Raw genomic sequence first — 51,014 nt, 5'->3', positions numbered from 1 at the left:
GCTCCCTGCCGTTGTCCGTGTTCAGGATGAGGGAGAGCTTCTTCATGGGTTTCACCGTTGCCACCAGATCGAGCAGACTTCGCTTGTTGCTGCTGCTGGAGCCGACGGTAGGCGCTCCCGGACCGTTCGCATCCTGCTCCGGCCCCGTCATTCCGTTCACGAGCAGCGAGAACATCTCTGCCGGGGCATAGCCAACGCTCACGCCGTAGCTCTTTCCGCGGTTGTTGTCAGTGGCGTTGTCCCAGCCGTTGACAACGTAGACCGCGGCATTCAGCGAATCGGTGAAAGCGTAGCCCGCCTTAAGACCCGTGTGCGTGAAGGGAATGGCGTAGTTGAACAGGAACGAGCGCGAGTAGTTCGGGTTGTCGATCGCTTCGATCACTTCGGCGCCGAAGAAGGTCGCCATCTTCCCGAAGTCCAGCCGCAGCCCCTTGCCCACCGGCGCGACATAGCTCACATATGCCTCGGTCACGTCAAAGGATTCTCCCGCTGAGCCCATTCCCGCCGCATGGATGAGCTTTGCCGTCTCTCCGGCGGAGAACTTCACCTTGTAGCCGATGTTGCCTACCGCCGGGTCCTTCGCGAAAACGATCTGCGCCAGGTCCAGCATGAAGCTGTTCGCCTTGTGATCGAAAATCCTGAGGTCGTTCTGTTCGCCCTTCGCCGTATCATCGAAGGGACCGCTGTCGCTTGCATTGCCGTTGTAGGTATATCCGCCCTGCAGATAAATGCTCAGGCCGAGTGCCTTCTTGAGGTCATCCGGGTTCAGGCCTGCCGACTTCGCGTCCTCGGCGAATGCCGGTGCTGCTACTGCTGCTGCCGCCACGCCGAGAAGCGCCAGGCAGAAATACAGAATGCCTTTCTTTGATGCTGTTTTCATGATTTCCCCCTCCTTATTTGATCTTCCACCCAGGATAGTTTGCCGCCAGAAAGCCTCCGGAGCCTTCTCTTCTCACTTGGATCAACGAGCTTGCATAGAGATATAGCAATGGCTGTGCCATTCCCTCAAAGGCAGTCAGCATCACCATAAGTTCATGATTTCATGGTCGCCTTTCATGCCCGCTGGCCCTGTACACGACTTGTGGAGAAATAACGTCGTCCCGCGTTTTAAGCAAATGCTTATATTCTGCACAGTATTCTCCCTGCTTGATTTTGCGGCTTGCATCTGATACGGTAGTGTCACCGGCAACCCCTTTTAAGAGTGTGCGGTTGAAAGTAATCTGTTCGAGCCCGGCTGATTCCTGGCCGGACAGGGCACCGGGCGGATGAGGAGGAAGAACAATGGCAGAGATCGAACTTCCGAAGCCCGATGAACTTAAGGAGCTCAGGGACAAGGCCTTCACGCGGCGGGTTGCCCTCACCACGGCGGTCTTCGCCGTACTCCTCGCCATCACGTCCCTGGGCGGGAACAACGCGATGAAGGAGATGCTGCTTTCTCAGCAGCAGGCCTCGGACCAGTGGGCTTTCTACCAATCCAAGAACATCCGGGAGCTCATCTACAGGACGAACAGCCTTCTCATGGAGGCCGAGCTCATTGAGCGGGGACCCTCCATGAAGCCTGAGGCCAGGAAGCGGTATGAAGCGCTGATGAATGAAATGCGGTCCGAACAGGCGAGATACCAGGAGGAGAAAAAAAAGATAGAAGAGGAGGCAAAGGAACTGGAAGGCCATCGCGACCGCAACCGCACCAAAGACCCCTACTTCGACTATGCCGAGGTCCTGCTCCAGATATCCATCGTCATGGCGTCCATAGCGATCCTTTCCCTGTCAGGTCCGCTCTACTATTTTGCGATCGCAAGCGCGTCGCTCGGAACGGCCTTCATGCTGAACGGGTATTTCCTGATCTTCCGGGTGCCGTTCTTTCATTGATCGGCAAGGGAGTGCTGGATACTTCATCAGCATATCCGGCAAACGCAGTGAGCAGGCCCCGATATTTGCCTGCAACCGATCCCGTAAAGTGCAGCCCTGCAACCCACGACTTTCCCGCTATGATACAACTGCACACAGCTATGACGGACAAGGCGGTCCACCTTTGACGCGCTTCGCGCGCGAAGAGGCGTTACGGACGTTCCAAAACCGGCGTAATCGCCCAGGAGTGGATGATATTGGCGCAGGTTAGGAATTAGTCGCGCTTGTGGCAGGAATGAGAAATGACAAGAGAAGATGAGAGGGTGCGTCTATTGCTTTTTCGAATGTACGGCATCCTTCAGGTCCGGCGCTTCCCGGACAGCTGGCGCAAACGCTTGACAAGGGGATCCGTGCTATCAGCAATTCCGTTCGGCATGGAAACTCACGCAGGATTTTTCAAATGGACAATCCTGCGTGATTGCGTTCCGGGAGCACTGGAGAATCGGTACAGCCTCAATCTTCCGCGATGATCGTTCCCATCATTCCCTCGTGGCCGTCTCCGCAGAAGAGATCACAATGAAATTCGTAGGTGCCGGCCTTGGGCGCCAGGATGGTAACTCTGTTGGCCTTTCCCGGTTCAATGGTGAGCCGAAGCCCCCCGAGGTCCGGGACCGTCTTCGCGCTCATTGCGGCTTTGCGGTAAACTGAAGCATGCAGATGAACCATACGTGGAGATCCAACAGATTTTCTATGTCTTGGACACTTTATCATTTACATCTTGATTTTTACCTCTGTTAGACACTGCAGCAATAAAACGGTACACGTTGTACGCTCATAGTGTAGCCTAAGCAGAGGCTATCCCAACTTCCCGAAGGGACATGCAGGGTACCTGCAGACGTCGCATTTCATGCAGAGTCCGCCGTGTCCAAGGGCCGCCACCTCGTTGCGTCCTATCCGGTCTCCGGCAAGCACACGGGGAAGGATAAGATCGAATATCGTGGTCTTTGCGTACATGCCGCAGGCCGGGATGCCGATGATGGGAACAGCTCCAAGATATGCGATAAGGAACATTGCACCGGGAAGGACCGCCGAACCATAGGTGATGTCCGTTGCGCCCAGTTCCCGGATCGCGAACCGCGTGACGTCATCAGGGTCCACGGACATGCCTCCCGTCGTGATCAGCAGGTCGGCCCCGGCTTTCAGCAGCTCCCGCAGCCTGTCCACGATGAACGCCTTATCATCCGGCGCATAATAGACGCCGACAATTTCCCCGCCGATATCCCCCATCTTCTTCGTAATGACCGGCGCGAAGGCGTCTTTGATTTTGCCGTTGTATACTTCATTCCCCGTTATCACGACGCCGGCCTTCGGCTTTCTGATTTCCCGTACCCGGATGATCTTTCCGGCCCTTTCCCCGATAGTGACCGCCGTATCCACGACAGCTTTCTTGACAACAAGAGGAATGGCCCTCGTCCCCGCGACGGTCTGGCCTTTTTTAACAAGCGTGTTTGTATGAAGCGTTGCAGCCATGACCTCGCCCAGCATGTTGAATGCAAGCAGCGCGTCACGATCTATCGCGAGGAGGCCGTCGCGCTCGGCAACGAGACTGATCTTGCCCTCCCTGGGCTCGCCTTTTATCGCGACCCCTTCTCCCCTGAGCGCAGCGGCGAGCGCATATGCCGCATCATTCTCGTGCATCTCGTCCCTGGCGACCTGAAGCACGTAGAGATGCTCCTTGCCGAGTCGCTGGAGATGACAGACATCTTCTTCGCGAATAAGGTGGCCTTTTTTGAAGGCGCGGCCCTTGAATTCACCCGGCCTGATCTCGGTTATATCGTGCGCGAGTACCGTGCCGACTGCCTGTGTCACCGGAATAGCTTTCATCGCCGAACCATTGGTTTCATGCGCATCGTCACACATGGGCGCCTCCCCCGAATATTGACCTGAATCTCGTATCAACGATCTCTTGTATGCCTTTTTCAAGCGCTTCGTACTTCTCGAGGAACTTTCGTGCGTCGTCTGTCAACGTTGCGCCACCGCCATTCCTGCCTCCTGTTTGCCGCTCGACAAGCTTCACCCCCAGGCGTTCTTCCATGGCCTTGATGTGGCCCCACGCCTTGCGGAAGGATATATCGACTTCCTTCGCAGCGCGGTTGATCGACCCGTGAGCGTCGATCGCTTCGAGCAGGAAGCGGCGTCCCCGTCCGAACACGGGTTCGCCGTCTACCTCGATCCATATCTTTGACCTGATATCCATACCGTTATGACTTTTTTGCATAGCGCACCGCCAAAAAATTATCTTTCACAGCATAATAGCCGCCCAGCGCACAGGGAGCACACAGGACCCTTCCATCCTTGCAGACTTCTCTCATATCCTGAACCTGTTCGCCGCAGGAGTCACACTGCACTCTTCGCATGGGCCTGCCCGGCATGTCCTCGGGACGCACGTCAACAGCAACCTCCATCATGTCGAAAAGTTCTGCGTCGGCCATGACCTTGTACGCCTCGAGTTGTCCCGCGTATTTGGTCTCAACGCCGGAGAAGTATTCCTTCGCTTTCTCCCGCGATTCCTCCCTGGCAGCAATCCTGATTGACTTGCCTGTTTTGAGATTCATGTATGTCGCCGCCATCTTGCCGTAGTCCATGAATTTCATGGTCCTGTGGCCGAGACTGCAACCGGTGACCGACTGGACTGCATCGGTCGCGCACCTGTCCATCTCCACGAATACGATAAGCTTCTTTCTGTCGGTCCCTTTTGGGTCGAGAATGCCGATCTCCCGGAGTCCAAGCATGGACATGCGCACGCCGAGTACCTGCCCCGGGCAAAGATGTCCATGCATCTTTACCGATTCCTGCAGAAGGGTTTCAAAATTCGACAGGGCCATACTTTCCTCCAATATTAACATCACTGTCAGTGCGGCTTCCCGGGGTGAAAATAAAGGTTTGGACCTCCGCGCGCCTTTCCCTCTTTGTCCATCAGCATGTCCAGTGCCAGGGTGGCCAGGTCGTCCGCCGTCGCTTCCATATGAGGGTCTTTTTCCAGGTACAACAGTTTCAGATAATAATTGCATTTGTCACAACTCTCGGTCTTGACTGCGACCTTCGAGCCTTCCAGAGTGTGGTAGTCGATTCCCTCGGTGGACTCGCAGATGCTGCACTTGAGCCGCACCATGTGCCACTGTGAGGAGCAAAGTGAGCAGGACAGGTAACGCAATCCCTGCTCCTGACCGTTGATGCGCACGATGCCAACGCCCGGGTGTGAACCGCACACCGGACACAAGCCGCCGTGTTCCAGCCTGCCGACGGCGTCCTCTTTCAACGAGGACGCCATGGCGACCCAGGAGACCTGCAGGCCGGCGGCTACGAACGGAAGCTCCTGAGGAGAAATATCAGACAGTTTTCCGGTCAGGATGTTATCCGCCATTCCTTCCAATACCGCTTCACTCATCTGCATCAGGCTGTTCACGCTATCTCGAGCAGCTGACGGAAGAGCAGCCCCGTGCATCTGTTTAAGGACCACGGTGAGCCCCTGTCGCCAGGCCGGGTCCCGTCGCCGGGATGCGGCATTCAAAGGCGGTATGCCGTGCTCGCGGCACCGCATCTGTTCTCCGGAATCTGGCAAAGACGGCGCGGGAAGTTTATCCAGGGCAACCTGCTGTGCATCCGCGAGCATTGCCAGAAAGTTCAGATAATCCCCAAGTGTGTGATTTCCTGACAGCAACCGAAGGCGCTCGGCGCGACGCTTAAATACATCGCGCTTCGGAAGAAAGAGGAACCGGATCTCTGCCGGGGGCGTTTCCAACTGGCCCGGCTCAAGGATGCGCGTCTCAGTGTTCATTTTCCTCCCCCGGTCATCTCCCGGTACCATGCAGGATGATGCTGCTTCGCCCAGGGCCGCCTGACGTAGCCGTACAACATGGCAGCGATACTCTCCTTCATCCAGATGGCGGCATAGATGTGGAAGATGATCAGGCCGATCATGATCGCCCCTGCCGCCGCGTGCAAGACTGAAGCGAAGCGGATCAGGCTGATCGGGAACAGGAACGAGAAATACGCGCGCCACATGACGATGCCCGTCAGGATGAGCAAGGCCATGCAGATGGACAACGCCCAAAACAGGAGTTTCTGGCCGCCGTTGAACTTGCCCGCTTCCGGCATGTTCCGGTCATCGCCGCCCACCAGATCGCGGACATGGTTCAGCCATTCCCAGTCAGCCGGATTCATGACATTCAGCTTGCGGTAATTGGCGTACTCGATGCCGAAAGAAATTACCATCAACACCCCGATGAAAGGATGCAGGATGCGCGTCCAGACGCCGCCTCCGAACAGCTGACTCAAGGGAAAGAAGGCGGGATGAAAAAACGAGAGCCCGGACAACGCCAGAAGAATAAAGGTTATTGCCGTGATCCAATGGTTCGCACGCTCTGATTGCGTATATCTGAGTATTTTTTTCGGGTCATTTTTCATCTTTGAACTCCTTCTCGATCTCGTCCGAGACCTCATTGGGACCCTTGGTTACATAATGAAGAGCAGCACCGAGCACACCCAGGCCGAGTGCCAGTGTGGCCAGCGGCTTGGCGCCATCTTTCCACAGGGAGACCATCGCACTGATAGAGGGGTTCCTGGGAAGACTGTTATAGATCTCCGGCCTGTCGGCGTGCTGGAGCACATACATGACATGGGTGCCTCCGACCCCTTGCGGGTTGTAGATCCCCGCCTTGTCAAACCCCCGGCTTTTGAGGTCAGTGATCCGTTCCTCGGCGTGATGGAGCATGTCATCCTTGGTACCGAACACGATCGCACCCGTGGGACAGGTCTTGACGCAGGCCGGCTCCAGCCCCACCGCCACCCGGTCGGAGCAAAGAGTGCACTTGTAGACCTTGCTGTCCTTTTTCGACAGGCGGGGGATGTTGAACGGGCAGCCGGTGATGCAGTAGCCGCAGCCGATGCAGTTCTCCTCGTGGAAATCCACGATGCCGTTGCTGTACTGCACGATGGCGCCCGGCGCAGGGCAGGCCTTGAGGCAGCCCGGATCGGCGCAGTGCATGCAGCCGTCCTTGCGGATCAGCCACTCCAGGCCGCGCTCGGTTTTCACTTCGCTGTAGCGCATCACGGTCCAGGAGTTCTCCGTGAGGTCCGCCGGGTTGTCATATACGCCGTGGTTCGTTCCAATGGCGTCGCGGGTGTCGTTCCACTCCATGCACGCCACCTGGCAGGCCTTGCAGCCGATGCATTTCGAGACGTCGATCAGCTTCACCACTTCCTGGGTTTGGCGCTGGCCAGGCGAAGGGGTGGTTGTGGCGGAACGACGGATGATATCAAGCGATTGAAGTGCCATACTCCACCTCCTATGCCTTTTCGATGTTGACGAGGAAGGATTTGAACTCCGGCGTCTGCACGTTGGCATCGCCCACGTACGGGGTCAGGGTGTTGGCGATGTAGCCGTTCTTGGCGACGCCTTTAAAGCCCCAGTGGATCGGGATGCCCACGTGATGCACGGTCTTGCCGTTCACCTGGAGCGGTATGATGCGTTTGGTCACCAACGCCTTCGCCTTGATGAAGCCGCGGTTGGACCACACCTTGACCCAGTCGCCGGCCTTGATGCCTTTTTCTTTGGCCAGTTCCTCGCCGATCTCCACGAACTGCTCGGGCTGCACGATGGATGAAAGCTTTGTGTGCTTGGTCCAGAAGTGGAAGTGCTCGGTCAGGCGGTACGTGGTGCCGGCATAAGGGAAATCCTTGCTCTTGCCGAAAGCATCAAAATCGTTCTTGAACACCCGCGCAGCCGGGTTGCTGACAACTTTGGGGTGAAGCGGATTGGTGTCTATAGGCGTCTCGAAGGGCTCGTAGTGCTCGGGGAACGGGCCTTCCGCCATCTTGTCCACGGCGAACAGCCGCGCCACTCCTTCGGGGTTCATGATGAAGGGGTTCATAGGATCGCCCGGCGGCACGTCCGGCTTGAAGTCAGGAACATCCACGCCGGTCCATGCGGCGCCGTTCCAGCCGATCAACTTGCGCTTCGGGTCCCACGGTTTTCCCGACGGATCGTTGGAAGCGCGGTTGTACAGGATGCGCCGGTTGGCAGGCCAGGAGAACGCCCAGTTGAGCGTGTTGCCCAGGCCGGAGGGATCGGAATTATCCCGCCGAGCCATCAGGTTGCCCTTCTCGGTCCAGGAGCCGGAGAATAGCCAGCACCCGCAGCTCGTGGTGCCGTCGTCCTTCAGCTGGCCGAACCCGTCCAGCTGCTGGCCTTTCTTCACCAGGACCTTGGTCTTGTCCTTGGGGTCGGTCACGTCCTCCAGCGCCTTGCCGCTATACTCCATCGCCAGTTCCTCAGGGGCCGGCTCAAGCGGGATCTTATGGTTCCAGGTAAGGTTCAGGATCGGGTCAGGGAACGCGCCGCCCTCCTTTTTGTACAGCTCGCGCAGCTTCAGAAAGATGCCGGCAACGATGTCGGCGTCGGGCCTGGCTTCTTCGGGCGGGTTGGCGCCCTTGTAGTGCCATTGCAGCCATCGGCCGCTGTTGGTGAGCGACCCGTTCTCCTCGGCGAAGCAGGTGGAGGGAAGACGGAAGACCTCGGTCTGGATCTTCGCGGGGTCCACGTCGTTGTGGTCGCCGTGGTTTTCCCAGAAGCATGAGGTTTCCGTGGCCAGGGGGTCGATCACGACCAGATATTTGAGCTTGGCCAGGGCCCCGCCGATTTTCGCTTTGTTGGGGAAGGCGGCGAGCGGGTTAAAGCCTTGGCAGAAGTAGCCGTTCAGCTTGCCCTGGTTCATTAGCTCGAACGTCTGGAGCACGTCGTATACCTTGTCCAGCTTGGGCAGCCAGTCGAAGCACCAGTTGTTCTTTTTCGTTGCGGCATCGCCGAACCAGGCCTTCATCAGGCTGACATGGAACTTGGTGTAGTTCTGCCAATAGGACAGCTGGCCGGGCCGCAGGGGCTTGAGCGCCCGCTTGTTGATGTATGCCTGGTAATCCGTCTCCTTGTCCCCCGGCAGGGTGAGGTAACCGGGCAGAAGGTTGGACAAAAGGCCCAGGTCGGTGAGGCCCTGGATATTGGAGTGGCCGCGCAAGGCGTTCATGCCGCCGCCTGCCATGCCTATGTTGCCCAGGAGGAGCTGCATCATGGCTGCGGTGCGGATCATCTGCGAACCGACGGAGTGCTGGGTCCAGCCCAGGGCGTACATGATGGTGAGCGTCCTGTCCGGCACAGACGTGGTGGCGACGATCTCGCAGACCTTGAGGAACGTGTCTTTGGGCGTACCGCAGATATTGCTCACCGCTTCCGGCGTGTACCGGGCATAGTGCTTCTTCAGCATTTGGAACACGCATCGGGGATGTTTCAGGGTGGGGTCTACCTTGGCAAAGCCGTCCTTCCCCATTTCGTACATCCAGCTGGTTTTTTCGTACAAGCGTTTGGCAGAGTCGTATCCGGAGAACAGGCCGTCATCGAAATTGAAGTCCTCGCGCACGATGAAACTTGCGTCCGTGTAGGCCTTGACGTATTCGTGCTGGATCTTGTCGGCAGAGAGCAGATAGTTGACCAGCCCTCCAAGGAAAGCGATGTCCGTGCCGGTGCGAAGCGGGGCATAGAGGTCCGCCACCGAGGCCGAACGGGTGAAGCGGGGATCGATCACGATGAGCGTGGCGTGATTATGCGCTTTAGCCTCGGTCACCCATTTGAATCCGCAGGGGTGGGCTTCGGCAGCGTTTCCACCCATGACGATGACGACATTGGCGTTCTTGATGTCAACCCAGTGGTTGGTCATCGCGCCGCGGCCGAACGTAGGGGCCAAACTGGCCACCGTGGGGCCGTGTCAAACTCGCGCCTGATTGTCGAATGCAAGGATGCCGGTGCTGCGGACCGCCTTGTGAGTGATGTAACCGGTTTCGTTGCTGGAAGCGGAGGCTGCAAGGAATCCCGTGGTCAGCCAGCGGTTGACCACGGCGCCGTCTGCGTTCTTTGCAATGAAGTTCTTGTCCCGGTCGTCTTTCATCAGCCGTGCGATCTTGGTAAACGCCTCGTCCCAGGAAATGCGTTTCCATTCATTCGTCCCGGGGGCGCGGTATTCCGGGTACTTGAGCCTGTTCGGACTGTGGACGAAATCCACCAGCCCCGCGCCCTTCGGGCAGAGGGTGCCGCGGTTCACCGGATGGTCGGGGTCGCCTTCGATGTGGAAGATGGACAGCTCGGCGTTTTTTGCCTTGTCCCCCATGCTGTGCATGATCAAGCCGCAGCTCACCGAACAGTAAGGACAGGTATTGCGGGTCTCGGTGCTGCGGGAGAGCTTGAACTCCCGCACTTCTGCCAGCGCATTATCCGGCGCAAAACCGAGCGCCGCAACACTGGAAGCCCCCAGTCCAGCTGCAGAAATCTTGAAAAACTGTCTTCGTGTTACCTGCATGTTTATCCCTCCCTGGCATGCTCAGATTGCAATATAATGCAGCCTTCGGTGTATTTGCCCATCTTGATCTGAATGTTCCGGGTGCCTGTCTGAATCGACGTACTATCCCCCTCAGCTGCGATTTCTCGCAAACCGTAGATTGTATAATTTTAGTCGTACAAGGAGTAAAGTCCGGACCAGGACGGAAATAGCCTATACTGCCGATGAAATCAGTATAGCAAAAGGAAAGTCAAGGGGGGCAGGGATGCATTATTTTTTCGTCAGCAGGAATTCAGCTACATACATGAGCAGCAGCACGAACCAGCCGCCGAGGATGACGAACTCCAGGGTCGCGCGGTAGGAAACGCCGAAGTTTTCCGTGGCCATGGTATAGACGTCCTCGAGGGTATCGAGCTTTTCCTTGATCTCGGTCTTCCCGCTGTCGAGAAGCGGAAAGGACCGGGGCGCCGGGAACGTCATCAAGGAAGCATCGCCGCGCTCAGGGATGCTGCTCCGGCACTTCGGGCGAGTGGTCAAAAGTATCTGACGCGAATGCCTGAATGCTGAACAGGACCAGCGAGACCAGGCCCCAGGCAAGGCCGACCACGACGCCGGCATCCACGATCCCCCGCCATGGCTGGGGCAGCAGCCGGACGAGGATGATCAGTACGATGATGCCCGCTGTGACCGAGAGAGAGGTGATCCGCCGCCTCTTCGGTGCGTGGAAGTAGGCCATGCAGAACAGCGGGGCGAGGACCGAATGCAGCAGCGTCGGGCGGGTGATGAGGTACCGGGCCCGCGCCGCTACGCGGGGAGAGAATGCCTGCTGGAAGGCGCGGTATCCCTCGGCATAGGCCATGAAGGCAAGGACCAGGATGAGGAACAGCCAGTGGCGCAGTTCCATCCGGGACGTCAAGGCCTCGACGGCAAGGGGCGTGAGCCGGTAAACAGCGCTGCCGAGAAGCAGGGCAACGCCGCCAACGCCCCACAAAGCCGCGAGCATTCCTCTGATGCGGGATGCGGTCATAGGAGAGAAGTGTACTGAAAAAAGCTGTTCACGTCAAGGATGAGCCGGAAGCAGCCGTTCCGTCATCACTGAGAAATTTCCGCGGGGACCACGGAACCCGTCGCGGTCATCCGGTCGAGGATCAGGCCCCACAGCTTTTCCCAGGTGCCCCAGTCGTGGCCGCCCTTAATGGCAAACACGTCCCCGGGAGGCAGGTATTCCGCCATCAGTTCCTGCCCTGCGGAGAACCGGTCCCGCTTCCCATAGCCGAGGTAGACCCGCGAAGCGCAGCCCCGGTTGCCGTCATCGCACTTCCCAATCCAGGCCTGGAAGCTGTTCTGACGGTCCCCGGCCTTCAACCACTGCCATATCTGCCTTTCCCAGCCTGCCGCCGTCTTATCCGAGGTATCGCCGGGCTCCCATTTCTGCAATCCGCCGGCGTCCCTGATCTCCTGGATCAGTTTCTTGTCGCCGAGGAACGGTCCCAGAAGCACGATGCCAGCGATGTCATCGGGATGCCGCAGCGCATAGGATATCGAGCCGTAGCCGCCGAGAGAGTTCCCGATCAGCCAGATGCTCTTGTAGCCCCTGGCCTTGGCCGGATCGATAACGTCCTCCTTGAGCCGGGTGAATATCGTGCCCTTTGCATAGTATCCGAGGTGGGCATAAACAGCGATCATGTCAGCCTCGATCTTTTTCGTGCGCACCGCCTGGACGAGGCCGTGCTTTTCGAAGGTCGTAATAGCGTCGCCGTTTCCGGGAAGAAAAACAAAGAGAAGCCGGTGGTCGCCGTCCGGCGCGTCGTAGCGGAGCGTATCGAGAGGAACCTTCGTTGCAGGATAGCACCCGAAGGCGAGGAGAAGGCACAGAAGCGGGGCAAATGATATGGATGCGATACGCGCGATCCTCATGCAGTTCATGGTCGCCGCTCCCGTGCAGGGTCAAAGGAATTTCGAGCTCATTTATGACATTTCGTGCAGTTCTTCGTATCCTTCACGTCGAAGGACTTCTGGCCGTTGTGGCATTTCCCGCAGAAGTCGCCCTTGGTCAGTTTGCTCATGTCCATCTTGTAGGACCCCTGGGTCATCTGGAACACCTGGTAATGGCAGCCCGTGCATTTCAGCCCTTTGGCGTTGACATGGTATTCATGACTGAAGACGACCGGCGCCGCTCCCTTCGGTTTGAAGGTCAGATCACCCCCCCCTACCTTTTCTGCAGCAGCGACGAAAGGCATGCACAGGCAGAACAGAACAGCAAGTCCAAGAGCAGATATTTTCTTCATTCTCAACCCCCTCTTCAGATTATGTCATAACCCGGACAGGCCGGAAACAAAAGGCGTCTCTCGCAGAGCATGCGGAGAACGCAGCGTTAAATCAAAACCTTCAAGTCTTGATTCTAACCCAAGATATTGATCCTTCCTCTGCGAGCCCTGCGACTCTGCAGGAAATTTTTTTGCCGTTATGAGATGAATTTGATTCATAACAACTAATCGCCTTTTATTATAACAAATTCGCCGGTCTCAGTGTCCGATTATTTGCTCCCCTCCCGGCTGTCGGTGCTTCCCGCGGCGTCTTTCATGACCCCTGGCGCTCCCCTGCCCTCGAGCGCTTTCAGGATGCCCTGCAGCAGAGCCGTCGGCGTCGGCGGGCACCCGGGAATGCATGCGTCCACGGGGATGACCTTGTTGACCGGGCCCAGCGACGCATAGCTCTCTCCGAACACGCCGCCCGTGCACCCGCAGTCTCCCACGGCGATGACGATCTTCGGAGTCGGCGTCGCGTTGTAGGTCCGCGTGAGCGCTATTTCCATGTTATGCGAGACCGGACCCGTGACGAGCAGCAGGTCGGCGAACCGGGGCGAAGCGGTGAAGTGGATGCCGAAGCGCTCGCAGTTGTAAATGGGGTTGTTGATGGCATGGATCTCGAGCTCGCAGCCGTTGCAGGAGCCGGGATCCACCTGGCGGATCGTGAGGCTTCGCTTGAAGCGCCTCCGGACGGCTTCCTCCAGTTGCACGCCGATCTTCTCGATCTCCGGATCAATGACGGCTGGGAGCGGCTCGGTGACGACGCCGGTGCGGAATATCTGTTTGAGAATGCGGATCATAAGACTCCAAACCGAACACAACGGTAACCACGGATGAACACGGATAGAACCGTTTAGTCTTGACCTGTGTTCATCTGTGTGCGCGAAGCGCCCGTGGTTACCATAATCGTTTTACAGGTCGTTCCCCGAGTACGACTGGTTGAAGCTCTTGTTGCACAGCGGGAAGTCGGGCACGATGTTCCCGTGGATGCACTGCTCCAGACCCAGCCAGTTTACGCTCGACGGGTCCCTGACCATGCAGCGGTTGATCTCCCCCTTCGGCCCTGACTGGACCCAGTACAGGATCTCCCCCCGCCAGCCCTCGACAGCCGAGAACCCTGCCCGGTCCGGAAGCGGCGTACCGGATGGGACCTCCGTGGCTCCGGCGGGCATGGACTTCAGGATCTCGCGGATGATCCGGATCGAGTCACGGACCTCTTCCACGCGGGCCCATGCCCGGGCATGCACATCGCCGGAGACAAGCACGGAGACTGCCACGCTGATGCGGTCGTAGGGAGGAAAGGGATTGTGGATGCGGCAGTCGAGGTTCAACCCGCTTGCCCTTGCCACGAAGCCCACCATGCCGAGGTCCCGCGCCTTTTCCGATGAGAGAACGCCGGTGTCCCTCACCCGGTCCTCGACGGAAGAATTTTCATCGTAGATCCGGACGAGGCGCTCGAACTCCGGTGCGAGCCAATCCATTTCGGAGAGAATGGCCTGAACGCCGTCCTCCCCGACATCAACGGACACGCCGCCGGGAACGATCCTGTCCATCATAAAGCGATGGCCAAAGAGCTTGAGGTTCGTGCGCAGGATCGCTTCCTTGATCCGCATGAAATGGTACCAGAGGATTGCGAAGGCGACGTCGTTGCAGATGGCGCCCAGATCACCGAGGTGGTTCGCTATGCGCTCCCGCTCGAGGAACAGCGCCCGGAGCCACAGCGCGCGGTCCGGAGGAGTACTCCCGGTCAGGGCCTCCACCGCCCGGCAGTACGCCAGAGCGTGCGCAACGGTAGTGTCGCCCGAAACCCTGCCGGCAAGGCGCGACGCATCGCGCCAGGAGAGGGACTCGAACCTTTTTTCGATCCCCTTATGCACATAGCCGAGCTTTTCCTCGAGGTTGAGGATATCCTCGCCCATGGCCTGGAACCGGAAATGCCCGGGCTCGATAATGCCGGCATGTACCGGGCCCACGGGAATTTCATAGACCCCCTCGCCCTCCGCCCGGACCCAGCGGTACTCTCCGTAGACCCTCGGCAGGCGCTGTGACGCGTCGAAGGACTTCCTGAGCGGCCAGGCGTCCTCCGGCCAGTCCTCGTGCTTGATCCAGGGCCTCATGTCAGGATGACCGATTGGCGTTACCCCCATGAGGCTTTTCATCTGTCGTTCGAACCGGTAGGCTGGGACAAATTTTTTCGTGAGGCTCGGAAAGGTTGGGTCATCAACCGGCGCGAAGGTCTTCACCAGGAGATATTCCGACTCCTTGCGAAAGCAGGCGAATACCCCGAACCCCCTCCCGAACGGGGTCTCGTCAGTCGCCCACTCTGCCGCGAGCAGCGCGTATTCCTTCTTGAGCGCCTTTGCCGCTTCCGCGAACCGGTTCCTCGGCACGAGAAAGGCGGCAACGGAGGAGGGCTGCTGGTCTTCAAGCAGCTTTGCCTCTTCGCCGAGTGCTTTTTGTATGGTTTCTTTCAGCCTGCCCATGTCAAACTCACTTCGAAACGTGATTCCTTGACACTGTGATAGCCTATGATTTCCACAGTAAGGTCATAGGTCATCAGTGCAAATCAGTGTCAAGACACTATACTATCTCACCGTGTCTCCGTGTCGAAAAAGGTTTTCACTTCAAGAGTCCAACCGCCGTATGGAACCACCCGGCAAGGAATTTCGGCATATACAGCCCGAGACAAAGAACCACCGCCATGTGCAGCAGAACGGGAATATGCGCCGCCTTGATTCGGTGCTGGTAGCCCGGTATGCTTCCCGCCACCATGGGCTGCACTCTCCTGAAGAGCGCTGCAAAGGAGACCCCGAGCCCCAGCAGAAGGAACGGCGCCATGAGCGGCGCGTCCTTGATCGTGGCCGTGAGGATCAGGAATTCGCTGGTGAACACGCCAAAGGGAGGCATCCCGACGATCGCCATGACGCCGAGCGCCATGCCCCACCCGACCAGGGGATTGCCCCTGATCAGTCCCTTGATCTTCTCCATGTCCTGCGTCCTGTGCATCTGGGAGGCATGGCCCACGGTGAAGAATATGGATGATTTGGTCAGGCTGTGGACCAGCATGTGCAGGAGTGCGCCGAAGGTCGCCACCGGGCCGCCGAGACCGAAGGCGAACGTGGCGATGCCCATGTGCTCGATGGACGAGTACGCGAACAGCCTTTTGATGTCCTTCTGCCGCAGGAGGGAAAAGGAGGCCACGATGATCGACAGGATGCCGAAGCCCATCATGATGCTGCCCGAATGGTGCGTGCCCGTGGACCCGTCTACAAGGACCTTGCAGCGGACGAGCGCGTAGAGCGCGATATTGAGCAGAAGGCCGGAGAGAACGGCCGAGATCGGGGTCGGGCCTTCGCTGTGCGCATCGGGAAGCCAGTTGTGGACCGGCACGAGACCGACCTTGGTGCCGTACCCGACCATGAGGAACACAAAGGCCAGGGACAGGATGGTCGGTTCCAGTTTGTCGCTCACCTGGGCGAGATTCGTCCAGTGAAGCGCCGCGCCGCCGGCGCCCAGCACCTTTTCAGCGGCAAAGTACAGCAGCACCGTCCCGAACAGCGCGAGCGCGATGCCGACGCCGCAGAGGATGAAGTATTTCCATGCCGCCTCGATCGCGGCCGGGGTGCGGTAGAGGGACACGAGCAGGACCGTGGACAGCGTCGCCAGTTCCATGGCGATCCAGAGGATGCCGACATTGTTCGTCAGGAGGCAGAGCAGCATGGCAAAGATGAAGAGCTGGAACATGGCGTGGTAGAAGCGCATCCTCCGTGGCCCGAGCGTGCCGTGTTCGCGTTCGCGGCGCATGTAGCGCCTGCTGAAGATCGCCGTGGTCATGGAGACGAAGGCGGTGAGGACCGTGAGGTAGACGCTGAAGGCATCGACAAAGAAGAAGTTGTCCCAGGCCAGCATCGGTCCCTGCTCATAGACCTGGAACGCCAGCCCGACGCTCGCGACAAAGGTGGCCCCGGAGCCGACGATGTTCATTTCGGCCGCGATCTTCCGGTCGCCGATGAAGCCCAGCGCCATGGCAGCGAAGAGCGGAACGCAGAGGAGAATCAGAAGGGCCATCAGGACCTCATATCAAGTTCAACGTTTAAAGTCAGAAGTAAAAGATTCAATTTGCATTTTACCTTTACGGCAGCGTCAATCCTCTTCCTTCAGCCTCGCCATCTGGTCGACATCAAGGCTGTCGAAGGCCGTGCTGATATGGAAGAAGAACATCCCGAAGATGAACGCGGCGATCAACAGGTCCAGGGCCACGCCGAGCTCCACGACGAGGGGCATGCCGTAGGTCGCGCTCGTGGCGGCGAACAGCAGCCCGTTCTCCATGGCGAGGAACCCGATGATCTGCGTGACCGCGTGCTTGCGGGTGATCATCATCAAGAAGCCGAGCATGACGGTGGCGAGGGCTACGGCGAGCGTCGATTTGGTCACGAGCGTTGAAAGCTCCCGGATGGGCGCGGTCAGGTGATAGGAGAATATCACCAGCACGATCCCCATCAGCATGGTCGTGGGGATCTTCACGACCGTTTCCACTTCTTTGTGGATCCTTAATTTCTGGATAAGCACATGAAGGATATAGGGCAGGACCACGACCTTCGTCGCCAGGGTCAGGATGGATGAAATATACAGATCATGGGCCCCGCCGACGAAACCAACCATGGCGGTGCTCACGGCGAGCAGGAAGCCCTGCAGCGCGAAGAGATGCAAGAGGGCGTTCATCCTCTTCTGCACCAGAAGGCCGAACGTCGTCAGCAGGATCAGTGCCGCCAGGAGGCTGTTGAGCTGTGAGGCAAGCTGTACATTCATATCATTCCTCTTTCAGTGCATGAACAAAGCATGATCGCCCGGGGAAAATCCCGGGTTCGAGTCCCCTTTCGGTATTTTACCTATCTACTCCAGCATGAAGTACGACAACATGCCGAGCGTTGCGAACAGGAAGGCGCTCCCCAGGAACTCGGTAATCCGGAAGATCCGCATCTTCGCCAGGCCGGTCTCGATCATGACCAGGCCGACCCCCACGACGGCGAGCTTGAGCAGTAGCACCGGCAAGGCTGCAAGAAGTGCGGTCGCATCGTCGTCCATCGCGATCCCCCAGGGAAAGAACGAGGCAATCCCCAGGACGACGAAGAGGAACAGCTTCATCATTCCCGCCCACTCGATAAGCGCGAGGTGTCTCCCCGAATACTCGAGGATCATCGCCTCATGGATCATGGTCAGCTCCAGGTGGGTGGCGGGATTGTCCACCGGCACTCTGCCCGTTTCTGCCAGGGCGATCAGGACGAACGCCAGGAGCGCGAAAACCAGCGACGGCCTCAGCATCGCGTGTCCCTGGGAGATGACATGGGTTATCTGGGAGAGCGACGTGGATTTGCTCACGAGGGAAACGGCGAACACGGCCATCAGCATGGCAGGCTCGGCAAGCGACGCAATGGTCATCTCGCGGCTCGACCCCATTCCGCCGAAGGCCGTGCCGATGTCCATGCCCGCCAGCGCCGTAAAGAACCGGGCTATGGCAAAGAGCGCCACCAGGGCTATGACATCGGCCGTGGCGGAGAGCGGCAGGTCCGCGGAAAGGATCGGGATGATCCCGCCGGCCAGGACCGAAACGCCGAACACGAGGTACGGCGTGAATCGGAATATCCACGAGGCGTTCTCCGCCAGCGTCACGTCCTTGGCGAACAACTTCATGATGTCCCGGTAGGGCTGGAACAGGCTCGGCGACGTGCGGCCCTGGAACCAGCACTTCACCATCTTTACCCAGCCGGCAAAGGCCGGAGCAAGTGCGAGGAGAACGGCGATCTGAACCAGCTCTATGAGGAACGGATTGATGTTCAACGGACAGTCCTTATCACGAAAATATAAGCAGCACCAGGATCGTCACGAACGAATAGATGAGATAGATCTGGATCCGGCCATGCTGCATCCTGCCGATCCTGCGCGACAGCCAGAAGCTCGCGTCGACCACCGGCTGGTACATCCAACCCCAGAAGCGGTCCCTGACCCGGAGATGATACTGCAGCCGCTCGGGGAAAGCGGGATGGGTCGCGGGCGGGAGCTGGCTCACTTTTTCCTTGATGCTGAAGAGAAAACCGAAGATACGCCTGAGCGGCATGGAAAAGGACGTGGCCGTATATTGCATCCGGTTCGTCACCTTCTCGAACCCGCAGTCCCAGAGCGGCGCCCGGTGGATGGCGCTGCGGCGCGAATGGAGCAGCAGGTAGGTCACGACCACCACGGACAGGATGCCCAGGAACGCGATCGGCGCCGAATAGGAGGCCCGCTCCGCCGCGATGGGCGTGAGCCACATCCAGCCGAAACCGGATGCCGAGGCGGCGACGGTCCCGTCTACCAGTTCTTCGGCCAGGGGGTCCATCCACCTGAGCATGACGGTGGGCAGAACGCCGAGGCCCAGGCAGGTGAGCGCCGCCAGCAGCATGCCGATGCGCATGGACCAGCGGACCTCATGCACGCCTCCGTGATGATGCCCGCGCGGCTGCCCCAGAAACGTGACGCCGAAGGCCTTCACGAAACAGGCGGCGGCGAGGGCGCTGGTGAGCGCCAGCAGCGCGGCGCCCAGCGGGATGAGCAGGTTCAGGAGCGGGCTGGGAAGCGACGGGGAAAGCAGGAACGCCTGGTAGGTCAGCCATTCCGACACGAACCCGTTGAAGGGCGGGAGCGCCGAGATGGAGATGCAGCCGACCAGAAAGAGGACGGCCGTCCAGGGCATGAAGCGGATGAGACCGCCCATCTCCTCCATGTTCCGCTCATGGGAGGCATGGAGCACGGCCCCGGCACCCATGAAGAGCAGTCCCTTGAACATAGCATGGTTCAACGTGTGATAGAGGCCGGCTATCAGCGCGAGCGCGGCGAGCAGGGACATGTCGAAGGAATAAAAGATCATGGCAAGGCCGACGCCGATGAGGATGATGCCGATGTTCTCGACCGAGTGGTACGCCAGGAGCCTTTTCAGATCGTGCTGCATCAGGGCATAGAGGACGCCCATGACCGCGGAGATGAGACCGAAGACCAGAACGACCGCGCCCCACCACCAGGGGAACACGCCGATGAGGTCGAAGACGACCCGGATGATCCCGTAGATGGCGGTCTTGAGCATCACGCCGCTCATCAACGCCGACACGTTCGACGGCGCCACGGGATGCGCCTCGGGCAGCCACACGTGGAGCGGGATCACGCCCGCCTTTGCCGAAAAACCGAAAAAAGCGAGCAGGAATGCCAGGGAAGCCCAGCCGGCGGGAAGTTCCGCCTCGCGCATGCTGTCGAAGGTATAGCCTTCAAATCCCTTGAAGCCGGTGGCGAGGCCTGCCAGGATGCCGAAGGACAGGAGGATCGCGATCGCGCCCACGTGGGCAACGACGAGATAGAGGAATGCGGCCCTCCTGTTCTCGATCTTCTCATCCTCGAAGAGGACGAGGAAATACGATGCCGCGGCCATCATTTCCCAGGCGATCAGGAAGAACAAGGCGTCATCCGCGAGGACCACAAGAAACATTCCCGCGAGGAACAGGGCATAAAAGACGACGAGACTGGTCACCGGCCGGTGGCCCAGGAAGCCTTTGACATAGCCGATGGAGTAAAGGGAGACGAAGAAGGCCAGCGCTCCGACGACGACGAGAAAATAGCCGGACAGCAGGTCGAGCCTCAAGTGAAAGGGAAGGTCCGGCAGGCCGATGGGTATGATGACCTTCTCCACGATGTTGGCGGCCACGGTCCAAACGCCGGCGATCGCGGCAAAGAACGCGGCGACGGCCGCAAGGGAAAAACCGGTGGTTATGAGGAGACGCTGGTTCCGACGCAGGAAGGGGATGAGCGCAAGAAGGAGCAGAAGCGCCGCAAAGGACACGAATAGGATACTGACAGGTGTAAGAAGCACGTCCCTACCTTCCTGGCTATGCTTGCATGGTGAAGCCGAAACCGATCAGTTCAGGGAAAAGGGCCGCCACGGGTCTCGCAGGTCCTTGCTCTTTCTGCGACTCTTCGTACACGACCTCATGCCCGTTTATCGATGAGTTCGCCTATGATCCGTGAAAGTCCCAGCAGGATCGCCGCAGGCGTCGGTGGACATCCGGGGATATAGCCGTCGACGGGAATGACGTTCGCGACGCCGTTGGTGACAGCGTAGCTTCCTTTATAGATACCGCCGTCCCTTGCGCAGTCGCCGCAGGCCACAACGAGCTTCGGTTCCGGGGTCGCGATATAGGTCCGCTTCAGCGCAAGCTCCATTTGGCGCGATACCGGCCCGGTCACGAGCAGCACGTCGGCATGCCGGGGAGAAGCCACGAAATCGACGCCGAAGCGCTGGATGTCGTAGATGGGGTTCGTGAGCGCCGTACATTCCCATTCGCAGGCGTTGCATGATCCCGCATCGATCTGCCTGATCCGGAGCGACCTATGGAAGATTCTATCAATCTTTTCCTGAAAGTCAACAATCTTCGCCTCCTGCTCGGGAGCGATGGTGAAGCCTTCCGGGAACGGGATGACCTTCTTCTTGGATAGCACGTTCTTTAGTATTTCTTCAAACATGACTGCTCCGTCAGCATAACACGTACGGAAGACAACCACAGAGTCTCAGAGACACAGAGGTTATCGTACGAGTCTTTTGATTCCGTCTTTCAGCAAGGCAGAGTTAAAGTTTACCATCAGCCCCACTTTCAAACCGGATAGTTTTAAATAGGTCAACAACTGCGCTTCGTGAACTGGAAGTATTTTTTCAACGCATTTGATTTCCACCACCACTTTTCTATCTACCACAACATCCATCCGATAACTGCAATCAAGCTGGAGTCCTTTATATTCAACGGGAAGCGTCACCTGGTTATCGAAGACCATGCCCTGGAGTTGTAATTCTTTACAAAAGCACTCTTCATATATTGATTCGAGCAGGCCAGGCCCAAGATGGCGATGTACCTCAATAGCGCAGGCAATGATCTTCTCCGTCAGCCCTTCATAATAATATGTATTCTCCGTGTCTCTGCGTCTCTGTGGTGGATTTTGCATCATATCCTCGGAGCGATTGGTCACATATCCGTCCCGGAGTACGACAGATTAAAGCTCTTGTTGCAGAGCGGGAAGTCGGGCACGATGTTCCCGTGCACGGCGAAGGGCACGGCGGGCCAGTTGCAGTACGACGGCGAGCGGAGCTTCACCCTGAGCGGTCTGCCGTTCCTGTCCGCCATCACCCAGTAGAACAGCGAACCGCGCGGGGTCTCGGCATAGCCCAGTGCAGACGCATAGGGAAGCGCCCGTTTCACGGGAACGGCCAGATCGCCTTTGTAACCGCTTTCAATGAGCGCCTGGATCATAGAGATGGAGCACTCGGCCTCTTCAGACCTGACCATCATGCGGGCGAACACGTCCCCTTTTTCATGGGTATGGGCTTCGAAGATCATCCTGTCGTACAGGAGGTGCGGATGGGACTTCCTCATATCGTCGTTCAGGCCCGACGCCCGCGCGGCAACACCGGTCACGCCCAACTTCAACGCGATGTCCTTTGAGAGACGTCCGGTGTTCTCCAACCGCTCCCGGTGCGAGACCGAGCCGAGCAGCAGCTGCATAAGCCCCTTAATATCCTTCGTGGCTTCGTCAACCGTCTTGAGGATATCGTCGGCCCGGGCGAACACATCTTTCGTGACGCCGCCGATGATGTTCGCGCTGCGAAGATACCTGCTCCCGGTGAGCCGCTCATTGAGCTGCATGAGCTGTTCCTTGATGACCGCGCCCTTCATGTATCCCACGGCGAGCGCCGTCCCCGCGCACATGTTCCCGATATCGCCGATATGGTTATAGAGCCGCTCGAGCTCGAGCAGGAGCGTTCGCACGGCCGAGGCCTTCTCCGTGATCTCCGTACCGGTCATCCGCTCCACCGCCATGCAGTACGCCGCACCGTGGGAGAAAGATGAGGTGCCGGAAACGCGCTCCGCCAGCTTGACGCCTTCAATAAATCCGAGCGTCTCGAACTGCTTCTCCGTCCCCTTGTGCGTATAGAACAGCCGAGGTTCCAGGAAGAAGATGGTCTCGCCCACGGCGCTGAACCGGAAGTGTCCCGGCTCGATGATGCCGGCATGCACGGGGCCCACGGGGATCTCGACGATACCCTCGCCTTCCACTTCCATGAAAGGGTGGGGGACTTTCACCATGATCCCCTCGCCCCATTCCCTGATGTCCGACGGCCCGATCTTCCAGTCTTTCCTGAGCGGATGTGAATTTGCCGGGAATGCTTCGTGGAAAACGAGCCTGCGCTGGTCCGGATGCCCTTCGGGAGCGAGGCCGAGCATATCGTAGATCTCGCGTTCGTACCAGTGAGCCGCGGGAACATGAGGGGTCAACGAAGAGAACCGGGGATCGTCCCCGCTCACGGAACGGACAATGATAAAGAACCGGTCAACGCCGGGAACGGAGAACACGGCATAGACCCTGAACACGCCGTCCCGCTCCCGCTCGTCGGTCGCGAACATCAGCCGAAGCAGGCCATGCAGCTCTTCGGACAGGTACCGGCAGACGTCCCTGAAATCATCCGGTTTGACCTCGAGATAGGTCTCATTCAGATGCTCAACGACCGTGACCGCTTTCTTAAGGACCCTATCCATTACTTCACTCCCACGACCTGAACGCAGGTCCTGATCGTAGCGTCGATAAAGGCCGGCACGTTGAAGCCCATGACAATGACCAATATCGCCATCACGATCATGATGCCGGTGCTCAGCACGTTTCCCGCGTTCAAGCCCGCAGCAGGGTGATGCCGCTCTGCCGAACGGTTCGCGGTGTCCGGCCTTCCGAACAGCATTTTCCCGAACCCGGACAGCACGCCGTAGAACACGATGACCACAAAGAGCAGGAAGATGGCCACCACAGGCCAGAGTCCCTTGTCTACGCCCGCCTTCAGCACCGTGAACTCGCTCACAAAAATATTAAAGGGCGGCGTGCCCGAGAGCGACAGGGCGCCGATGAAGGTCAGCGTGCCGAGAAGCGGCATGGAGGAGAGCACGCCGCTCACGTTCGCAATGTTCGTGGAGCCGAAGCGCGACTGGATCCTGCCCGAGGCGAAGAACATGAGCGGCTTTGCCAGCGCGTGGTTCAGAATATGAAGGAGCGAGCCGTAGATGCCTATGGGTCCGCCGATGCCGACGCCGAGCGAGATGATGCCCATGTGCTCGATGCTGCTGTAGGCCAGGAGACGCTTGTAGTTCTCCTGGACCAGGATGAAGATGGCCGAGATGCCCATGGAGATGAGGCCGAAGATGATCAGCAGGTTGCCGGTAAAGACCTCGCCGGTCGACGGTTGGACGATCGAGACGAAACGCATGATGCCGTAGAAAGCGGTATTGAGCAGGATGCCCGAGAGCAGTGCGCTGATGGGGCTCGGCGCCTGGCTGTGCGCGTCAGGCAGCCAGTTGTGCACCGGCGCAAGGCCGGCCTTGGTGCCGTAACCGACGAGCACAAAAATGAACGCGAGCTTCATGGTCTCGGGATTGAGCCGGGGGGCCACCTGTTTGAGCACCGTCCAGTTGAGCGCTCCCTCGGTGCCCATGACCGCCGTCGAGGCGTAGTACGTGATGAACGTGCCGAGGAGCGCGAAGGTGATGCCCACGGTGCAGAGGATGATGTACTTCCACGCGGCCTCGACCGCCAGCGGCCTCTTGTGGAATCCCAGCCCGATGAGGAGCGCTGATACGATGGTCGTGGCCTCGATGCCGATCCACATGATGGCGAGGTTGTTCGCCATGGTCACGAGGAGCATGGTGAAGATGAAGAGGTGCAGCAGGCCGTAGTACCGCCGGACCCCCCGGAGCTCTATGAGCCCCGTTTCCAGCTCATGTTCGAGATAGCTGATGGAGTAGATCGCCGAGGCGAGGCTCAGGAAGATGACGAGCGCCATGATGTAGCCCGAGAGCGCGTCCAGGGAGAACGCGCCGTCCATGGCCGCGACCGGCGCGGACACCGATTCCGTTATCGTCGGCAAGGCATAGAGCGCGAGGCTGACGGCGCCGGCGAGGCTCGCGTAGCCGATCAGTCGCGGACGCTTCAGCAGATAGCAGACGATCGCGGTGACAATGGGTATTATAAGAATCGCTATCACGATAGTCGTTTCACTCCATGGGAAATTGAAGATTGGAAATTTAAGATTTTAAAATGTGATAAATTAAAACTATTTCAAATTCTCGGAATTCCAGCTTCAACATTCAATCTTCGATTCATAGCACGATAAGCGCCGACATTTTCCAATTTCCAATCTTCAATCTACAATTTCCAATTCGACACCTGTCGGATGCCGCTCTACCCTTTCAGCACCGTCAGTTTGTCCAGGTCCGCCGAGGCAAAGGCCCGTTTGATCTGGATCGCGAAGACACCCAGGATGATCACGCCCATCAGCATGTCGAACAGCACGCCGAGCTCGATGATCGTCGGCATGCCGAAGGTCAGCGAAAATCCGGCGAGGAACAGCCCGTTCTCCATGAATAAAAGCCCGATCGCCTGCGTGAGCGCCTTCTTCCGCGTTATCATGATGAAGAGGCTGATGAGGATAACCGCGATGGATATCTGGAGCACGTTTCTCGAAAAACCGGTGACGAAGATGCCTTCCTTGAGCGACGCGTAGACCACGGCCACGAGGATGCCCGAGATGGCGAGCGAGAGCGAGTTGCTGATGTAGGGCTGCACCTCGTGGGTCACCCGCATCTGGCGCACGATCCGCCGAAGGAAGAGCGGGATGAGGATGCCCTTCGTCGTGAGCGTGAGCAGCGCGGCGACGTAGAGGTGCGTCTCACCCACGAGGACAGCCACCACGGCGATCAGCCCCGACAGAAGCCAGGAGTTGATCGTGTACGCCTTCACGTAGGACTCGATGCTCTTGAAGGCGTTCAATGTCACGGCGGTCAGGAGAATGCCAACGGAGATGAAGTCAATTATGGAAAATGCTTCGATCCAGACTTTCATGTCGCTCCGCTCCATTGGAAATTGGAAATCGACGATTGAAAATTTAAAATTCTACACACGACTATCTTCCTTTTTTTGAAGTGATGAGAGATTTGGCAATGATATTTATCAATTGCTTTGTTTCTTCGATGAGAGGGTCAACGTTGCCATCACTTACTAAGTCAGATCTCTGCATCAATCGTAACCAATAATTTGATTCGCGAAGTTCTTTCAAGACGATTTGGAGCTTATGGATGAAATCAGCCCTGCTCGCCGCGCCGCAAGCTTCTTCATAATTAGCGCCTGCGGAAGTCCCGGATCGAAATAGCTGACCGGCAATATGCTTACCAGGCAATGAAGCGTCAAGCTTCATCGTGAGTTTAAATATCGCCACACCATAATCCAATAACCGCCCGGAAAGTCTATTAGCTTGTTCTTCCACTTTACAATTTCCAATTTCCAATCTTCAATTTTCAATTCGACCACGCTGCGGCGTGGTCGTTTATTTCCCCATCATGATGTGCGTCACGAGCGACAGGAACGCGAGCACGAATGAGCCGCCGAGGATCGAGGGGAGCTGGAAAAACCGCACCTTGGCGCGTGTGGACTCCACCGCAGCCATGAGGACGGCCATGCCGAGCATTTTGAGAGCATACCCGCCGAGCGATGCGATGAGCCCCGCGCCGTCACCATCACGGGCGATCCCCAGGGGGAAGAAAATATCCATGGTCAGGGTGAAGAGGACCATCTGCTTCATAAAGTGCGCCCACTCCATGAGCGCCAGATAACGGCCCGAATATTCCAGGATCATGCCTTCGTGGATCATGGTCAGTTCAAGATGCGTGTCCGGGTTATCGACCGGCACCCTCCCCGTTTCGGCAATGATCGCGACCATGAACGCGGAAAGCGCGAGCACATGCGACGGCGAAAAGACCACGCCCGGCGCGCCGGCGATACGCGCGATGTTCGTCGAACCGGCAGATATCGCGGCGGTAAAGAGCGCGAGCATCATCATGGGCTCGACGAGGATGGCCACGGTCATTTCCCTGCTGCTCCCCTCGCCGCCAAAAGCGGTGCCGGCATCGAGCCCGGCGAGGGCCATGAAGAACCGGGCCAGGGCGAACAGGGAGATAAGCGCGATCACGTCGCCCATCATGGTGTACGGCGACAGCACGGTGACCACGGGGACGATCATGGCAGCGACGATCGTTGCGATGAAAACGACAGAGGGCGTGGCCTTGAATATCCACGAAGTGACGTTCGAGACCACCATGTCCTTTTTGAAGAGACGGATGAGGTCGTAGTAGGGCTGAAGCACGCCCGGGCCTTTTCTGCCCTGCATGTTCGCCTTCACCTTCTTGATCACCCCGTTCACCAGCGGGGAGAAAAGAATGATTATGAGAAATTGAAAGTAGCCCATGGCTTCGCTTTGCTCAGATTGGAAATTGAAGATTGATCATTTAAAATTTTAATGCCCCACTGCGAGGAGCGAATCAACAAAGTAATCACTCTTTTGCGTACCTTCACGATTTTGATCGAAAACCTCAAATTTCCAGTTTCCAAGCTCCAATATACAATTCGGCGCGTTACGCCGCCACCCCGGGCCGTTAGGTGCCAAAGATCAACAGCACAATGAGCGTTATCAATATGTATCCCAGATAAAGCTGCAGGCTCCCGGACTGCAGCAGCTTCACCTTTTCGGCGACGGCGTTGACGAACCTGGTCACGGGATCATACACGTAACGGTCGAAGAACGGAGTGATCTGGCCCCCGTACCTGATGGACCTGACGAAAAAGGGCTTGATGAGGTAGGAGACCTTCAGGTCCCTGCTCGGGAGATAGATCCTCTTGTAGATGATGCGGAGCGGCTTGGTAAAGGCCGTGGCAGTATACTGCATGCGCGGCGTGAGGCCTGGGATGCCGCAGTCCCAGGAATCGGCATACACGGTCTTTCTCCCGTTGCCCCGAAGCTTCACGAGTGCGACCACGGCGATGAAGATCGTCACCATGGCAACGGCGAGCGCAAGGGTGGAGAGCGATGCCGTGGCCCCGGGCGTTACCAGGATGCCCTGCCGGTGCAGTTCGACAAAGGATCCCGTGATGGTGAAAACCGCCGGCCCGAGAATCGCGACGGGAATTGACGGAAAGACTCCGAAAACGACGCAGAGAAGGGCAAGGAGCGCCATGCCGAGGACCATCCAGGGAGAGGACTCCTGGGCCGTGGTAGCGTGTTCGCTGCGCGCCATGCCCAGGAAGGTGATGCCGAAGGTCTTGACGAACCCGGCAGCGACGAGCGCTCCGGTGAGCGCCAAAGCCGCGCCTCCCAGGGGCGAGACGATCTTCGCGACAACGGAGGGCGACTGGAAGCCGAGCAGCAGGGACTGGTACGTGAGCCACTCGCTCACGAACCCGTTCAGAGGCGGAAGGGCGGTGATGGCAAGGGCGCCTACGAGGAACAACAGGCCCGTCCAGGGCATGAGCTTCAGGAGCCCGCCCAGCTTCTCCATGTTCCTTGTCCGGGTGGCGCTCACGACCGAACCCGCCCCCAGGAACAGGAGTCCCTTGAACAGCGCGTGGTTCAGGGTATGGTAGAGGGCGGCAGCAAGGGCAAAGCCGGAAAGGACGGGCATTCCGCCGCTCCGGAACATCATGGACGCGCCGATCCCCAGAAGGATGATCCCGACGTTCTCGACGCTCGAATAGGCAAGAAAGACCTTGAGGTCGTTCTCCATGATCGCGTAGAGGATGCCCAGGACCGCCGAGATCGCACCGAGAACAATGATCGTTATTCCCCACCACTCCGGACCCGGACCCAGCACATCCAGGGCGATCCGAAGGAAGCCGTAGATCGCCGTCTTGATCATGACGCCGGACATGAGAGGCGTGATGTTCGAAGGTGCAACGGGATAGGCCCGGGGGATCCAGGTATGGAGCGGAATGATGCCGGCCTTGGTGCCGAACCCGATGATGGCGAAGATGAAGATGAGCGACCTGATCTGCTGCGGAAGGAGTGCGGCAGCTGCCCGCATGGAAAGGAAATCCATGCTGCCCGTGTAGTGCATCAGCATGAAGAAAAGCCCTATGATGAAGGCCGTCCCGATATGGGTCATCACCACGGTAAAGAGACCCGCCTTCGCTGTCTCCTGGTTCCGATCGAAGACGACGAGGAAGTACGAGGCAACAGCCATGGTCTCCCAGGAAACGAGGAAGGTAAAGATATTGGCCGAGAGGACCACGCCGTACATGCTCAGGATGAGGATGTTGTAGAAGAACCCCATGGAGCCGGCATTTTTGATACCGCGCGTAAAGCCGATGGAGTAGAAGGAAACGGCAATGGTGATGAGCGATATGAGGACGACGAAGAAGGCAGAGAGCGCGTCTGCGCGGAAGGCGAAGCTGAAGAAGGATGATACGATGATCGCCTGGCTCGTATAGGCCGGGGTAAAGAGAAGGTACCCGCCTGCGGCGAGGAAGAGAAGCGAGCCTGCCAGGGAGAAGAGATAGCTGAAGTTGCGTATATTCGAGAGCGGAAGCTGTGAAGCGGCTGCGCCGAACAGAAACCCGATGATCCCTATAGAGAATATACTCGCGACGTCCATGTCTTAAACGATCAGTTTGAGCTCATTACGCAGACCCACGCGCATGATCCGGGAAAGCGAATTTCTTCGCGTTCAGAACAAGCGCTGCGACGTAATATCGATTTTCAAAGTACGTTGACCCGGGAGTATTCATGCCCGTGCACAGTCAAACTCATGCAAAACGAAAGGAATTTACAACAAATAAGAGTGTTCTGTCAAGGGAAAATGCGCTTCCCTGTTGATGAGCCTGTTGCAGGAACAGATCGCGGGAACAGTCCGGACGCGTCGATAAACGCCGCATTGCATCAAGGCAACGGTTGATCATTGTATCTTTTTTACGTTCAAGAACCGGGCTGCGAGGACAGCGATGACTGCCGAACCGCAGCTCAGCATGGCCCCCATCTTTGCCGCACCCTGATGGACCGGATCGATGAACGCCTCTCCTGCGACAAAGAGCGCGACGGTAAAACCGAATCCGCCAATGATGCCGACGAGGAGCAGTTCCTTCGCATGCATGTTTTTCGGCAGGGGGAACCCCAGCCACACGGCCGCGCTCGCCAGGAGGAAGATGCCCCCTGTCTTTCCGACCAGCAGGGCAGCCAGGACCAGCCAGGTGGCTGTGCCGACGCTCGCAAATGTCACTCCCGCGTTGGCAAGGCCGAACAGGAAGAGCCCGAAATCGACGATCACTTTCCATTCATGTTCGAACAACGCGATCGGGGAGTGATCGGCCGGGTCGTCCTCGAACATATGCTTCGTCTCGAAGGGGGCATGCGGCAGGAACGGAATGATGAAGACCAGGGCAAGCGCGGGATGCAGGTGCGCCCGGAAGAGGCCTGTCCAGGAGGGGATACCCCCCAGGAGCAGATAGGGCCAGTATGAGCGGACGCGCTGCTTCCGGAGAATATACGCGATCGCCATTCCCGCGATCACCAGAACGAGCCAGGCCGGTTCGATCGGCAGCAACGGGTCCGGGTAGAAGATGGCGATGATGGCGAGGCCGATCCCGTCATCGACAACGGCAAGGAGGACCAGAAAGGAGATCGCCGGATGGCCGGAGCCAAAGACGATGCGTGCCGCAAGCCAGGCGAAGGCAATATCGGTTGCCGTCGGGATCCCCCATCCCCTGCGCAGCCCGGGGGATCCGATAAAATGATTGAGAACAAGATAGATGACGGCAGGCCCGATCACGCCGCCGGCCGTGGCAAGCAGGGGATTCACCGACCGTCTGAGAGGATGAAGATCGCCGCCGGGAAGCAGGCTCTGAGCGATCTCGACGGCGGCGATGCCGAAGAAGAAGACCATGAAGATATCGTTGGTCAGGAAATGGAAACTGACGGGACCGAGGAACGGTCCGTTCAGAAACCGGCGATAGCCCTCGGGCGCGCTGTTCGCCCAGGACAGGGCGGCCGCGACGCCGGCAAGGAGCGGGACGGAGAATTCGCGCAGGAGGTTGAGGCGTTCTTTCACAAAGAGATCACCACGATGAAAAAAACTTTTCCGCCTGTTCTTTGTGCACCAGGCTTCAGGGATGGAATTCGAGCGTCATGGTATCAGCGGCAACGGGTGAAGTCAAACAAAAAGGGCGGCCATGGGCCGCCCTGACTGTGCATGTTCTCTTGCCGGCTGTCCGGTCCTGTCAGTGCCCGCCGGTCTTCATGATGCCGCTTGCGGCGAGCACCAGGACCGCGACCTCAACGATGGCGATCACGAGATACGCCGTGTCCTTCTTGCGCGTGAGGGTCGGCATGATCGAAAGATAGCACAGGATCGTGAGGCCCGCGAGCATGGCGATCCCGACGAAGTTCAGGTAGTCCCCTTTCCCGACAAGGGACAGCCAGCCCCAGCCCGTCGGCGCATGCATCGTATGGATATAGTCCTTCGCCTTCATCCCCCAGTAGTTCGGGAGGTCGTTGATCGGCACAAAGTTCGGCAGCACACCGAACGCGTACATCAGGAACGTGATCGTCAGCACGGCGAGGCCGAGCCACATCCCGATATTCAGAATGTTGGCATAGATGAGTTGCTCTTCGCTCGCCCTGGTCTTTTCATTCGACATGATGATTCCTCCCTGGTATGCATGCAATGACTATCGGAACGGATGACACCGATGAAAACCCTTCAACGTATTTTATCGGTGCTCATCGGTGGTCGCTCACTGTTGTGCGGCTACTTCCAGATGTTCAGGCCCTTCAGCAGCGCCCGGAGACCCGCGAAGAGCAGAAGGCCGATCACCATCCACTTGATCGCCCTGGGCTTCGCCTTGGCCAGGATCTTGACGCCGACGAGGGAGCCGAGCATGATGCCGATGATGGACGGGGCCACCATCATGGGCAGGACCGCGCCCTGGTTCATGTAAATCCAGGCCGCCGATGTGTCGGTGATCGAGAGCAGGAACTTGCTCGTCGCGACGGATATCTTGAGCGGTGCTCCCATGAGCAGGTTCAGTACGGGCACGTTCGCCCAGCCCGCGCCGAGGCCGAACATGCCCGCCATGATGCCGATGATGATGAAGAGCAGGAGGCCGGGAATGGTCTTGTGGATGTTCCACTCGACGTCCTTGCCGATGGACTCCTCGCGGTAGATGCCCATGATGCCGAGGGCCTGGGAGAGTTTGTCCGGCTGCGGCACGCTGGGGAAATCGGACTTCCCGGCCAGGAGCATGATAAGCACGATGCCGAGGATCGTCGCGCCGAGGGCTGTCTGGACCACGTTCTGGGGAAGCGCGAGGCCGATCATGGCGCCGACGATCGCAGCCGCGGATGCAATCAGCGCAACGGGCAGGGCGAGCCTGAGGTTCGCAAGATTTCGCTTCAGGAGCCCCGGACCCGCGGCGAGCGCGCCGGCAAGGGCGACCATGAGACCGGCTCCGCGGACAAAGTCAAGGTTGAACGGGAAGAAGCCGCCCACGATCGGCACGTACAGAACGCCGCCGCCCACGCCGCCGAGCACGGCAAGAATGCCGAGAATGAACGATACGATGAACAGGGCGAGGGGCCATACCCACCAGGGCGTGGTCGAGACGGGCGTTGCGGGGGTTGATGCAGGCATGCCGTGCATTTCGTGGCCGGACATGGCTGTTCCGGTCGTTGACGAGGCAGGCATAGAACCATGCATGTCATACTGCGCGGAGACGACACCTGCTGAACCAAGCAAGGCTAGCATGAGAACCATAATGAGGATTGAATATCGATGTACCATTGCTTTTGATTTTCCCCCTTCACTCTATTGAAAAAAGCACGTAATCACGACCTGCGACATAATATTGCGTTATGCAATTAGTTTGTTTCAATTTGGTACGGTCGCAATGTTATTATAATGATGAGGAAGTTGTCAAGAAAAATGTTAATTCACACCATGTACAGCGGTATGGATTCAGCGCTGCTTGTTGTAAGTATCCATTTTTAAAGACGATTGACGGTAAACCAGTTGGGGTAAGTCGAAGAAGAGGCAAGGAAGAAGAAACGGGTGAAGGGGAAGATGAACTGATGGATGCTCCAGGCCGATCCCACGCCGCGTACGGAAAACTGCTTCGCTAGTTCACGTCGCCCAGCTTTGCATCCAGTGTCGGCGTTTTGAGCCAGCCGGCGACGTCCTTGCCCAGCGCTCTCGCGCATCTGCCCAGCAGGCTGCAGGTTCCGCGGTACATGCCCCAGGCCCCGCCTCCGGTCACGCGGTTCGCCGTGAAGGTGCCGATCACCGTGCCGTCCTGCCACAGGGTGCCAGCGATCGAAAGATGCTTGGGGCCGCTCCATGCGCCGCCCGCCTCGCCGGAAAGACCGGTGATGGTTATTGCGAGCGCCTTGCCGACCGTGGCGGAGGATGCCGTCTCGACCAGGGCCACCTTGCCGAATTCGTCGCCGGCAAAGGACTCGATATAATCGATCACCTTTGTTTCCAGCTGGCAATCGTTCCTGACTGCTGCGGGCACGCTCAGATCACCGCTGAAGTGCGCGGATTTCTGCAACGAGAGAACGCTGTTTTCCGCCGAGGCGGCGAAGGGCGCCAGGAAGAGTAGCAAGAGGCAGCTCGTGCGGAAGATGCGGATCATGGAACCTCCTTGCGATGCCACGGGAATCCGTTCACGATGCAACGTCTCGGGGAGAAGCCGGCAGCGGACAGGCCTGGTTCGTCCGAGGCAAAATGGTAGTACAGCAGGCGTAACTTGTCAAGGTCATTTTCAGCCGCTCCCCGGCGTTCCCCGCGCGCCCAGGACAGCTCCGAACAGTTCCCGGACCTGCCTGCTCACCGCAAGGTATTCGTCCAGCATTTTTCGACCGGCAGGCGAGTCTCCGTCCTCGTATCCCATTCTGAGCGCCAGCGCATGCAGGGTGAGAGCGTCCTTCGACAGATCGCTGGACGCCTGGTTCGACACGATCCGCATCCTGCTCTCGAGCCGCCTGAGGAACCGGTAGGACGTCTGCAGCCGGTCGTGCTGTTCCCGCGTCAGGAGCCCCTCACGGCCGAGCACGTGCAGCGCGTTCTCGGTCCCCGGGACCTGAAGCCTCAGATGCCGCTTTCCGTGCAGGAGCTGAAGATACTGGACAATGAACTCGATGTCCACGAGCCCGCCGCTCCCCTGCTTGATGTTGTAGGACGTCCTGTCTTCCCTGCCGATTTCTTCCTCCATCCTCCTGCGCATCGCGCGAACGTCCTGGGCAAGCGCCTCCCGGTCCGGATCGCGATAGATCAGGCTCCGGATCCCGCTCCGGAACTCTCCGCCCACCGTGCTGTCGCCTGCAACGGGACGCGCCCGGAGCAGTGCCTGGCGCTCCCAGGTCTCTGCCTCCCCGGCATAGTAGCTCCTGAAAGCCTCGATGCTCTGGACCAAAGGACCCTTCGACCCGGTCGGCCGGAGCCTCGTATCGATGCGGAACGCGAACCCCTCGCGGGTGAGTGTCGAAAGATAGGAGATCGTTTTTTCAGCGACCTTGCTGAAAAGTTCGAAGGCGGAGACGCCGTCCGGCAGCGACCGGGCGCGCTGCTCGGAATAGACGAACAGGATGTCAAGGTCCGACCCATAGGTGAGTTCCCTTCCGCCCAATTTGCCCACGCCGATGATCGCGAGGCCCGCCACGGAGACCGATGCATGGAACCGGCGGCCGACCTCGGCGGCAGCCAGCTTAAGCGCGGCATCGAGGCAGACCTCGGCGAGTTTCGAGAGGTCGCGGGAAACCGCCCGGAGGCCCATGCCCGACAGCAGGTCCGCCAGGCCGAGCCGTATCTCTTCCTGGTGCTTGAACCGGCGCAGGGCGTCCAGCTTCTCGGAAAGGTCGGGCGCTCGTTCCAGCGCTTCCGCGAGCCCGCGTGCGAAGACGGCGCAGGTCCCGGTGCCGTAGGACCTTCTCGATTCGAGCAGGTTCTGGAGCAGTGCCGGCCTGTTGATCAGCATCCTTGAAAAATATTCGCTGTTCGCAAAGATCGAGATCAGGAGCCTGCCTGCCGCGGCATCGAGCCTCAGTAGCGCCTGAAAGGACTCCCAGGATCCCTGCGCGGCAAGAAAGGACTCCAGGTGGTTCAGGGCCATGTCGGGGTCCGGAGACGTGACCATCTCCTGGAACAGCGCCGGGAATATCTCATTGAACAGCCTGCGGCTGCGCGGCGTCTGATGGACGAAGGCCTCGCCCTCCCGGAGCAGGATCAGGTCGCGATGGGCCTTTGCGGGATCGCGGAACCCGTACCGCTCGAACAGGTCAAGAGCATCCTGTTCCGGGGTCTCCCGGTCCAGCAGCAATGCGTACTCCCGCGGCAAACCGTCCTGCACCCGCTCCTCTCCGGTGAACGCGAACAGGTCGTCATAGATCGCCCGGACCTTCCGCGTGTGCTCCGCATAGTCGCGAAGCAGGAGATCCGCCTCGCGGCCATGCTCGAAGTAGCCGGCCCGCCGCGCGAGGGCGCGGACCTCGCGCTCATCGGAAGGCATGGTCTGCGTCTGGAGATCGTCGAGTATCTGGATGCGGTGCTCGACGGTGCGCAGGAACACGTATGCCCTCGCGAGCGCGTCCTGCTCGCGGTACGTGACCAGACCCTTCTGGGAGAGCGCATGCAGGGCCCGGAGCGCGTTCTTCTCGCGCAGCGACCGGTCGCGCCCCGCATAGATGAGCTGGAGCGCCTGGACCACGAACTCGATCTCGCGGATCCCGCCGTAGCCGAGCTTCACGTCGCGGTGGGACCTGCCCTTCTGCTCCACGTCCTTGTTGATCTTTTGTTTCATGTCCCTGATCTCGGCAATGGCGCTGAAATCGAGGTATTTCCGGAACACGAAGGGCGTGATGCGCTCCAGAAACTCCCTGCCCAGGGCCTCGTCCCCTGCCACGGGACGGGCCTTGATGAGCGCCGCCCGCTCCCAGGTCTGGCCCCAGGACTCATAGTAGATCTCGTAGCCTCCCAGGCTCTGCGCGAGCGGACCCCGCTGTCCCTCGGGCCGGAGACGAAGGTCGACGCGGAACACGAATCCATCTTCGGTCTTCTGGCCGATGGCGGCGCTCAGCTTTTCCGCTAGCCTGATGAAGTACTGGTGGTTCGTGATCCTGCCCGGCGCGGTCCCGTCGGCCCGGGATGCTCCTTCCGTCTCGCCGTCCCCCGTGTAGACATACATGAGGTCCACGTCGGAGCTGAAGTTCAGCTCCCGTCCTCCCAGTTTGCCCATGGCAATGACCGCGAATCGGGCCGGGGCCGCCGTGCCATCCGGGAGTTCGAGCATCGGACTTCCGTGCCGGTCACGGAGCGCCGCATCGGCCCACGCATAGGCAGCCTGGAGAACAACCTCGGCAAGGTCGGACAGGTCCTCGACGGTCTCACGGAGGTCCGCCCTGTTCAGAAGATCGCGAAGGCCGATCCTGAGCATTTCCCGCTTCCGGAAGAGCCGGAGGGACCGGAAGAAGTCTTTCTCATCGTCGCCGCCGACGAGGTCCGCGAGCTGTTTCGCGAGGAGCGGTTTCCCCGGGGAAGGCGCCAGAAAACCCCGGTCCGCAAGGAGGGAGAGGCTCCGGTCGGTATCGCTCAGGAGGAAGGTCGCAAGGAACCGGCTGGCTCCGAAGACCGTGATCAGGGACGTCAGAAGACCGGGCTCTTTCCCGCACAGCGGGGGAAAGGACGCGGCTTCGGTCAACGCGCTGACAAACCGCTCGAAATTGTTCAGCGCAAGGTCAGGGTCGGCCGCGGTGGAGAGGCATGCAGCGAGCGGAGAGACAAGCGTGGAGAACTGTTCTGCGCCAAGCGTCTTCCGCAGCAGTTCAAGGTTCTTTCGAGCCTGGGGGAGGTCCACGATGCCGCAGGACAACAGGCGCTCGTCGGTGATCGTTATATCATTGTCAAATGGCATTTTTTCTATTATACTGGCAACATCAGGCTGACACAAGACGAAGAAATCAGAAGAACGTTGCCCGGAGTATTCGGGGCGCATATCCTATGAAAGAGCTCCGTGACAACGAGCAGTGCTACGTATGCGGGAAAAAGAACCCGCACGGGCTCGCGGTGGACTTCTCGATCAACAGGGATGACAGGTCCATCACGGCCGGGTTCATTCCCCGGGATGCGCATCAGGGCTATGAGGGGATCGTGCACGGCGGCATCCTGTCCTCCCTGCTCGACGAGGCCATGGCAAAGCTGGCCTTCAGCCTCGGCATGCCGGCAGTGACCGCCGAGATCGTTGTCAAATTCAAGACGGCAGCCGCTCCCGGCGATGAGCTGACCGTATCAGGCAGGCTCGTGCAGGAAACGCGCCGGCTGGTCCTGGCCGAAGCGAGGATCGATCGGGGACCAGTCGTGATCGCGGAGGCGACGGGGAAACTGCTCAGAATCCAGTTATGAGCTCTTAGTCCGGTGTCTTGTGTAAAAGCGTTCTCTCACAGACATCTTACTCCGGACTTCGCACTTCTCACTCCGAACTTATTATGAACTACACCCATAAACAACTGATCGAAGCGATAAGGACCCGGGCTGGCAAGCCCCTGATGGTCCGGGAGCTGATGCGCGTGCTCAGGCTCAAGGCCGACGACCGCCGCGACCTCAAGCATGCGCTGAACGAGCTCGTCCTGGCCGGCGATATCGTCAAGACGCGCGGGAACCGCTATGGCCTGCCGGACAAGATGGACCTCGAAACAGGCATCTTCCAGGCGCACCCGACGGGCTACGGGTTCGTGATCCCGGAGAAAAAAGGCAAGTCCGATGTGTACATCGGATTCAGGAGCAGGCTCGACGCCATGCACGGCGACAAGGTGATGGTCCGGGTCTCGCCTCCCACGGGAAGGAAGGCTGCCGGTAAGCGGGAAGGAGCGATCATCCGTGTTTTGGAGCGCGCCCACACCAGGATCGTCGGCACCTTCGAGCTGCCTGAATCGCGGACGCTTACCCATGGCTACGTAACGCCCTCGGACCCGAAGATCGGCCAGGATGTATTCATCCACGCGGAGAACAGCAGCGGAGCGAAGCCGGGCGATATTGTGGCGGCGGAGCTCATCGCCTATCCCCTGGGAGGCAGGCCGGCGGAAGGAAGGATCGTACGGGTCATCGGCAGGCCGGGCGATCCCGGCATCGACTCGGAGCTGATCATCGAACAGTACGAGATACCGGTCCGGTTCTCCTCCGCCGCCCAGGCGGAGGCCGACGCGATCCCGCAGGAGGTCACCCCGGCCATGCGCAAGGGGCGCCGGGACCTTCGCGCCCTGCCCACGGTCACCATCGACGGGGAGAAGGCCCGCGATTTCGATGACGCCATCTCCATCGAAAGAATCAGGACCGGCTACCGTCTCTGGGTCCACATCGCCGACGTTGCCCAGTACGTGCGGGAACGGACGTTCCTCGACGAGGAGGCGTACCAGCGGGGCACCAGCGTCTACCTTCCTGACCGGGCGATCCCCATGCTGCCCGAAGCGCTCTCGAACGGCATCTGCAGCCTGAACCCGCAGGTGGACCGGCTCACCCTCACCTGCGAGATGGACGTATCGCCCGCCGGCGCAATCCTGAGGCACGATATCTACGAAAGCGTGATCAACAGCGATGAGCGCATGACCTACACAGCCGTGCGCGAGATCCTTGTGGACCGCGATCCGGCCCAGCGGCGGCGCTATGAACGCCTCCTGAACGAGTTCCAGCTCATGGCCGAGCTCATGGAGGTCCTTCGGGCAAAGCGGGCCAAACGGGGTAGCATCGATTTCGACCTGCCCGAGCCCGAGATCGTGCTCGACCTGCAGGGCCGCATGACCGACATCATCAGGGCCGAACGCAACATGGCGCACCAACTCATCGAGGAGTTCATGCTGGCGGCCAACGAGACCGTGGCCGCCCACATCGAGAAGAAGGAGAAGCCCTTCCTCTACCGGATCCATGAGGAGCCGGCCGAGGACAAGCTGAGCGACCTGATCGAATTCCTGGCCACGCTCGGCATCACCCTGCCCGCCGTGAAAAAACTGAAGCCGGTCCATCTCCAGAAGGCGCTCGGCCGCGCCAAGGGCACGCCCGAGGAGACTCTCATCAACACGGTGCTGCTCAGGACCATGAAGCAGGCACGGTACTCCGAAGAGAACGTGGGCCACTTCGGGCTCGCTGCGGAGACCTACACGCACTTCACCTCCCCCATCCGGCGCTACCCGGACCTGATCGTGCACCGGATCCTGAAGGCCGACATGAAAGCCAGGCTCACGGATGCGGCGTACGTGGCAAAGCTTGCCGGATATCTCCCCGAGGCTGCGGTGCACTGCTCGCAGCGGGAGCGGACGGCCATGGAGGCGGAGCGCGACGTGGTCGCCATGCTGAAGCTCGAGTTCATGAAGGACAAGCTCGGCGAGGTGTTCGGGGGAATCATCACCGGCGTGGTGCAGTTCGGGTTTTTCGTGCAGCTCAGGGAGTTCTTCGTGGAGGGGCTGGTGCATGTCTCGACCCTGGCCGACGATTACTACCACTATGTCGAGAAGATGCACTGCCTGCGGGGTGAGCGGAAAAAACGCACCTACCGGATCGGCGATACCGTAACCGTGCGCCTGGACCGCGTTGACCCGGTCAGGAAGAAGATCGATTTTTCTCTGGCGGGAGAGTAACTTCTCATTTCTAATGCCACATTCTTAGTTTCCAACTCCTCATTCGTAATTCCCAATTCCTGCCTTACAGCTTGATCATCGTCTCCCGGTCTTGTTCGGTAAGCCCGTTGCAGAACGCTGAGGCTCTCGCGGGCGCGGCGGGATCGTACATCTTCGCGAACGGGTCCGACTCGAGGAGCTCCTTTGCCCGGTTCACGGCGGCTTTGTCGTCCAGGGTGACATTCCTCAAGTGGATACCCTGCCTCGTGACCGAGAAGGACCGGAAGGAGCAGGGATAGGTGACCACGGCCGGATCGCAGACATAGGTGATCTTGCCCGCGGTCTCGACCTTCGATGCGTGGTGGTGACCGGAGACGACAAGCCTGACGTTCGGGTATTTCTCGATGATCTCGGTCACGCGCGTGTGGTTTTTGACCATCCAGAAAGACCATTCGGGCGACTTGTCCCTCGGCGATGCGGGCATGAGCAGCTGGTGCGTGAACAGGATGATCAGCTTCTTGGACTTGTTCTCCTTGAGCTCTCCCTCGAGCCACTTCAGCTCAAGCAGGCCGGCCTCGCCGTAGGGCTTTCCTTCGACGGTCACATCGAAGCCGATGACCCGCACGTTCTTCACGGGTTCGAAGGCCCATGACGTATGACCGGGCCGCAGCCCCCTGCTTGTCCATGCCCGGATAAAGTCTTCCTTGTTCAATTTGGAGACGCCCGCGACCGGCGAGACCTCGGTATTGCCGAGAAGGACGTAGTACGGCATGTTCAGGTGGGCCGTCCACTTCTGGAACACGTCCAGGGACTCCTTGTCGTTCGGGCCGTAATGGATCTGGTCCCCGCCGAAGACGACGAAATTCAGTTTCGGGAGGCGCTGCAGCTGGCGGAGGGCATCGATGAAAAGCGGGATGCTCTTTTCGCGGTATTGCCAGTTGCTTTCGCCGTTCACGTCGAGATGTAGGTCCGTGATATGGGCAAAATTGAACGAGGGCACGTCCACCGCTTCCGCGAAGGGAATGAAGAGCTCTCCCGCTGCGAGCGCGACGCCGGCGGCCGCGGCCCCTTTCAGAAAATTACGCCTGTTCATCGACATTGCACACCTTCCCCCTGAGCATCTGTTTTCTCCGCTGCCGCATCGCGACGGTGGTGAAACAAAAGTGACATATTCCCGGCATGATGTCAAGGGTAAAAAGGATGACGCCGGCACAGCGCGGGGAAATGTCCAGTTGAATTTGCGGCATTCCTGTGCTATGGTACTCTCCATGAAAGGGCTGCTCAAAAAACTTCCCTCTGTTGACGAAGTCCTGAAGGAAGGCAGAGCAAAAGCGTGGATGGAGCGCTTTCCGCGCGTGCTCGTGCTCGATGCGGTCAGATCCGCCATCGACGCGAGGCGGAAAGCGATCCTCCGGGCCGCGGAAAAGGACGCCGCCGCGCGGATCGACGACGCGCTCGTTTCGCTTCCGGGCGTCCTGAATCACGCCGAGTCCCTCCTTGCGGAGCTGTCGGAACCGAGCCTGAAGGGCGTCATCAACGCCACGGGCGTTGTCGTGCACACCAACCTCGGGCGATCGGTCCTGTCCGAGAAGTCTATCCAGCGCGTCGCCGAGGCCGCCCGGAGCTATTCGAACCTTGAGTACGACATACCCGCGGGCGAGCGCGGCAAGCGTCACGTCCATGTCGAGGGGATCCTGAAGCGCCTGACCGGCGTCGAGGCCGCAACCGCCGTGAACAACAACGCCGCCGCGGTACTGCTCTGCCTGAACACCATCGCCCGCGGCAAAGAGGTCATCGTTTCCCGGGGAGAGCTCGTCGAGATCGGCGGATCCTTCCGGGTTCCCGAAGTGATGGAGCGGAGCGGAGCAAAGCTGCGCGAGGTCGGGGCCACGAACAAGACCCATCTCAAGGATTACGAGAAGGCGATCAACGAGAATACCGGACTTCTCCTCAAGGTGCACACGAGCAATTACAAGATCGTCGGCTTCACCCGGGAGGTCTCGCCTGAGGATCTGGTGAAGCTCGGCAAAAAACACAACCTGCCCGTTATGTGGGACCTGGGGAGCGGGAGCTTCGTGGACCTGTCGACCTACGGCGCCGGAAGCGAGCCCACGGTCCAGCAGGCCGTGCATTCCGGGGTGGATGTGCTCACCTTCAGCGGAGACAAGCTGCTCGGCGGACCGCAGGCCGGGATGATCCTCGGCAAGAAAGTATGGCTCGATCAGATCCGCTCCAATCCCCTCGCCCGGGCGCTCCGCATCGACAAGCTCACCCTGGCAGCGCTCGACGCCACGCTCGGGCAGTACCTGGACCTGGAAAAGGCCGTGCGGGATATTCCGACGCTCTGGATGCTTACCCAGCCGCTGTCGGAGATCGAGCGGAAGGCCGTGCTGCTGTCCTCGCGCATCAGGGAGCTCGGGGACCGGGAGCTGACCACGATCATCCAGGACGACACGTCCCAGAGCGGCGGCGGCGCCCTGCCCACGGGCGTCTTCCCCACGAGGACGGTCTGCCTCCGGCACGAGCGGCTGAGCGCCAACAAGATCGAGTCGGCACTGCGGATCAACAAGCCTCACGTCATCTCCCGGATCAAAGAAGGCATGGTCGTGCTCGATCCGAGGACGCTGAACGATGAGGAGATCGGGAAGATCGTGGAAGCCCTAAAACAACTACAGAAAATGTGACCACGGATCAGGACGGCTAGAGACAAGAATTAGGTTAACCGCGGATGAACACGGTAATGCGAAATAACCAAGTCCGGTTTAACCACAGATGATCACAGATGGCGCATATTAAAACAATAATTCCAGATCATAAAAACGAAATTCAAAAGATCCTTTCCCGGTTTCATCCGTGTTCATCTGTGTTCATCTGTGGTTAGAAGCCGCATCTATCTTTGTTCATCCGTGGCTGCATCCCGTTGTACGTCTCTAACCCTGTTCATCCGTGGTTATTAATCATCGTCCATGAAATACATCATCCTCGGCACCGCCGGACATATCGACCACGGCAAATCAAGCCTCGTCAAGGCCCTCACCGGGACCGACCCCGACCGACTCAAGGAGGAAAAGGAGCGCGGCATCACGCTCGACCTGGGATTCGCGTCCCTGGACCTGCCCGGCGGGAACCGGCTCGGCATCGTCGATGTCCCCGGCCATGAAGGCCTGATCAAGAACATGCTCGCCGGCGTGGGCGGCATGGACATCGTGATGCTCGTCATCGCCGCGGACGAAGGCATCATGCCCCAGACCCGGGAGCACCTCGCCATCTGCGACCTCCTGCATGTGAAAAAAGGCCTGATCGTTCTTACCAAGATGGACATGGTTGAGAAGGACTGGCTCTTGCTCGTGCAGGATGAGGTCCGGCAGTTCGTCAAGGGCACCTTTCTCGAGAAGGCGCCCATGCTTTCCGTCTCGTCCAGGACCGGAGAACAGCTGCCGCTGCTGGTTCAGGAGCTGGCAAGGCTCGCGGCGGAAGTATCTCCGAAGTCGTCGAACGGCATCCTGCGGCTGCCCATCGACCGGGTGTTCACCATGAAGGGCTTCGGCACGGTCATCACCGGCACCCTGCATTCGGGGACGATCAGCATTGAACAGGAGGTCGAGGTCCTGCCGAAGGGGATTACGACGAAGGTGCGCGGCATCCAGTCCCACAGCCAGGCGGTCCAGCGCTCCGTGGCGGGCCAGCGCACGGCGGTGAACCTCCAGGGCGTCGAAAAGGACCAGCTCTCGCGCGGCGACATCATCGTGAGCGCCGGCTTTTTTACACCGACCAGGACGCTTGATGCGAAGCTTGAGCTGCTGAAGCAGGCCCCGCGGGGGCTCAGGACGGGCTCTCGCATCCGGTTCTACAACACGACACAGGAGGCCATCGGCAGGATCGCCCTCCTCGGTGCTCACGAGCTGGCGCCCGGCCAGGAAGCCTTCGTCCAGATGAGGCTCGACCGGCCCGTGATCATCCAGCACGGCGACCGCTTTATCCTGCGCTTCTACTCTCCCATGGAGACCCTGGGAGGCGGCATGGTCCTGGACCCCCATCCCCGCCGGCACAAGCAGTCGACCATGCAGGAATCCCACAAGAGCCTCGGCATCCTTGCACAAGGTGCGATGGAAGAACAGCTTGCGCTCTTTATATCGGGAAAAGGTCTTGCCGGAATGGCAGAGAACGATCTCATCGGGACCGTCGCGGCCGACAAGCAGGCCATAGCAGCGGCGCTTGCATCGCTTGCGCAGAAAAAGACCGTGCTCCGCGTAGACAACCTCTATGTCCATACGCTGCACCTGACATCACTCGAGGCGAAGACCCTCGAACTCGTAAAACAATACCACAAGGACAACCCGCTCAAGCCGGGCCTGGACAAGGAAGAGCTGAAAGGCGCGCTCAAGATGAGGATTTCAGCCAAGGTCCTGAACATGGTCATCGACGGCCTTGCGAAAAAAAAGCAGATCGAGGCGGACGGCTCCAAGTTGAGGACCCCCGGATTCAAGGCGGCAGGCGGCAAAGTGCAGGACGAGGTCAAGAACAGGATCGTCGATGCCATCAGGAAAGGCGGCACCCAGCCGCCGGTGCGGGAAGAGCTTCCTTCCCTTTTCGGCATCACGGAAAAGGACGCGAAGGACCTGCTCAGGCTCCTGGCGGACGAGGGCAGGACGATCCGGATCAACGACTCGCTCCACCTCGATAAGGATGTGGTCGAGACGATCAGGAGGGACCTCACCAGGCACCTCCAGGAGAAGAAAGAGATCACCATGGCCGAGTTCCGCGACCTGGCCAGGACCTCCCGCAAGTACGCCGTGCCCATCATGGAATATTTCGATTCCCAGAAGCTGACGCAGCGGATCGGCGACAAACGGGTGTTGCGGGGATAGAGCATGCGGACCTTCCCGTAATTACCTCGGAGATAGGATGCAGGAGATGATGGACACCAACAGGCGGCAATCCCATTGCATTGTTTGCGGCAGGCGCTTGAGCACAAAGGATCCCTCGGGGAACATCCAGTGGCAGCCCAGCGAGGTTGATGACAAAGGCATTTACTGTGAAACCTGTTATTCAAAAAAGACGAAAAGCAAGTCCATGAAGAAAAAAAACATCTGAAAATGCCGTGGCTGACCGCAGGTGACCTCGGGCATGACCTGGCTCATCGTTCTTTCCGGCCTGTCACCCGTGCTATAATGGAGCCAGGATACTTTCACGTCGTCCTGCCAACAGCTCGTTTCCTGAACGATGACTACTGAGAGGAGGAACACCATGAAAAAGACGCTATTCATAACCGGCCTTGCAGTATTGTTGAGCGCGGCCCTTGCCGGCGCCCAGGATTTCACGTTAAAGAGCGACCAGATCGGGGGGCAGCTGACCATCGATGAGGTCTTTTCGGGGTTCGGCTGTACGGGCAAGAACATCTCTCCCTCCCTGAAATGGATGAACGCGCCGAAGGCGGCAAAAAGCTTCGCGCTCACGGTCTATGACCCCGATGCACCGACCGGCAGCGGCTGGTGGCATTGGGTCATCTTCAACATCCCCGCCGACGTCACGGACCTCAAGACCGACGCCGGGAATCCTCAGAAGAAGCTCGCGCCCGCAGGCAGCATCCAGAGCATGACGGACTTCGGGAAGCCGGGTTTCGGCGGCGCCTGCCCGCCCGCGGGCGACAAGCCGCACCGCTATATTTTCACGGTCTTCGCGCTGGATGTCCCGAAGCTGGACCTTGATGAAAAGGCCGGCGCCGCGCTCGTGGGATATATGCTGAACTCCCATACGATCGCAAAGGCGTCCCTGATCTCCTACTACGGACGGTAAGATCGCATCGGGCTTGAACGTACCCTCTGTTCTCACGATGACCTCCGGGGCGGCCGACCGGAGGTCGTGCTTTTTCCGGTGATCAAAAGAGTTCCCTTCACCCGGGGCGCCCGCGGTGTTATAGTGTAATAGCGGGATGCAACACTGACATGCAAGAAACATCCATGATAAGAACGCTCTTCCGTTCCCTGCGCCACCGGAACTTCCGCCTCTTCTTCTCGGGCCAGCTCGTTTCCCTCATCGGCACCTGGATGCAGAACATCGGGCAGGCCTGGCTGGTGCTGGAGCTTACCCATTCGTCCTTCAAGCTCGGCGTGGTCTCGGCGCTCCAGTTCCTGCCCATGCTGTTCCTGTCGTTCTTCACGGGACCGTTCATCGATTATCTCGACAAGCGGAAGATCATCATCGGGACCCAGGCCGTGCTCATGGCACAGGCGTTCGTGCTGTCGTTCCTGGTCTGGACCGGGACCGTCCACTACTGGCACATCATCGTGCTCGCCACGCTCCTCGGCATCGTGAACACGATCGACATGCCTGCCCGCCAGGCGTTCATCATAGAAATGGTCGGGAAGGACGACCTGATGAATGCGATCGCCATGAACTCTTCCATCTTCAACGCAGCCCGGGCGGTAGGACCGGCGATCGCCGGCATGCTGATCGCCGCGGCGGGCACCGCGGCCTGTTTCTTCCTGAACGGCCTCAGCTTTCTCGCGGTGCTGGCGGGACTCCTGTTCATGACCGCGTCCTCTTCCCCGCGGCGGGAGAAGTCGTCCTATCACGTCCTGCGGGACATCGGGGAGGCCATCCGATACGTCAAGACGACGCCCGTGGTGATGATGACCATCCTGCTCGTATCCGTGGTCAGCGTCTTCGGGACGAATTTCACCGTCCTCGTTCCCGTCTTCTCCAAGATGGAGCTGCATCGCGACGCGGCCGCCTTCGGGTTCCTCATGTCCTCGTTCGGCGCCGGAGCCCTGATCGGGGCCATGTCCCTGGCCCTTATGAGCCCCTGGGGGCCGCGGCCGGTGATCCTCCTCGGCGGCGGCATGAGCCTCTCGATCTTCCTGATGCTGATCGGGCTCCAGCGCTCTTACAGCCTGACCGCGCTGCTGCTTGCCCTGTCCGGCTGGTCCATGGTCACCTTCTTCGGCATGGCGAATACCACGGTCCAGCTGAACACCGAGGACCGTTTGCGCGGCCGGGTCATGAGCCTGTATACCCTGTCCTTCGGCGGGCTCACGCCCTTCGGCAGCATGTTCGCCGGCACGGTCGCCCACTGGATCAAGGCCCCCCTCACCTTCGCCGTCGGCGGGCTGGTCTGCGGCATCGTGTTCTTCGTGGTGATCCTGAAATGGCGGAAGTTCGAAGCCTGGGGCAGCGACCTGTAGCCGCCCTCCCTAGGGAGGGGGATTGATCAGAACGGCGGCACGGCGCGTAAGCAAAACGTTCCGGTATCGGACATGCAAAAAGGCCCGCAGTCAGCACTCCCTGCGGGCCTTGAGTGGAGAGGGGCCTTCTAAGCGGCCTTCATCAGGACCTTCAGCGCCTTTTCCTTGCCTGCGTTGCCGAAGGTATCATATGCCTTCATCACTTCGTCGAGCGTGAACGTGTGGGTGATGAGCTTCTTCGGCTGCAGCTTCCCCGACATGACGTTCTTGAGCAGCATGGGCGTGGTCACGGTGTCCACGAGCCTGGTCGTGATCGTGATGTTCTGCGCCCACAGCCTCTCGAGGTGCAGTTCAACGCTCTTGCCGTGCACGCCGATATTCGCGATGTGTCCGCCCGCGGAAACGATGTCCTCGCAGAGCTCGAACGTGGCGGGAATGCCCACCGCCTCGATCGCCACGTCAACTCCCCGGCCGCCCGTCAGTTCCATGACCGTGTCTTTAGCCTTTCCGTCCCTGCTGTTGACGGTCTTCGTCGCGCCGAACTTTTTCGCCACCTCGAGCCGGTTGTCATCCATGTCGATCATGATGAGCTCCGCCGGCGCGTAGAACTGCGACGTCAAAAGCGCCGCGAGCCCCACGGGCCCCGCGCCGACGATCGCCACAGTGTCTCCCGGCTTGATCTGGCCGTTCAAGACGCCGCATTCATAGCCCGTCGGCAGAATGTCGCTCAGCATCACGAGCGCATCCTCGTCGGCATCCTTCGGCACGCGGTACAGGCTCGTGTCGGCATAGGGGATCCGGACGTACTCCGCCTGGGTGCCGTCGATGGTATGTCCGAGGATCCACCCGCCGCCCTTCTCGCAGTGCGAGTACATGCCTTTCTTGCAGGCGTCGCACTTGCCGCAGGAGGTGATGCACGAGATCAGCACCCGGTCGCCCTTCTTGAAATTCGTCACCCCCGGCCCCTGATCGTCGATGATCCCGACCCCCTCGTGGCCGAGGATACGGCCGTCCGTCACCGCGGGAACATCGCCTTTCAGGATGTGGAGGTCGGTCCCGCAGATGGTGGTCTTGACGATCCTGACGATGGCATCGGTCGGGTCCTTGACAACCGGCTTGGGCTTTTCTTCCCAGACCCGCTTGCCCGGACCGTGATAAACCAGCGCTTTCATAGCGTATCACTTCCTTTCCTCGCCCGGAAGAAACTGACGAGCAATCTTTGACTTCCCGGGACGAATGATAGAAGTATGTCCCACGATGATATGCTAGCACTGCAGGCAAGGCCGGTCAATCCACCTTAGGTATGACAATGACGATGCAGGGAGACTGTGGTATCGCAACAGCTGGCTGTCTTCTGATGATCACCACGAACCGGAAAGGCGGGCTTCCTCACGAGGATGAGGCAAAAAAAGAACCTGCATCGCTTTTGCCGATGCAGGCTCTTGATCTGACTGATTCGCTTTATTTCGGCGCCGGGGCCTCGCGGGAAAGCGCACGGCGGTCGCCGCTGCGACGCTCATGCCCGGTACGGCGATCTCCGGAAGTTGCCTCGGTCGACATCGACAGGGGAAGCGTGAGCATCAGGGCCGAAAACCCCGACAGCTGGTTCTCATCGCTCCCGCATGGCGCTCCTTCTGGCTTCATGCCCTTCTCATCGCTGCCTTGCGAGTCCTTAAGAATCATATCGCGCTGTCCTCCTCGCCGGGGAATAACGTGCAGTTGTTCCTTCGTCGATCTATGTCGTATGCGAATATTACAAATAACTATAGCATGCCTGAAATGCTTTTTCAATCAATTTCCCCAATCTAACCCGGACGAGTGGAAACTAAAACCTCTGCACCACAGAGGACACAGGGGAGAGATGTAAAAGCTCAGATGAAGGCGTTCCTCTGTGTTCACTGAGCACTCTGTGGCAAGAAACGTTATTAACAGTCTCACAATAGAATAGGCATCTACCGATCGTCTTTACTATCCTCCAACGTGGTCATTCAGGGCTTGACCCGGAATCCAGCCTGCACTCAGCATTTACGAGCCTGTGGCCAGTGCTTATGAGCGCGTTGCGCGAATACGGGCCATGCACAGCGCGAGTGCAGGGTGTGGTCTTTTTGTTATATTCTATGGATTCCTGCTTCCGCAGGAATGACGAACGATTTGAGATGATCTTGATTCACCGGTTACTATATGCTTCACGGAAGGAGCTCAGCAGTTACAAAGCAACGCATCCTCTTCCGGATACAAAGGGATTTACGGCACAGGTCTCCATCAAATTATGCTATGATATCCATACCATGCAGGACCAGGAAATCACCATACTCCGCGAGCTGATCATCATCCTCGCGGTCTCGCTCCCCATCACCTATCTCTTCCACCGCGCCAAGTTGCCCGCACTCGTGGGATTCCTGATCACGGGCGTCCTGATCGGACCCTATGGCTCGGCCATCATCACCGAGACCCGCATGGTCGAGCGTCTCGCTGACATCGGCGTGGTGCTCCTGCTCTTCACCGTGGGGCTGGAGTTCTCGATCGAGGACATCATGCGGTCGGGCCGGCAGCTCCTGATTGGCGGCGGCACCCAGGTTCTCCTGACCATCGGCGCTGTCGCGGCCATTGCCATGGGCTTCGGCTATCCCCCCGCCCAGGCCCTGTTCTTCGGGTTCCTCGCCTCGCTCAGCAGCACAGCCATCGTGCTCAAGATGTACTCCGACCGCGCAGAGCTCGACTCGGCCCACGGCAGGCTCGCCACGGGCATCCTGCTGTTCCAGGACATCGCGGTAGTACCCATGATGCTCCTCCTTCCGGTCCTGGGCGAGGCAGGAGCCGGCGGCTCGGTCACAACCCTGTCCGTGCTCGTCTCCCTGGGCAAGGCAGTGCTCGGCCTCGTCGGCGTCTACGTCGCCGCCCGCCAGGTGGTCCCCTTCCTGCTCCACCAGGTGATCAGGCTCAGGAACCGCGAGATGTTCTTCCTGCTCATCGTGCTGCTCTGCCTCGGCACGGCATGGATCACGTACCGGCTCCATTTATCACTGGCCTTGGGCGCATTCCTCGCCGGGCTCATCATCTCCGAGTCCGAGTACAGCCACCACATCGTGTCTGAGATCATGCCCTTCCGCGATTACTTCGCCAGCATCTTCTTCATCTCCATCGGGATGCTGCTTCACACCAGCTTCTTCGGCAGTCACTGGCCGGTCCTGCTCCTGATGACGCTGGGCCTGGTGCTGCTCAAGACGATCCTCGTCTTCGCCACGGCAAAGGCCCTGCGCTACCCCATCCGGTCCGCCCTCCTTGCCGGGCTGGGACTTGCCCAGATCGGCGAGTTCGCGTTCCTCCTCGCCCAGCAGGGTCACCTCCACGGACTGATCGGGACGGAAAGCTTCCAGGTGTTCATCAATGCCTCGATCCTGAGCATGCTCGCCACTCCCTTCGTGATCCAGGCCGGGCCCTGGCTCACTTCGCGGCTCGCGGAAGCGCCCGGCGAGCGCAGGGAAAAGGCGGAATACTGCTCCCTCAAAGGCCATACGGTCATCGCGGGCTACGGCCTGAACGGCCAGAACCTGGCCAGAACGCTGAAGGCCACTCACCTCCCCTATGTGGTGCTCGAGGTGAACGCGGACACGATCCGGAAGGCGAGGGCAGAGGGCGAGCCCATCATCTACGGAGACATCACCCGGAGGGACGTGCTGCAGCGGGCGGGCGTGGACTGCGCCAAGATCATCGTGTTCGCGATCTCGGACAACCGGGCCACCCAGATCGCCGTCAGGACCGCCCGGGAGCTGAACCCCGCGATCTTCATCCTCATCCGTACGCGCTACGCCGCCGACGTGGAAGAGCTCTACAAGCTCGGCGCCGACCAGGTGATCCCCGAGGAGTTCGAGACCTCCATCGAGATCTTCTCGCGCGTGCTGCACGAGTACCACGTCCCGGGCAACATCATCGCGAACCAGATCCAGCTCGTGCGGTTCGGGGGGTACAAGATGCTGCGCGGCCAGTCGCTGGACCAGGAGAACCTCGGCCGCATCGCCGCCCTCTTCGCCGGCGCAACCGTGGACAACATCCAGCTCGACCCCGCGGCGCCCTCCGTCGGACGGTCGCTCAAGGACCTCGACCTCAGGAAGAACACCGGCGCAACGGTCATCGCCATCGCGCGAAGCGGGGAGGCAATCACAAACCCAGGCCCGGACTTCACGCTCCAGGCCGACGACATAGTTGTGCTCATGGGCGCGCACAAGGATCTGGACGGGGCGGCCAAGCTGCTGACGAGGGGAAAAGCGTGAGATGAAAAATGAGTTGCGAACGGGCAGGGCCTCACGTATAATCAGGTTCAGCAAGCGGCTTCTTCATCCGCGTTCCCATTGTCATTCTTCGATCTTCATTCTTCACGTTCACTCTAAAGGGAGAGGTTACGGAGCTGGTGCCCGTCCCGGCCTTCAAAGCCGTTGTCACCGTGCGTGAGTACGGTGAGGTGAGTTCGATTCTCATGCTCTCCCGCCAATCTTTATTTGCTTTTCAGTAACATCCACGCTTTTTTCGTAAAATAAAAAGGGCAGTACTCGGGCAGTAACCGGGATACTAGGAGAGGCTCTTGACAACTTGCTTAAACAGCATATAATGCCAGCAGCTCACCTCAATACTGACGAATCGCCCTTATATACGAAGCTCGGCAAAGACTTCGCTTCTCACGAGACTGTCAACCACTCTGCCGAAGAGTATGTGCGTCACAACAAGAAAACCGGGAGAACGGCTACCACGAATACCGTTGAAGGTT

Annotated in this window: 43 protein-coding genes, 1 tRNA gene and 1 pseudogene; 10 read left to right on the top strand and 35 right to left on the bottom strand. The window is 59.2% G+C overall.

Annotated features, from left to right (window positions below; all coding sequences use genetic code 11):
• The coding region (locus VL197_05930) for an outer membrane beta-barrel protein (GenBank protein HUJ17514.1) at positions 1-880 on the bottom strand (880 nt) is incomplete at its 3' end.
• Positions 881-1,281: 401 nt separating this feature from the next.
• Between VL197_05930 and VL197_05925 the strand changes: the two genes are divergently transcribed.
• Complete coding sequence (locus VL197_05925) at positions 1,282-1,869, top strand: DUF4337 domain-containing protein (GenBank protein HUJ17513.1); 588 nt, start codon at positions 1,282-1,284, stop codon at positions 1,867-1,869.
• A 492-nt stretch (positions 1,870-2,361) separates the two neighbouring features.
• Here the strand turns inward: VL197_05925 and VL197_05920 are convergent, their stop codons facing one another.
• From VL197_05920 to glnE, 31 genes are all read right to left on the bottom strand, one after another.
• Complete coding sequence (locus VL197_05920; GenBank protein HUJ17512.1) at positions 2,362-2,535, bottom strand: hypothetical protein; 174 nt, start codon at positions 2,533-2,535, stop codon at positions 2,362-2,364.
• Positions 2,536-2,703: 168 nt separating this feature from the next.
• On the bottom strand, positions 2,704-3,768 hold the full coding sequence (locus VL197_05915) for a molybdopterin-binding protein (GenBank protein HUJ17511.1): 1,065 nt from the start codon (positions 3,766-3,768) through the stop codon (positions 2,704-2,706).
• Positions 3,761-4,105 carry a winged helix-turn-helix domain-containing protein gene (locus tag VL197_05910; GenBank protein HUJ17510.1) on the bottom strand — a complete coding sequence of 115 codons (345 nt, stop codon included), beginning with the start codon at positions 4,103-4,105 and terminating at the stop codon, positions 3,761-3,763. Before VL197_05910 ends, VL197_05915 begins: the two co-directional genes overlap by 8 nt.
• 4 nt (positions 4,106-4,109) lie before the next feature.
• Complete coding sequence (locus VL197_05905; GenBank protein HUJ17509.1) at positions 4,110-4,733, bottom strand: FmdE family protein; 624 nt, start codon at positions 4,731-4,733, stop codon at positions 4,110-4,112.
• A gap of 26 nt (positions 4,734-4,759) precedes the next feature.
• Entirely contained in the window at positions 4,760-5,686 is a 927-nt protein-coding gene (fdhE, locus tag VL197_05900) for a formate dehydrogenase accessory protein FdhE (protein HUJ17508.1), read from the bottom strand.
• The gene (locus tag VL197_05895; GenBank protein HUJ17507.1) at positions 5,683-6,315 is read right to left on the bottom strand and encodes a formate dehydrogenase subunit gamma; all 633 of its coding nucleotides are present in this window, start codon (positions 6,313-6,315) and stop codon (positions 5,683-5,685) included. The genes fdhE and VL197_05895 overlap by 4 nt, the downstream gene beginning before the upstream one ends.
• Complete coding sequence (gene fdxH, locus VL197_05890; GenBank protein HUJ17506.1) at positions 6,305-7,186, bottom strand: formate dehydrogenase subunit beta; 882 nt, start codon at positions 7,184-7,186, stop codon at positions 6,305-6,307. The genes VL197_05895 and fdxH overlap by 11 nt, the downstream gene beginning before the upstream one ends.
• 10 nt (positions 7,187-7,196) lie before the next feature.
• Positions 7,197-10,253: a formate dehydrogenase-N subunit alpha gene (fdnG, locus tag VL197_05885; protein HUJ17505.1), complete on the bottom strand. Its 3,057-nt coding sequence runs from the start codon at positions 10,251-10,253 to the stop codon at positions 7,197-7,199.
• 249 nt (positions 10,254-10,502) lie between these two features.
• Positions 10,503-10,715 (bottom strand): hypothetical protein, encoded by a 213-nt coding sequence (locus VL197_05880; protein ID HUJ17504.1) that lies wholly within the window; start codon positions 10,713-10,715, stop codon positions 10,503-10,505.
• A 16-nt stretch (positions 10,716-10,731) separates the two neighbouring features.
• Positions 10,732-11,259, bottom strand: a complete 528-nt coding sequence (locus tag VL197_05875) for a hypothetical protein (protein HUJ17503.1) — start codon at positions 11,257-11,259, stop codon at positions 10,732-10,734.
• A gap of 65 nt (positions 11,260-11,324) precedes the next feature.
• Positions 11,325-12,158, bottom strand: coding sequence for an alpha/beta fold hydrolase (locus VL197_05870; protein HUJ17502.1), 834 nt, complete (start codon positions 12,156-12,158; stop codon positions 11,325-11,327).
• Between the two features lie 38 nt (positions 12,159-12,196).
• The gene (locus tag VL197_05865) at positions 12,197-12,520 is read right to left on the bottom strand and encodes a c(7)-type cytochrome triheme domain-containing protein (protein HUJ17501.1); all 324 of its coding nucleotides are present in this window, start codon (positions 12,518-12,520) and stop codon (positions 12,197-12,199) included.
• 248 nt (positions 12,521-12,768) lie between these two features.
• Complete coding sequence (locus VL197_05860; protein HUJ17500.1) at positions 12,769-13,341, bottom strand: NADH-quinone oxidoreductase subunit B family protein; 573 nt, start codon at positions 13,339-13,341, stop codon at positions 12,769-12,771.
• A 111-nt stretch (positions 13,342-13,452) separates the two neighbouring features.
• Positions 13,453-15,024: an NADH-quinone oxidoreductase subunit C gene (locus tag VL197_05855; protein ID HUJ17499.1), complete on the bottom strand. Its 1,572-nt coding sequence runs from the start codon at positions 15,022-15,024 to the stop codon at positions 13,453-13,455.
• A 136-nt stretch (positions 15,025-15,160) separates the two neighbouring features.
• The gene (locus VL197_05850; protein HUJ17498.1) at positions 15,161-16,609 is read right to left on the bottom strand and encodes a hydrogenase 4 subunit F; all 1,449 of its coding nucleotides are present in this window, start codon (positions 16,607-16,609) and stop codon (positions 15,161-15,163) included.
• Positions 16,610-16,684: 75 nt separating this feature from the next.
• Positions 16,685-17,350, bottom strand: a complete 666-nt coding sequence (locus VL197_05845; GenBank protein HUJ17497.1) for a formate hydrogenlyase — start codon at positions 17,348-17,350, stop codon at positions 16,685-16,687.
• A gap of 84 nt (positions 17,351-17,434) precedes the next feature.
• The gene (locus VL197_05840; GenBank protein ID HUJ17496.1) at positions 17,435-18,379 is read right to left on the bottom strand and encodes an NADH-quinone oxidoreductase subunit H; all 945 of its coding nucleotides are present in this window, start codon (positions 18,377-18,379) and stop codon (positions 17,435-17,437) included.
• A 13-nt stretch (positions 18,380-18,392) separates the two neighbouring features.
• On the bottom strand, positions 18,393-20,435 hold the full coding sequence (gene hyfB / locus VL197_05835) for a hydrogenase 4 subunit B (GenBank protein ID HUJ17495.1): 2,043 nt from the start codon (positions 20,433-20,435) through the stop codon (positions 18,393-18,395).
• Between the two features lie 116 nt (positions 20,436-20,551).
• Positions 20,552-21,085, bottom strand: a complete 534-nt coding sequence (locus VL197_05830) for an NADH-quinone oxidoreductase subunit B family protein (protein HUJ17494.1) — start codon at positions 21,083-21,085, stop codon at positions 20,552-20,554.
• A gap of 60 nt (positions 21,086-21,145) precedes the next feature.
• Positions 21,146-21,583 carry a GxxExxY protein gene (locus tag VL197_05825; protein ID HUJ17493.1) on the bottom strand — a complete coding sequence of 146 codons (438 nt, stop codon included), beginning with the start codon at positions 21,581-21,583 and terminating at the stop codon, positions 21,146-21,148.
• Complete coding sequence (locus tag VL197_05820) at positions 21,580-23,148, bottom strand: NADH-quinone oxidoreductase subunit C (GenBank protein HUJ17492.1); 1,569 nt, start codon at positions 23,146-23,148, stop codon at positions 21,580-21,582. The genes VL197_05825 and VL197_05820 overlap by 4 nt, the downstream gene beginning before the upstream one ends.
• Positions 23,148-24,638, bottom strand: coding sequence for a hydrogenase 4 subunit F (locus tag VL197_05815; GenBank protein HUJ17491.1), 1,491 nt, complete (start codon positions 24,636-24,638; stop codon positions 23,148-23,150). Before VL197_05815 ends, VL197_05820 begins: the two co-directional genes overlap by 1 nt.
• A 197-nt stretch (positions 24,639-24,835) precedes the next feature.
• On the bottom strand, positions 24,836-25,495 hold the full coding sequence (locus VL197_05810) for a hydrogenase (GenBank protein HUJ17490.1): 660 nt from the start codon (positions 25,493-25,495) through the stop codon (positions 24,836-24,838).
• A gap of 61 nt (positions 25,496-25,556) precedes the next feature.
• Positions 25,557-25,916: a four helix bundle protein gene (locus VL197_05805; protein ID HUJ17489.1), complete on the bottom strand. Its 360-nt coding sequence runs from the start codon at positions 25,914-25,916 to the stop codon at positions 25,557-25,559.
• A gap of 60 nt (positions 25,917-25,976) precedes the next feature.
• Positions 25,977-26,894, bottom strand: a complete 918-nt coding sequence (locus VL197_05800; GenBank protein ID HUJ17488.1) for an NADH-quinone oxidoreductase subunit H — start codon at positions 26,892-26,894, stop codon at positions 25,977-25,979.
• Between the two features lie 187 nt (positions 26,895-27,081).
• Positions 27,082-29,073: a hydrogenase 4 subunit B gene (hyfB, locus tag VL197_05795; protein ID HUJ17487.1), complete on the bottom strand. Its 1,992-nt coding sequence runs from the start codon at positions 29,071-29,073 to the stop codon at positions 27,082-27,084.
• Between the two features lie 300 nt (positions 29,074-29,373).
• A complete protein-coding gene (locus VL197_05790; GenBank protein ID HUJ17486.1) occupies positions 29,374-30,522 on the bottom strand; it encodes a Na+/H+ antiporter NhaA in 1,149 nt (382 codons plus the stop codon).
• A gap of 169 nt (positions 30,523-30,691) precedes the next feature.
• Entirely contained in the window at positions 30,692-31,111 is a 420-nt protein-coding gene (locus tag VL197_05785) for a hypothetical protein (protein ID HUJ17485.1), read from the bottom strand.
• 110 nt (positions 31,112-31,221) lie between these two features.
• Positions 31,222-32,127 carry a sulfite exporter TauE/SafE family protein gene (locus VL197_05780; protein HUJ17484.1) on the bottom strand — a complete coding sequence of 302 codons (906 nt, stop codon included), beginning with the start codon at positions 32,125-32,127 and terminating at the stop codon, positions 31,222-31,224.
• 460 nt (positions 32,128-32,587) lie between these two features.
• The gene (locus tag VL197_05775; GenBank protein ID HUJ17483.1) at positions 32,588-33,103 is read right to left on the bottom strand and encodes a hypothetical protein; all 516 of its coding nucleotides are present in this window, start codon (positions 33,101-33,103) and stop codon (positions 32,588-32,590) included.
• Positions 33,104-33,232: 129 nt separating this feature from the next.
• Positions 33,233-36,376 carry a bifunctional [glutamate--ammonia ligase]-adenylyl-L-tyrosine phosphorylase/[glutamate--ammonia-ligase] adenylyltransferase gene (glnE, locus tag VL197_05770; protein ID HUJ17482.1) on the bottom strand — a complete coding sequence of 1,048 codons (3,144 nt, stop codon included), beginning with the start codon at positions 36,374-36,376 and terminating at the stop codon, positions 33,233-33,235.
• A gap of 86 nt (positions 36,377-36,462) precedes the next feature.
• On the opposite strand from glnE, the gene VL197_05765 reads away from it, so the two are divergent.
• The gene (locus tag VL197_05765; protein ID HUJ17481.1) at positions 36,463-36,864 is read left to right on the top strand and encodes a PaaI family thioesterase; all 402 of its coding nucleotides are present in this window, start codon (positions 36,463-36,465) and stop codon (positions 36,862-36,864) included.
• A gap of 83 nt (positions 36,865-36,947) precedes the next feature.
• Positions 36,948-39,089: a ribonuclease R gene (gene rnr / locus VL197_05760; GenBank protein HUJ17480.1), complete on the top strand. Its 2,142-nt coding sequence runs from the start codon at positions 36,948-36,950 to the stop codon at positions 39,087-39,089.
• A gap of 64 nt (positions 39,090-39,153) precedes the next feature.
• Here the strand turns inward: rnr and VL197_05755 are convergent, their stop codons facing one another.
• A complete protein-coding gene (locus VL197_05755; protein HUJ17479.1) occupies positions 39,154-40,161 on the bottom strand; it encodes a metallophosphoesterase in 1,008 nt (335 codons plus the stop codon).
• 175 nt (positions 40,162-40,336) lie between these two features.
• Between VL197_05755 and selA the strand changes: the two genes are divergently transcribed.
• From selA to VL197_05735, 4 genes are all read left to right on the top strand, one after another.
• Complete coding sequence (selA, locus tag VL197_05750; protein HUJ17478.1) at positions 40,337-41,752, top strand: L-seryl-tRNA(Sec) selenium transferase; 1,416 nt, start codon at positions 40,337-40,339, stop codon at positions 41,750-41,752.
• A gap of 282 nt (positions 41,753-42,034) precedes the next feature.
• On the top strand, positions 42,035-43,936 hold the full coding sequence (selB, locus tag VL197_05745; GenBank protein ID HUJ17477.1) for a selenocysteine-specific translation elongation factor: 1,902 nt from the start codon (positions 42,035-42,037) through the stop codon (positions 43,934-43,936).
• 379 nt (positions 43,937-44,315) lie between these two features.
• The gene (locus VL197_05740; GenBank protein ID HUJ17476.1) at positions 44,316-44,864 is read left to right on the top strand and encodes a YbhB/YbcL family Raf kinase inhibitor-like protein; all 549 of its coding nucleotides are present in this window, start codon (positions 44,316-44,318) and stop codon (positions 44,862-44,864) included.
• Between the two features lie 164 nt (positions 44,865-45,028).
• The gene (locus tag VL197_05735; GenBank protein HUJ17475.1) at positions 45,029-46,252 is read left to right on the top strand and encodes an MFS transporter; all 1,224 of its coding nucleotides are present in this window, start codon (positions 45,029-45,031) and stop codon (positions 46,250-46,252) included.
• A gap of 128 nt (positions 46,253-46,380) precedes the next feature.
• On the opposite strand, the gene VL197_05730 is transcribed toward VL197_05735, so the two are convergent.
• Together VL197_05730 and VL197_05725 are read right to left on the bottom strand one after the other, a co-directional pair.
• Positions 46,381-47,424, bottom strand: a complete 1,044-nt coding sequence (locus VL197_05730; protein HUJ17474.1) for a zinc-dependent alcohol dehydrogenase family protein — start codon at positions 47,422-47,424, stop codon at positions 46,381-46,383.
• A 289-nt stretch (positions 47,425-47,713) separates the two neighbouring features.
• Positions 47,714-47,935, bottom strand: coding sequence for a hypothetical protein (locus VL197_05725; GenBank protein HUJ17473.1), 222 nt, complete (start codon positions 47,933-47,935; stop codon positions 47,714-47,716).
• A gap of 605 nt (positions 47,936-48,540) precedes the next feature.
• On the opposite strand from VL197_05725, the gene VL197_05720 reads away from it, so the two are divergent.
• The 3 genes and pseudogenes from VL197_05720 to VL197_05710 all read left to right on the top strand — a co-directional run bounded on the left by VL197_05720 (position 48,541) and on the right by VL197_05710 (position 51,014).
• Positions 48,541-50,523 carry a cation:proton antiporter gene (locus tag VL197_05720; protein HUJ17472.1) on the top strand — a complete coding sequence of 661 codons (1,983 nt, stop codon included), beginning with the start codon at positions 48,541-48,543 and terminating at the stop codon, positions 50,521-50,523.
• Between the two features lie 118 nt (positions 50,524-50,641).
• Positions 50,642-50,740 (top strand) — tRNA-Sec (locus tag VL197_05715).
• A gap of 72 nt (positions 50,741-50,812) precedes the next feature.
• A pseudogene (locus VL197_05710) lies at positions 50,813-51,014 on the top strand (transposase).

It is taken from the genome of Nitrospirota bacterium, assembly GCA_035516965.1.
GTDB lineage: Bacteria > Nitrospirota > UBA9217 > UBA9217 > UBA9217 > MHEA01.
The sequence above is the reverse complement of the archived record's forward strand: the minus strand, read 5'-3'. Positions and strand labels throughout refer to the sequence as shown.

Bases quoted from the DNA above. Each gene is read 5' to 3' on its own strand.
- VL197_05925 (HUJ17513.1), top strand. From the start codon at position 1,282: ATGGCAGAGATCGAACTTCCGAAGCCCGATGAACTTAAGGAGCTCAGG.
- VL197_05920 (HUJ17512.1), bottom strand. From the start codon at position 2,535: ATGAGCGCGAAGACGGTCCCGGACCTCGGGGGGCTTCGGCTCACCATT.
- VL197_05915 (HUJ17511.1), bottom strand. From the start codon at position 3,768: ATGTGTGACGATGCGCATGAAACCAATGGTTCGGCGATGAAAGCTATT.
- VL197_05910 (HUJ17510.1), bottom strand. From the start codon at position 4,105: ATGGATATCAGGTCAAAGATATGGATCGAGGTAGACGGCGAACCCGTG.
- VL197_05905 (HUJ17509.1), bottom strand. From the start codon at position 4,733: ATGGCCCTGTCGAATTTTGAAACCCTTCTGCAGGAATCGGTAAAGATG.
- fdhE (HUJ17508.1), bottom strand. From the start codon at position 5,686: ATGAACACTGAGACGCGCATCCTTGAGCCGGGCCAGTTGGAAACGCCC.
- VL197_05895 (HUJ17507.1), bottom strand. From the start codon at position 6,315: ATGAAAAATGACCCGAAAAAAATACTCAGATATACGCAATCAGAGCGT.
- fdxH (HUJ17506.1), bottom strand. From the start codon at position 7,186: ATGGCACTTCAATCGCTTGATATCATCCGTCGTTCCGCCACAACCACC.
- VL197_05875 (HUJ17503.1), bottom strand. From the start codon at position 11,259: ATGACCGCATCCCGCATCAGAGGAATGCTCGCGGCTTTGTGGGGCGTT.
- VL197_05870 (HUJ17502.1), bottom strand. From the start codon at position 12,158: ATGAACTGCATGAGGATCGCGCGTATCGCATCCATATCATTTGCCCCG.
- VL197_05865 (HUJ17501.1), bottom strand. From the start codon at position 12,520: ATGAAGAAAATATCTGCTCTTGGACTTGCTGTTCTGTTCTGCCTGTGC.
- VL197_05860 (HUJ17500.1), bottom strand. From the start codon at position 13,341: ATGATCCGCATTCTCAAACAGATATTCCGCACCGGCGTCGTCACCGAG.
- VL197_05855 (HUJ17499.1), bottom strand. From the start codon at position 15,024: ATGGGCAGGCTGAAAGAAACCATACAAAAAGCACTCGGCGAAGAGGCA.
- VL197_05850 (HUJ17498.1), bottom strand. From the start codon at position 16,609: ATGGCCCTTCTGATTCTCCTCTGCGTTCCGCTCTTCGCTGCCATGGCG.
- VL197_05845 (HUJ17497.1), bottom strand. From the start codon at position 17,350: ATGAATGTACAGCTTGCCTCACAGCTCAACAGCCTCCTGGCGGCACTG.
- VL197_05830 (HUJ17494.1), bottom strand. From the start codon at position 21,085: ATGTTTGAAGAAATACTAAAGAACGTGCTATCCAAGAAGAAGGTCATC.
- VL197_05820 (HUJ17492.1), bottom strand. From the start codon at position 23,148: ATGGATAGGGTCCTTAAGAAAGCGGTCACGGTCGTTGAGCATCTGAAT.
- VL197_05810 (HUJ17490.1), bottom strand. From the start codon at position 25,495: ATGAAAGTCTGGATCGAAGCATTTTCCATAATTGACTTCATCTCCGTT.
- VL197_05800 (HUJ17488.1), bottom strand. From the start codon at position 26,894: ATGGGCTACTTTCAATTTCTCATAATCATTCTTTTCTCCCCGCTGGTG.
- hyfB (HUJ17487.1), bottom strand. From the start codon at position 29,073: ATGGACGTCGCGAGTATATTCTCTATAGGGATCATCGGGTTTCTGTTC.
- VL197_05785 (HUJ17485.1), bottom strand. From the start codon at position 31,111: ATGTCGAATGAAAAGACCAGGGCGAGCGAAGAGCAACTCATCTATGCC.
- VL197_05780 (HUJ17484.1), bottom strand. From the start codon at position 32,127: ATGTCCGGCCACGAAATGCACGGCATGCCTGCATCAACCCCCGCAACG.
- VL197_05775 (HUJ17483.1), bottom strand. From the start codon at position 33,103: ATGATCCGCATCTTCCGCACGAGCTGCCTCTTGCTACTCTTCCTGGCG.
- glnE (HUJ17482.1), bottom strand. From the start codon at position 36,376: ATGCCATTTGACAATGATATAACGATCACCGACGAGCGCCTGTTGTCC.
- VL197_05765 (HUJ17481.1), top strand. From the start codon at position 36,463: ATGAAAGAGCTCCGTGACAACGAGCAGTGCTACGTATGCGGGAAAAAG.
- rnr (HUJ17480.1), top strand. From the start codon at position 36,948: ATGAACTACACCCATAAACAACTGATCGAAGCGATAAGGACCCGGGCT.
- VL197_05755 (HUJ17479.1), bottom strand. From the start codon at position 40,161: ATGAACAGGCGTAATTTTCTGAAAGGGGCCGCGGCCGCCGGCGTCGCG.
- selA (HUJ17478.1), top strand. From the start codon at position 40,337: ATGAAAGGGCTGCTCAAAAAACTTCCCTCTGTTGACGAAGTCCTGAAG.
- selB (HUJ17477.1), top strand. From the start codon at position 42,035: ATGAAATACATCATCCTCGGCACCGCCGGACATATCGACCACGGCAAA.
- VL197_05740 (HUJ17476.1), top strand. From the start codon at position 44,316: ATGAAAAAGACGCTATTCATAACCGGCCTTGCAGTATTGTTGAGCGCG.
- VL197_05735 (HUJ17475.1), top strand. From the start codon at position 45,029: ATGATAAGAACGCTCTTCCGTTCCCTGCGCCACCGGAACTTCCGCCTC.
- VL197_05730 (HUJ17474.1), bottom strand. From the start codon at position 47,424: ATGAAAGCGCTGGTTTATCACGGTCCGGGCAAGCGGGTCTGGGAAGAA.
- VL197_05725 (HUJ17473.1), bottom strand. From the start codon at position 47,935: ATGATTCTTAAGGACTCGCAAGGCAGCGATGAGAAGGGCATGAAGCCA.
- VL197_05720 (HUJ17472.1), top strand. From the start codon at position 48,541: ATGCAGGACCAGGAAATCACCATACTCCGCGAGCTGATCATCATCCTC.